This is a genomic window from Streptomyces sp. NPDC028308, from assembly GCF_055565855.1.
This window is the reverse complement of the sequence record NZ_JBVHTO010000005.1, coordinates 1-55232: the sequence shown is the minus strand read 5'-3', so window position 1 is coordinate 55232 and position 55232 is coordinate 1. Positions and strand designations below refer to the sequence as shown.

At 71.3% G+C, this 55232-nt stretch carries 55 protein-coding genes, 1 rRNA gene, 1 pseudogene and 1 riboswitch (1 of these 58 running past the window's edge); of the genes and pseudogenes, 23 read left to right on the top strand and 34 right to left on the bottom strand.

Translation table 11 applies throughout. The annotated features are described in order from the left end of the window. Positions 1 to 786, top strand: partial view of a TVP38/TMEM64 family protein gene (locus ACZ4VA_RS12775; RefSeq protein WP_356171263.1) — the 3' portion only. It extends 51 nt beyond the left edge of the window; 786 of the gene's 837 nt are visible here — the last part of the coding sequence; its start codon lies off the left edge, out of view; it ends in the stop codon at positions 784 to 786. A gap of 58 nt (positions 787 to 844) precedes the next feature. Here the strand turns inward: ACZ4VA_RS12775 and ACZ4VA_RS12770 are convergent, their stop codons facing one another. Next, positions 845 to 2014: a thiolase family protein gene (locus ACZ4VA_RS12770; RefSeq protein WP_355790178.1), complete on the bottom strand. Its 1170-nt coding sequence runs from the start codon at positions 2012 to 2014 to the stop codon at positions 845 to 847. Positions 2015 to 2164: 150 nt separating this feature from the next. Here ACZ4VA_RS12770 and ACZ4VA_RS12765 point away from each other — a divergent pair, with 150 nt between their 5' ends. From ACZ4VA_RS12765 to ACZ4VA_RS12755, 3 genes are all read left to right on the top strand, one after another. Continuing rightward, a complete protein-coding gene (locus tag ACZ4VA_RS12765) occupies positions 2165 to 2626 on the top strand; it encodes a winged helix-turn-helix transcriptional regulator (protein WP_468081176.1) in 462 nt (153 codons plus the stop codon). Positions 2627 to 3187: 561 nt separating this feature from the next. Beyond that, the gene (locus ACZ4VA_RS12760; RefSeq protein ID WP_356171266.1) at positions 3188 to 4063 is read left to right on the top strand and encodes an undecaprenyl-diphosphate phosphatase; all 876 of its coding nucleotides are present in this window, start codon (positions 3188 to 3190) and stop codon (positions 4061 to 4063) included. A gap of 207 nt (positions 4064 to 4270) precedes the next feature. Beyond that, positions 4271 to 4450, top strand: coding sequence for a hypothetical protein (locus ACZ4VA_RS12755; protein ID WP_356171269.1), 180 nt, complete (start codon positions 4271 to 4273; stop codon positions 4448 to 4450). Positions 4451 to 4550: 100 nt separating this feature from the next. On the opposite strand, the gene ACZ4VA_RS12750 is transcribed toward ACZ4VA_RS12755, so the two are convergent. Together ACZ4VA_RS12750 and ACZ4VA_RS12745 are read right to left on the bottom strand one after the other, a co-directional pair. Then, entirely contained in the window at positions 4551 to 4685 is a 135-nt protein-coding gene (locus ACZ4VA_RS12750) for a hypothetical protein (protein ID WP_355784711.1), read from the bottom strand. Between the two features lie 19 nt (positions 4686 to 4704). After that, positions 4705 to 4989, bottom strand: a complete 285-nt coding sequence (locus ACZ4VA_RS12745) for a hypothetical protein (RefSeq protein ID WP_355784708.1) — start codon at positions 4987 to 4989, stop codon at positions 4705 to 4707. A 434-nt stretch (positions 4990 to 5423) separates the two neighbouring features. On the opposite strand from ACZ4VA_RS12745, the gene ACZ4VA_RS12740 reads away from it, so the two are divergent. Next, a complete protein-coding gene (locus ACZ4VA_RS12740) occupies positions 5424 to 5714 on the top strand; it encodes a hypothetical protein (protein ID WP_355784705.1) in 291 nt (96 codons plus the stop codon). Between the two features lie 99 nt (positions 5715 to 5813). Here the strand turns inward: ACZ4VA_RS12740 and ACZ4VA_RS12735 are convergent, their stop codons facing one another. Further along, positions 5814 to 6407: a hypothetical protein gene (locus ACZ4VA_RS12735; protein ID WP_468081485.1), complete on the bottom strand. Its 594-nt coding sequence runs from the start codon at positions 6405 to 6407 to the stop codon at positions 5814 to 5816. A gap of 312 nt (positions 6408 to 6719) precedes the next feature. Between ACZ4VA_RS12735 and ACZ4VA_RS12730 the strand changes: the two genes are divergently transcribed. The 4 genes from ACZ4VA_RS12730 to lnt all read left to right on the top strand — a co-directional run bounded on the left by ACZ4VA_RS12730 (position 6720) and on the right by lnt (position 12367). Continuing rightward, positions 6720 to 8780, top strand: coding sequence for a restriction endonuclease (locus ACZ4VA_RS12730; protein ID WP_468081173.1), 2061 nt, complete (start codon positions 6720 to 6722; stop codon positions 8778 to 8780). 336 nt (positions 8781 to 9116) lie between these two features. Further along, complete coding sequence (locus ACZ4VA_RS12725; RefSeq protein WP_468081171.1) at positions 9117 to 9710, top strand: DUF4291 domain-containing protein; 594 nt, start codon at positions 9117 to 9119, stop codon at positions 9708 to 9710. 322 nt (positions 9711 to 10032) lie between these two features. Beyond that, the gene (locus tag ACZ4VA_RS12720) at positions 10033 to 10557 is read left to right on the top strand and encodes a nuclear transport factor 2 family protein (RefSeq protein ID WP_356171280.1); all 525 of its coding nucleotides are present in this window, start codon (positions 10033 to 10035) and stop codon (positions 10555 to 10557) included. Positions 10558 to 10789: 232 nt separating this feature from the next. Then, on the top strand, positions 10790 to 12367 hold the full coding sequence (gene lnt, locus ACZ4VA_RS12715) for an apolipoprotein N-acyltransferase (protein ID WP_388907022.1): 1578 nt from the start codon (positions 10790 to 10792) through the stop codon (positions 12365 to 12367). On the opposite strand, the gene ACZ4VA_RS12710 is transcribed toward lnt, so the two are convergent. Continuing rightward, on the bottom strand, positions 12291 to 13196 hold the full coding sequence (locus ACZ4VA_RS12710) for a Gfo/Idh/MocA family protein (RefSeq protein ID WP_356171286.1): 906 nt from the start codon (positions 13194 to 13196) through the stop codon (positions 12291 to 12293). The two genes, lnt and ACZ4VA_RS12710, sit on opposite strands and share 77 nt — an antisense overlap. Continuing rightward, on the bottom strand, positions 13193 to 14452 hold the full coding sequence (locus ACZ4VA_RS12705; protein ID WP_468081167.1) for an FAD-dependent monooxygenase: 1260 nt from the start codon (positions 14450 to 14452) through the stop codon (positions 13193 to 13195). The genes ACZ4VA_RS12710 and ACZ4VA_RS12705 overlap by 4 nt, the downstream gene beginning before the upstream one ends. A 124-nt stretch (positions 14453 to 14576) precedes the next feature. Between ACZ4VA_RS12705 and ACZ4VA_RS12700 the strand changes: the two genes are divergently transcribed. From ACZ4VA_RS12700 to ACZ4VA_RS12690, 3 genes are all read left to right on the top strand, one after another. Continuing rightward, on the top strand, positions 14577 to 15167 hold the full coding sequence (locus ACZ4VA_RS12700; protein ID WP_468081165.1) for a TetR/AcrR family transcriptional regulator: 591 nt from the start codon (positions 14577 to 14579) through the stop codon (positions 15165 to 15167). A gap of 144 nt (positions 15168 to 15311) precedes the next feature. Continuing rightward, a complete protein-coding gene (locus ACZ4VA_RS12695) occupies positions 15312 to 15824 on the top strand; it encodes a DinB family protein (protein WP_468081163.1) in 513 nt (170 codons plus the stop codon). 108 nt (positions 15825 to 15932) lie between these two features. Next, positions 15933 to 16391, top strand: a complete 459-nt coding sequence (locus ACZ4VA_RS12690) for a hypothetical protein (RefSeq protein ID WP_468081161.1) — start codon at positions 15933 to 15935, stop codon at positions 16389 to 16391. Between the two features lie 441 nt (positions 16392 to 16832). On the opposite strand, the pseudogene ACZ4VA_RS12685 reads toward ACZ4VA_RS12690, so the two are convergent. The 7 genes and pseudogenes from ACZ4VA_RS12685 to ACZ4VA_RS12655 all read right to left on the bottom strand — a co-directional run. Further along, positions 16833 to 17351 (bottom strand): annotated as a pseudogene (locus ACZ4VA_RS12685) (hypothetical protein); the annotation flags it as partial. A 136-nt stretch (positions 17352 to 17487) separates the two neighbouring features. Further along, entirely contained in the window at positions 17488 to 18171 is a 684-nt protein-coding gene (ung, locus tag ACZ4VA_RS12680; protein ID WP_355782878.1) for a uracil-DNA glycosylase, read from the bottom strand. A 93-nt stretch (positions 18172 to 18264) separates the two neighbouring features. Then, positions 18265 to 19848, bottom strand: coding sequence for an ABC transporter substrate-binding protein (locus ACZ4VA_RS12675; protein ID WP_355782875.1), 1584 nt, complete (start codon positions 19846 to 19848; stop codon positions 18265 to 18267). A 186-nt stretch (positions 19849 to 20034) separates the two neighbouring features. After that, the gene (locus tag ACZ4VA_RS12670; protein WP_355782872.1) at positions 20035 to 20796 is read right to left on the bottom strand and encodes an SDR family oxidoreductase; all 762 of its coding nucleotides are present in this window, start codon (positions 20794 to 20796) and stop codon (positions 20035 to 20037) included. A 17-nt stretch (positions 20797 to 20813) separates the two neighbouring features. Then, positions 20814 to 21575, bottom strand: coding sequence for a 3-oxoacyl-ACP reductase FabG (gene fabG / locus ACZ4VA_RS12665; RefSeq protein WP_355782869.1), 762 nt, complete (start codon positions 21573 to 21575; stop codon positions 20814 to 20816). Between the two features lie 206 nt (positions 21576 to 21781). After that, positions 21782 to 22165 (bottom strand): DUF3037 domain-containing protein, encoded by a 384-nt coding sequence (locus tag ACZ4VA_RS12660; protein WP_356243662.1) that lies wholly within the window; start codon positions 22163 to 22165, stop codon positions 21782 to 21784. Beyond that, complete coding sequence (locus tag ACZ4VA_RS12655; protein WP_356243659.1) at positions 22162 to 22917, bottom strand: HipA family kinase; 756 nt, start codon at positions 22915 to 22917, stop codon at positions 22162 to 22164. The genes ACZ4VA_RS12660 and ACZ4VA_RS12655 overlap by 4 nt, the downstream gene beginning before the upstream one ends. Positions 22918 to 23075: 158 nt before the next feature. On the opposite strand from ACZ4VA_RS12655, the gene ACZ4VA_RS12650 reads away from it, so the two are divergent. Further along, a complete protein-coding gene (locus ACZ4VA_RS12650) occupies positions 23076 to 23546 on the top strand; it encodes a Rieske (2Fe-2S) protein (protein WP_356171307.1) in 471 nt (156 codons plus the stop codon). 40 nt (positions 23547 to 23586) lie between these two features. Here the strand turns inward: ACZ4VA_RS12650 and ACZ4VA_RS12645 are convergent, their stop codons facing one another. Continuing rightward, complete coding sequence (locus ACZ4VA_RS12645) at positions 23587 to 24237, bottom strand: cysteine hydrolase family protein (RefSeq protein WP_356243656.1); 651 nt, start codon at positions 24235 to 24237, stop codon at positions 23587 to 23589. 134 nt (positions 24238 to 24371) lie between these two features. Here ACZ4VA_RS12645 and ACZ4VA_RS12640 point away from each other — a divergent pair, with 134 nt between their 5' ends. Beyond that, positions 24372 to 24839: a pyridoxamine 5'-phosphate oxidase family protein gene (locus tag ACZ4VA_RS12640; protein ID WP_356171313.1), complete on the top strand. Its 468-nt coding sequence runs from the start codon at positions 24372 to 24374 to the stop codon at positions 24837 to 24839. Positions 24840 to 24866: 27 nt separating this feature from the next. Here the strand turns inward: ACZ4VA_RS12640 and ACZ4VA_RS12635 are convergent, their stop codons facing one another. After that, positions 24867 to 25772 (bottom strand): LysR family transcriptional regulator, encoded by a 906-nt coding sequence (locus ACZ4VA_RS12635; RefSeq protein ID WP_356171316.1) that lies wholly within the window; start codon positions 25770 to 25772, stop codon positions 24867 to 24869. A gap of 38 nt (positions 25773 to 25810) precedes the next feature. On the opposite strand from ACZ4VA_RS12635, the gene ACZ4VA_RS12630 reads away from it, so the two are divergent. After that, positions 25811 to 26785 carry a DMT family transporter gene (locus ACZ4VA_RS12630; protein WP_468081155.1) on the top strand — a complete coding sequence of 325 codons (975 nt, stop codon included), beginning with the start codon at positions 25811 to 25813 and terminating at the stop codon, positions 26783 to 26785. Between the two features lie 117 nt (positions 26786 to 26902). Here the strand turns inward: ACZ4VA_RS12630 and ACZ4VA_RS12625 are convergent, their stop codons facing one another. Then, positions 26903 to 28234 carry an aminotransferase class I/II-fold pyridoxal phosphate-dependent enzyme gene (locus ACZ4VA_RS12625; RefSeq protein WP_356243650.1) on the bottom strand — a complete coding sequence of 444 codons (1332 nt, stop codon included), beginning with the start codon at positions 28232 to 28234 and terminating at the stop codon, positions 26903 to 26905. 36 nt (positions 28235 to 28270) lie between these two features. Between ACZ4VA_RS12625 and ACZ4VA_RS12620 the strand changes: the two genes are divergently transcribed. Further along, positions 28271 to 28960, top strand: coding sequence for a pyridoxamine 5'-phosphate oxidase family protein (locus ACZ4VA_RS12620; RefSeq protein WP_356171325.1), 690 nt, complete (start codon positions 28271 to 28273; stop codon positions 28958 to 28960). A 47-nt stretch (positions 28961 to 29007) separates the two neighbouring features. Here ACZ4VA_RS12620 and ACZ4VA_RS12615 read toward each other — a convergent pair whose 3' ends face one another. The 3 genes from ACZ4VA_RS12615 to ACZ4VA_RS12605 form a co-directional block, all read right to left on the bottom strand. Further along, complete coding sequence (locus tag ACZ4VA_RS12615) at positions 29008 to 29973, bottom strand: DMT family transporter (RefSeq protein WP_356171328.1); 966 nt, start codon at positions 29971 to 29973, stop codon at positions 29008 to 29010. A gap of 242 nt (positions 29974 to 30215) precedes the next feature. Continuing rightward, positions 30216 to 31226 carry an EamA family transporter gene (locus ACZ4VA_RS12610; RefSeq protein ID WP_468081153.1) on the bottom strand — a complete coding sequence of 337 codons (1011 nt, stop codon included), beginning with the start codon at positions 31224 to 31226 and terminating at the stop codon, positions 30216 to 30218. Between the two features lie 287 nt (positions 31227 to 31513). Next, a complete protein-coding gene (locus tag ACZ4VA_RS12605; protein ID WP_468081151.1) occupies positions 31514 to 32068 on the bottom strand; it encodes a peptidase in 555 nt (184 codons plus the stop codon). Positions 32069 to 32265: 197 nt separating this feature from the next. Here ACZ4VA_RS12605 and ACZ4VA_RS12600 point away from each other — a divergent pair, with 197 nt between their 5' ends. Both ACZ4VA_RS12600 and ACZ4VA_RS12595 read left to right on the top strand, forming a co-directional pair. Next, positions 32266 to 32454, top strand: coding sequence for a hypothetical protein (locus tag ACZ4VA_RS12600; RefSeq protein WP_468081149.1), 189 nt, complete (start codon positions 32266 to 32268; stop codon positions 32452 to 32454). Positions 32455 to 32606: 152 nt separating this feature from the next. After that, positions 32607 to 33035 (top strand): type II toxin-antitoxin system Rv0910 family toxin, encoded by a 429-nt coding sequence (locus tag ACZ4VA_RS12595; RefSeq protein WP_355793226.1) that lies wholly within the window; start codon positions 32607 to 32609, stop codon positions 33033 to 33035. A 155-nt stretch (positions 33036 to 33190) separates the two neighbouring features. Here ACZ4VA_RS12595 and ACZ4VA_RS12590 read toward each other — a convergent pair whose 3' ends face one another. Beyond that, positions 33191 to 33829: a PadR family transcriptional regulator gene (locus ACZ4VA_RS12590; protein ID WP_356171336.1), complete on the bottom strand. Its 639-nt coding sequence runs from the start codon at positions 33827 to 33829 to the stop codon at positions 33191 to 33193. 295 nt (positions 33830 to 34124) lie between these two features. Between ACZ4VA_RS12590 and ACZ4VA_RS12585 the strand changes: the two genes are divergently transcribed. Beyond that, a complete protein-coding gene (locus ACZ4VA_RS12585; protein WP_356171339.1) occupies positions 34125 to 34934 on the top strand; it encodes a PhzF family phenazine biosynthesis protein in 810 nt (269 codons plus the stop codon). A 114-nt stretch (positions 34935 to 35048) separates the two neighbouring features. Here ACZ4VA_RS12585 and ACZ4VA_RS12580 read toward each other — a convergent pair whose 3' ends face one another. Continuing rightward, on the bottom strand, positions 35049 to 35849 hold the full coding sequence (locus ACZ4VA_RS12580; RefSeq protein ID WP_355795191.1) for a CPBP family intramembrane glutamic endopeptidase: 801 nt from the start codon (positions 35847 to 35849) through the stop codon (positions 35049 to 35051). Between the two features lie 183 nt (positions 35850 to 36032). Between ACZ4VA_RS12580 and ACZ4VA_RS12575 the strand changes: the two genes are divergently transcribed. Further along, the gene (locus tag ACZ4VA_RS12575; RefSeq protein WP_468081145.1) at positions 36033 to 37787 is read left to right on the top strand and encodes a substrate-binding and VWA domain-containing protein; all 1755 of its coding nucleotides are present in this window, start codon (positions 36033 to 36035) and stop codon (positions 37785 to 37787) included. A 69-nt stretch (positions 37788 to 37856) separates the two neighbouring features. On the opposite strand, the gene ACZ4VA_RS12570 is transcribed toward ACZ4VA_RS12575, so the two are convergent. After that, positions 37857 to 39374, bottom strand: coding sequence for a glutamate-cysteine ligase family protein (locus tag ACZ4VA_RS12570; protein ID WP_356171344.1), 1518 nt, complete (start codon positions 39372 to 39374; stop codon positions 37857 to 37859). A 492-nt stretch (positions 39375 to 39866) separates the two neighbouring features. On the opposite strand from ACZ4VA_RS12570, the gene ACZ4VA_RS12565 reads away from it, so the two are divergent. Together ACZ4VA_RS12565 and ACZ4VA_RS12560 are read left to right on the top strand one after the other, a co-directional pair. Next, positions 39867 to 40451, top strand: coding sequence for a hypothetical protein (locus ACZ4VA_RS12565; protein WP_355788444.1), 585 nt, complete (start codon positions 39867 to 39869; stop codon positions 40449 to 40451). A gap of 385 nt (positions 40452 to 40836) precedes the next feature. Continuing rightward, complete coding sequence (locus tag ACZ4VA_RS12560) at positions 40837 to 41043, top strand: DUF5999 family protein (RefSeq protein ID WP_355788441.1); 207 nt, start codon at positions 40837 to 40839, stop codon at positions 41041 to 41043. 98 nt (positions 41044 to 41141) lie between these two features. Here ACZ4VA_RS12560 and gcvP read toward each other — a convergent pair whose 3' ends face one another. Continuing rightward, complete coding sequence (gcvP, locus tag ACZ4VA_RS12555; protein WP_468081142.1) at positions 41142 to 44027, bottom strand: aminomethyl-transferring glycine dehydrogenase; 2886 nt, start codon at positions 44025 to 44027, stop codon at positions 41142 to 41144. Between the two features lie 181 nt (positions 44028 to 44208). Next, positions 44209 to 44304: riboswitch (glycine riboswitch) on the bottom strand. A 116-nt stretch (positions 44305 to 44420) separates the two neighbouring features. Here gcvP and ACZ4VA_RS12550 point away from each other — a divergent pair. Further along, entirely contained in the window at positions 44421 to 44798 is a 378-nt protein-coding gene (locus ACZ4VA_RS12550; protein ID WP_355789449.1) for a PRC-barrel domain-containing protein, read from the top strand. On the opposite strand, the gene ACZ4VA_RS12545 is transcribed toward ACZ4VA_RS12550, so the two are convergent. The 11 genes from ACZ4VA_RS12545 to rrf all read right to left on the bottom strand — a co-directional run. Continuing rightward, a complete protein-coding gene (locus tag ACZ4VA_RS12545) occupies positions 44714 to 46237 on the bottom strand; it encodes a DNA polymerase IV (protein ID WP_356171354.1) in 1524 nt (507 codons plus the stop codon). The two genes, ACZ4VA_RS12550 and ACZ4VA_RS12545, sit on opposite strands and share 85 nt — an antisense overlap. 87 nt (positions 46238 to 46324) lie before the next feature. Next, the gene (locus tag ACZ4VA_RS12540; protein ID WP_355789455.1) at positions 46325 to 46957 is read right to left on the bottom strand and encodes a MerR family transcriptional regulator; all 633 of its coding nucleotides are present in this window, start codon (positions 46955 to 46957) and stop codon (positions 46325 to 46327) included. Between the two features lie 217 nt (positions 46958 to 47174). Continuing rightward, positions 47175 to 47648, bottom strand: a complete 474-nt coding sequence (locus ACZ4VA_RS12535) for a bifunctional nuclease family protein (protein ID WP_006123076.1) — start codon at positions 47646 to 47648, stop codon at positions 47175 to 47177. An 84-nt stretch (positions 47649 to 47732) separates the two neighbouring features. After that, entirely contained in the window at positions 47733 to 48488 is a 756-nt protein-coding gene (ftsR, locus tag ACZ4VA_RS12530; RefSeq protein WP_356171360.1) for a transcriptional regulator FtsR, read from the bottom strand. Positions 48489 to 48526: 38 nt separating this feature from the next. Beyond that, the gene (locus tag ACZ4VA_RS12525; protein ID WP_356171363.1) at positions 48527 to 49498 is read right to left on the bottom strand and encodes an FHA domain-containing protein; all 972 of its coding nucleotides are present in this window, start codon (positions 49496 to 49498) and stop codon (positions 48527 to 48529) included. 61 nt (positions 49499 to 49559) lie between these two features. Further along, a complete protein-coding gene (locus ACZ4VA_RS12520; protein ID WP_389389054.1) occupies positions 49560 to 50441 on the bottom strand; it encodes a DUF881 domain-containing protein in 882 nt (293 codons plus the stop codon). 5 nt (positions 50442 to 50446) lie between these two features. Then, entirely contained in the window at positions 50447 to 50779 is a 333-nt protein-coding gene (locus ACZ4VA_RS12515) for a small basic family protein (protein WP_003988855.1), read from the bottom strand. Then, positions 50776 to 51672: a DUF881 domain-containing protein gene (locus ACZ4VA_RS12510; protein ID WP_389389053.1), complete on the bottom strand. Its 897-nt coding sequence runs from the start codon at positions 51670 to 51672 to the stop codon at positions 50776 to 50778. The genes ACZ4VA_RS12515 and ACZ4VA_RS12510 overlap by 4 nt, the downstream gene beginning before the upstream one ends. A gap of 99 nt (positions 51673 to 51771) precedes the next feature. Further along, entirely contained in the window at positions 51772 to 54267 is a 2496-nt protein-coding gene (locus ACZ4VA_RS12505) for a mannose-1-phosphate guanyltransferase (protein ID WP_355785662.1), read from the bottom strand. Between the two features lie 111 nt (positions 54268 to 54378). Continuing rightward, positions 54379 to 54987: a CDP-alcohol phosphatidyltransferase family protein gene (locus ACZ4VA_RS12500; RefSeq protein WP_356171368.1), complete on the bottom strand. Its 609-nt coding sequence runs from the start codon at positions 54985 to 54987 to the stop codon at positions 54379 to 54381. Between the two features lie 150 nt (positions 54988 to 55137). Continuing rightward, positions 55138 to 55232: ribosomal RNA gene (rrf, locus tag ACZ4VA_RS12495) — 5S ribosomal RNA — on the bottom strand; the annotation flags it as partial.

The following is a 55232-nucleotide window of genomic DNA, read 5'->3' as shown; positions in this document are numbered from 1 at the left end:
GCCACCGCCACGGAGCCCGTCTCCGCCACGCAGTTCCCCGGCACCGGACCGCTCACCGGCGCCACCCGTCCCGGACCGTCCGACCCGGACCGCTCACTGACCTCGAGAAGACTCGCCGCCCGCTGCACCGGGGTACTGCTCTCGCCCTGGTCCCGGCTGTCCCTGCTGCTCGTCCTGCTCGCGGCGGCCGCGTCCGGTGTGCTCCTCTTCGAACCGCAGCGCCTGCTCGCGGACGGCTGGCCGCCCGAGCTCGGCGGCACGGCGGCGGCCCTGGTGTTCGCGGTGGCGTACGGCCTGTGCACGGTCGCGTTCGTGCCCCGGCCGCTGCTCAACCTCGCGGCGGGCGCCCTGTTCGGCTCCCAACTGGGAGTGGGCGCCGCGCTGGGCGGGACCGTGCTCGGCGCGGGCCTTGCCTTCGGTCTCGGCCGCTTCCTGGGTCAGGACGCCCTGCGCCCGCTGCTGCGGGGCCGCTGGCTCAAGGCGGCGGACGGGCAGCTCAGCCGGCACGGCTTCCGCTCGATGATGGTGGCCCGGCTCTTCCCAGGGGTGCCGTTCTGGGCCGCCAACTACTGCGCTGCCGTATCCCGTATGGGCTGGCTGCCGTTCCTGCTCGCGACGGCGCTCGGCTCGGTACCGAACACGGCGGCGTACGTCGTCGCCGGCGCCCGCGCCTCGGCACCGACCTCGCCCGCGTTCCTCGTCGCCATGGGCTTCATCGCGGTACCGGCACTGGTCGGCACGGTGGTGGCCTGGCGCAAGCGCCACCACCTGCGCGCCGTCCGCTGACCCGCCGAAGGCCCGGTCACCCGTTCACCTGGTGCTGCGGCTCGCCGCTCCGACGGGCCTACACGGCCTCCAGCACCATCGCGTTGGCGAGGCCGCCCGCCTCGCACATCGTCTGGAGCGCGTAGCGGGCCCCGCGTTCGCGCATCGCGTGCACGAGGGTCGTCGTCAGCCGGGTGCCGCTCGCGCCCAGCGGATGACCGAGGGCGATGGCGCCGCCGTGCACGTTGACCCGGCCGAGGTCCGCTCCGGTCTCCTGCTGCCAGGCGAGGACGACGCTGGCGAAGGCCTCGTTGACCTCGAAGAGATCGATGTCGTCGAGGCCGAGCCGCGCCCTGCGGAGCACCTTCTCGGTGGCCGGGACGACGCCGGTGAGCATCAGCAGCGGATCGGAGCCGGTCACCGCGAAGCTGTGGAGTCGCGCGAGCGGGCGCAGACCGAGCCGGGCGGCCGTCTCGCTCGACGTGATGAGCACGGCCGAGGCGCCGTCGTTGATCGGGCTCGCGTTGCCCGCGGTGATGTTCCACTCGATCTGCGGGAAGCGCTCACCGAAGGCGGGGTCGTAGTACGCGGGCTTGAGCCCGGCGAGGGTCTCCGGAGTGCTGGCGGGCCGTACGCACTCGTCCCGCCGTACGCCGTCCAGCGGGGCCACCTCGGCGTCGAACAGGCCGTTGTCCCAGGCCGCGGCCGCCTTGCGGTGGGAACTCACCGCGAAGGCGTCCAGCTGCTCGCGCGACAGCCCCCACTTCGCGGCGATCAGTTCGGCGCTGATGCCCTGCGGGACGAGACCCTCCGGATAGCGCTCGGCGACGCCGGGCCCGAAGGGGTCCTTGCCCGCCGGCACGTTCGACCACATAGGGACGCGGCTCATGGACTCCACACCGCAGGCGACGACCAGGTCGTAGGCACCGGACAGGACGCCCTGCGCCGCGAAGTGCACGGCCTGCTGGGAGGAGCCGCACTGCCGGTCGACGGTCGTCGCGGGAACCGTCTCGGGGAACCCCGCCGACAGCACGGCGTACCGGGTGGTGTTCATGGCCTGCTCGCCGACCTGGTCGACGGTGCCGCCGATGACGTCGTCGATCAGCGCCGGATCGACGCCGGACCGCTCGACCAGGGCGCGCAGGGTGTGGGCGAGGAGTTCCACGGGGTGGACATGGGCGAGGGCGCCGTTCGGCTTGCCCTTGCCCACGGGGGTGCGTACGGCTTCGACGATCACGGCGTCGCGCATGGTGGGCCTCTCCAGTGAGGAACCGGCGGTCGGACGGGCTGGGCCGCACCGCACACCCGGAACGGGTGAGTTGGTTTCCCAAACCCGCTAAGCGACCCAAGAGTAGCCCAGAGGGTTGGAAGAACCAACCCACCCTCTAGACTGGTCGGCATGAAGGACTCCCGCCCCTGCTCGATCGCCGCCACGCTCGCCCTCGTCGGCGAGAAGTACTCCCTGCTCGTGCTCCGCGAGGTATCCCTGGGCGCCACGCGTTTCGACCAGCTGGTCCGCAACATCGGGGCCCCGCGCGATGTGCTGACCGCGCGGCTCAAGCGGCTGGTGGAGGCGGGCGTGCTGGAGAAGGTGGAGTACAACGAGCGCCCCAAGCGCTACGAGTACCGGCCCACTCCGGCCGGCCGGGAGCTGGAGTCGGTGCTGTTCACGCTGATGGCATGGGGGGACCGGCATCTCCAGGAGGACGGTTTCCGCCCCATGGTGCTGCAGCACTCCTGCGGCCACGAGCTGGTCGCCCAGGTCGTCTGCCGGGACTGCGGCGAGGAGGTCCGGCACGACGACCTGACGGCCCACCCGCAGTCCCCGGGCTGGACGGTGACGGGGCCCGCGGCGGCGTAGGGGCGGCTGTGCGCACGGCGGTTACGTGGGTTACGCAGGGGTCCGACTGTGCGCACTGGGCGTGACGTCGGGGTTCGACTGTATGCACTGCGCGTGACTTGAGGTGCGGCCGCATGCACGAGGCGTGACGTTGGGCCCGTTGCGTTCACGGCGGGTGACGTAGGGGCTTGGTTGCGTGCACGGCGGGTGGTTCGGCGTGCACGTTCCGGGCGTCGCGGTCACCGGCGCGCACCGGCCATATGACCTGACGCACCGTCAACTAGCTTTTTACATGGTCAAGTTACGGGATCGATCCGGCGGCCATGGAAGGTGTCGGCCCCAGGACAGTCCGCGCGGGAACAGTCCCGAGCGGCCGTGCGGCGGGGCGATACCCGCGCCTGCGGGGAACCCCGGCCGGGGGCGCCGGTGTTTCGAACGTCCTGCGAAGACCCTGTGGTCGGGCTGTCGGTACGGGACGCTACGCTGCCCCTCAAGACCCGTGATCACCGCGCCCCGACGGCCGGTGCGCGCGGCAACGCCCCATCAACCCTTCCACGATCAGCACTTGGACCACGAAATTCCATGTCTTGGTTTGAATCCCTCGTCCTCGGACTCGTCCAGGGGCTGACCGAATTCCTTCCCGTCTCGTCCAGCGCGCACCTGCGCCTCACCGCCGCGTTCGCGGGCTGGCACGACCCGGGAGCGGCCTTCACGGCGATCACCCAGATCGGCACGGAGGCCGCGGTGCTGATCTACTTCCGTAAGGACATCGCGAGGATCGTCTCGGCGTGGTTCCGCTCGCTCACGAACAAGGCGATGCGGCACGACCAGGACGCCAAGATGGGCTGGCTGGTGATCGTCGGCTCGATCCCGATCGGCGTGCTCGGCGTGACGCTCAAGGACCAGATCGAGGGGCCCTTCCGCGACCTGCGGCTGACCGCGACGATGCTGATCGTCATGGGTGTCGTGCTCGGCGTCGCCGACCGGCTGGCGGCACGCGACGAGACGGGCGGCCGGCACCGCGCCGCCAAGCAGCGCAAGTCGCTCCAGGAGCTGAGCGTCAAGGACGGCCTGATCTACGGCGTCTGCCAGGCGATGGCCTTGATCCCGGGCGTCTCCCGGTCCGGCGCCACCATCAGCGGCGGCCTGCTCATGGGCTACACCCGTGAGGCCGCCGCCCGCTACTCCTTCCTGCTCGCCGTCCCCGCCGTGCTCGCCTCCGGCGCGTTCGAGCTGAAGGACGCCAGCGAGGGCGGGCACGTCTCGTGGGGACCGACGATCTTCGCCACGATCATCGCGTTCGTGGTCGGCTACGCCGTCATCGCCTGGTTCATGAAGTTCATCTCCAGCAAGAGCTTCATGCCGTTCGTCTGGTACCGGATCGCGCTGGGCATCGTCATCATCGCGCTCGTGGCCACGGGGGCGCTGAGCCCGCACGCGGCGGAGTCCGCGGGCTGACCGGGGCGCGCCCGAGGCCGCCGCGGTGGACCCCGGCGGCCCGGCCGTGGCCGCCCCTGCCGGGCCCGTCACGCCCGCGGGTCACCTGTCAGGGCGCCCCAGGTCGCGGCAGAACACGTTCCACCAGGATCCACCGTGACCAACCACATACGGTGTGCGTAGCCGTCCGGTAGCGCAGTGTCAGTCCTTGCGCCTAGGCTGTTCCGCATGTCCCCAGATTCCGTGCCCCCTGGTTCCGTGCGGTCTGCGGCCGCGTTAAATGAGCAGATTCGTGCGCTCTGGATGCGTACGGGCGGCTCCTTGTCGGCGCAGGAGCGGGCGGAGTACGAGCTGCTGGTCGTGGAGTGGGCCGCCGCCATCCGCGGTGAGGTCATCGAGGCCGCCTGACCACCGGCCCGGCCGCCGTACCGTCCCGCACCCGCGGCTCCCGGCCATCCCGACCCGCGTCCGGAGCCTCCGGGGAGGAGTCTCCCCGCCCAGGACACCCCTACGACCGCAGATGCGCGAGAACCACCTCGGCGACCAGGTAGGTCCGCTCGTCGGGCAACAGCACGGCGGCCAGGTCGAGTTCACCGGCCCGCACGCGCGCGTGGATCTCGTGGGCGAGCGGTGTCAATTGCATGTGGCTGGTCCGAACGCCGTCATGCGGAAGCCACCACCTCGCCGGCCATGACCTGTGGAGGGTTGGGGAGCAGGGACGCAAGGTTGTCCCGCACGAAGTCCGCAGCTCTCGAGATCGATTCGGCGGCACCGGCCTGGTCCTGGAAGACGCTGGTCGAGACCATCACTCCGTCCCCGGTGTCGATCCAGTAGTAGGCCACGAAGCCGGAGACCTGGCGCATGAGCGGCACGAACCCCTCGTTCACGAGACGTGCCGCCTCGGCCGAGTCGGTCACCCCTTCGTACCGCCGGACTGCTGCGTACATCACCAAGCTCCTCAGGTCGTCCTGGGTTCGTCGTCTGCTGAGACGTCGTACCCCTGCGACGGCTGCCCGGCTCACAAGGCGTCTGGCAATCACCTGAAGGGCCGCCGTGGGTGATCCGAACGGCGGCCGCCGGCCCGGACACACGGCCCTGCGCACGTCTGCCACGAGAAGGCGTCGACGCGGAGTGGAGCAGCCCAAGCCGGTGACCGCCCGCAGCCCGAGGAAAGGCTGTGAACGCGGCTTGATGACCCATGTCAAGCCGCGTTCACAGCCCTTTTGCCTTCCGAGAAGGACTTCCAGCCCTCAACGGGTCTGTGAGGGCGGCTTGGTGATCCATGCCAAGCCGCGCTGACGAATCTCACCGAGCTGCGGGCAGCCGTCAGAGGTATCGCGGAAGAGTGATCAACCATGCGCACATCTTCCATGGCGTTCGAATGACTCCTCCCGCTGCGTGGGCGGCCGCGATGGGCGCCGACTACCTGGCGCTCCCCCACGAACCGACGGGGCAGCAGGTCCGGCTGCTCACCGCAGGATTGCACCGCGTGCCTCTGCGTCCCTTCTGCCCCTGGTACCCCACCGAGTTCTACGTGGCCCCGGGGCTCGTCCTGCACGTCTCGGGCTCGGCGGACGACGACATTTTCAGCGTCTGGGCCGGCGCTACCCACCGCAGCGCTCTCGCCCCGCTGGCCGAAGCCGCTGTCGAGTGGAACCAGTTCGACGTGTGATCTCGCTTCGTCCCCTTGCTGCCCGCAAGACACGGGTGCCGACAGATGGCGGAGCGTATCGCCGGAGGGCTCCCACGACCAGCTGAGCGCACGACTCGGTCAGGCTCCGGTGATACCGAAGAGGGTGTCGTCCAACCTGCGTGTCCACAAGGCAAGGTCGCTGCTCGTCGCCACGGCAATGGTCTGTCCGGAGGGCGAGAAGCCCGCTGTGCGGAATGTGGAGTAGTTCGAGTGGAAGATGTGCCACCACTGCTCCGCGTGCGGACCGGCGTGGGGCAGCCCGCCGTCGCGGGACAGCAGGACGCGCTCGTTCGGCCAGGCCGGGGTGACGACCTCCAGGGTCCAGCCGTCCCCGGTGGTGGTGTGCAGCCCTCCACCGAAGAGCCCCGCGATGCGCACACGGCTCCCAGCGACCGGTCCCAGTCCTGGGCAGGACAGATCGACGACCGCGTCGGGGGTGCTGTCCTCGGGGTCGAGATCGCGCTCCCTGGCGATCTTGTCCCCGGTGACGGCGTCGAAGAGGCCATGACCGTCGGAGGAGACGACCATCACCAGATCACGGCCGCTGTCGGGATGCGTCGCGAAGCCGATCCCGAGCAGACCACCGACGGCAACGCCGTATGTGTGCTCGAAGACGGGCCGCCAGGGTTCAGGGGCGGGCACCACGGGGGCCGCGAGAAGCCGGTTCCGCATCGCTCGCTGGTACGCCGAGAGCTCGGGCTCACGCTCCGACTGCTCGGCCGGCCCCGCCTTCTTCGTCCACTTCACGTGTCCATGATCCACGCTTCGGCGGGCTCACCCAACGGAGTTGATGCAGCCCGGCACTTGAGCACGTGCTCTTGCGGTCTGTGAACGCGGCTCGATGACTCACGTCAGACCGTTCACATCCTTTGACGAGTACATATGCGAGATCGTGATTGCTCGATAGAGTCATCTCTTACAGTTGGTTGCGGGGACAACCAAATGCTCTTCGGCTGCCCCCGTCCTGGGGAGGGCCTGCAGCACATGAGTCGTCGTTCTACTGGTTCTGTCGGCGTCTGGGCTGAGATGCAACGGCAGCAGCAACGCCAGATGGAAACTGAAGCCAGACGCCGTAGGCAGCAGGAACAGCAAGCGCGGGCCTACCAACGCCGAGCTGCCCAGAGCCACCGCGAGTACCGACAGGCCGAGGCTCTACGGCGCACGGAGGAGTTGGACGCGCAGGTAGCGTCGTTGCAAGGTCTACTCGCCTCTGGTTGCCGGGCTCCCGCCTTCAGGGCTGCCTCTCTCATGCGACCTGAGAATGTCCAGCCCTTCGCCCCAGGACCGTTGGCACAACCGGTGCCCATGCCGGACTTCAGTCACTACCAGACACAGAGCGGTTGGACGGCGAGTCGAAGGGCCCAGGCGCAGGCCGAAGCACGAGCGCGCTTCGAGCGTGACTGGCAGGCTGCCCAGGCGGCGGAAACTCAGCGGCAGCAACAACTCGCGTCGTACCAGCGGGAGTACCAGCAATGGGCTGACACCCAGCTGGCAGATGTACGGCTGCACAACGCCGGCATCGGCGCGATGACCGAAGGCGTAAGGCGTCAGGATCCCGATTCCGTGATCGAGTACTTCACTGCCGCCCTCTACGCCTCGACGGCGTGGCCGGAGAACTTCCCACGGCAGGTGGCAGCTGCGTACGACCCGGCAGCACGGCAGTTGGTCCTGGATTGGGAGTTGCCCGCTTACAGCATCGTGCCGGAGGTCAAGGCCGTTCGGTACATGTCCGGGGTCGACCAGGACAAAGAGACTCCTCGCCCGATAGGCCAGCGCCGGGCCCTGTACGGGGAGGTGCTGGCTCAGTGCATGCTTCTCGTTCTGCACGAGCTGTTCGGCGCAGATGAGCTGGGTGCGCTCGAGTCAGTGGCCTTGAACGGGTTCGTCGACGGGCATGACCCTACGACGGGCCGACCGGGTCATATATTCCTCGCGACCGTCATGGCCTCGCGCTCGTCCTTCCGTGACTTGCACCTGGCGCAGGTCGACGCAGGTAGTTGCCTGGCTGACGCACTGCGCGGGCAGGTCTCGGTGCGACCGGACCAGCTCACGCCGGTGCGGCCGAGCAAGCGGCCGCAGGATGTCGGAAACCGTGTTGTCACCCACGGCAGCGACGAGGAACCAGACCTGTTCGCCATGGACCCGATAGCCTTCGAGAATCTCGTTGCCGATCTTTTCCGTGCCATGGGGATGCAGGCGGTGACCACCCAGCGGTCCAACGACGGCGGTGTGGACGTCGACGCGCTGGATCCGACGCCGATCCGTGGCGGCAAGATTGTCGTGCAGGTGAAGCGCTACCGCAGCACGGTTCCGCCCACGGCTGTGCGCGACTTGTACGGAACGGTCCAGGACGCCGGCGCCAACAAGGGTGTCCTCGTGACGACGTCGGGGTTCGGCCCCGGCTCACACACCTTCGCCAACGGCAAGCCGCTGGAACTCATCTCAGGTGCCGAACTCGTCGATCTGTTGCATCGCCATGGACTGCGTGGGCGACTGGGTGAGCGTGGTCAGCAGGTCTCCGCGCAGGCGACGCCCTCGGGGCCGAACAGTCGACTGCCCGACGATTACAACGTCTTGGGCATGTCATGGACCGGAAGTGTCGCCTTGGACGTGTGCGCTCTCGTCTGCCGTGGCAACGAGGTCCTCAGTGACGATCACTTCGTCTTCTACAACAACCCGCAGACGCCGGACGGCTCAGTGCGTGCTCTTCCCGCCACCGCACCTGACAAGGCCGCGATCTGTGTCTCGTTCGACGGGTTGCCCGAGGAGGCTGACCGGTTCGTACTCGTGGCCGCCATCGACCCGGAGATCGACTCGGACGCCGACCTCTCCGGCTTCACGGACGCCCGCATCCGCCTACGCGACCCAGGGCTCGCCGAGCTGGGGCAACTCGAAGTCTCCGACGGCAAGCCACGCGAAACCGCCCTGGTACTCGGCTCCTTCCGTCGAAGGTCGAACGGAGACTGGGATTTCGTCCTGGGCGGCAAGGGCTACACGGGCGGCCTGGAGGCACTCGTCCAGGATTTCGGCATCGAAGTGGAGTAGAGCCCATCGGGGTCCGGAGCCGCTGCGCTGGCTGGGGGTTGTGAACGCGGCTTGGTGATCCATGTCAAGCAGCGTTCGCAGACTGTCCGGACGCACTCAAGAACTGGGGCTACGACATCGCGGTCCTGGAGAGTCCCGCTGACGTTGCCGCACGCGTTCGGTATGTCCGTGACGTGTGGACCGGTGGCTGTGCGGAGGAACCTCCGTTCTGACTCCGGAGGCCACTTGGCCAGCACGGGCGACCGTCTGCCACTTGCGGCCGGCGGGCGCCGTCGCGTCACGCAACGGGTCGAAAATCGATGGTCATCCGAGCTGACCGGGCCCACGCTGTAGGCCATGGAAGAACCGCTTCGCAGGATCCGTGCGCTCCACACGGCGTCCACGGTCACCGTCTACCAGGCGTACCGCCCGGAGATCGGCGGACCCGCCGCCCGCAAGGGCCGTTTCCCCGTCACGTGGAAGCCTGACCGCATGACGTGGATCAAGCCCAGTTTCATGTGGATGATGTACCGCTGCGGCTGGGGCACGAAGGAGGGGCAGGAGACCGTCCTCGCCGTCGAGATCACGCGCGACGGCTTCGACTGGGCGCTGCGCAACGCATGCCTGTCGCATTATGTCCGCGGACTGCATCCCGATCGGGTCACCTGGCAGCGTGACCTCAAGCGCGCACCGGCTCGGGTCCAGTGGGATCCCGAACGCGATCTGCACCTGCGTCCCCTGGCGCACCGCTCGCTGCAACTGGGGCTCGCGGGTGAGGCGTCGGCGCGTTACGCCAACGAGTGGATCGTGTCCATCAGCGACGTGACCCCGCTCGCCCATGAGATCCACGCGCTCGTCAAGGACGGCGAACTGGACGCAGCTGCCCGACTGCTCCCCCAGGAGCAGGGATACCCCGCCGGTGACGAACTGCTGGCCCACCTGCGTCCCTGACCGGCGATCCGGGCACGACCGCCGGCATCACCCACGGGTTGCATGGAGGCAAAGGTCTGTGAACGCCGCTCGATGATCCACGTCATCCCGTCGCGCTTCCACGTCGACGGGAACCGTCCCGTCCGTACCGCCGGCTCCGCCGGTTCCGGGACGGTGGGCGGTGACGGTGGACGGGGTGTGCCGGGCGCGGACCTCCAACTTGGGCCGGGTGGGCGCGTGTTGATCGTTCAAGGGGACAGGGCAGCCGCGGATGCCCGTGAAGGCCGGCGAATATCGCCGCACGCCTCTTGGCTGATCCCCTTCCGTGGCCAACACTGAGCCGATGACGCAGCGTGTGGAGCTCGCGACCGTGATGGACCGGCTTGCCGTGGACGACCTGATCACCGACTACGCGGTGGCGGTGGACGACGGCGACTGGGAGGCGTACCGGGCGCTGTTCGCACCCGAGGGCCGCGCCGACTACCGCTCGGCCGGGGGCGTCGAGGGGGATGCCGCGCAGATCGCCGGCTGGCTCACCCGGAGCCTGGGGCTGTTCGCCATGCGGCAGCACCTGATCGTCAACCGGCGGGTCAGGTTCGGCCTGCTGGAGGGCGACACCGGCGACACGGCCCGGGTCCGGGCCGACTACGTCAACCCCATGCGGTTCGCGGGGCCCGGCGAGGGCACCGACACCTCCCCGGCGTCCACGGCACCGGACTTCGTCTGCGGCGGCCGCTACGCCTTCGCGTTGCTGCGTACGACCGAGGGCTGGCGTCTGCGCGAGGTGGTCGTCCAGGAGAAGTGGCGCACGGTCGCCACACGGCCCGCCGCCGAGGCGGCACCGCCCGCCCCGCTCCCCGGGAACTGACCGGCCGACCGCACGCCCCGGCGTCGGGTCGCACCTTCCGTCCACCGCGCCGCCGTCCCCCACCACCACGACCCCGGGTCCGCCATGAAGGGGCGGCGAGGCCGGGCTCCCGGGCCCCGAGGCCCGCCCGGTGAGGCGATGCGGTCATCCCCACCGAGGTCCGGTCCCCCGGCTGTCTGAGATCCATTGCGGCGGGCAGACTGGGAGGGCACCTACCGGGAGGAGACGCCGTATGACCAGGGGCGCTGATCGGCTCGACTCCCGCTGGTGGCGGGGCGCCGCCGCGGTCGCGGCGGGCGCGCTGCCCATGTTCGCGTTCCCGGCGCCCTCGCTGTGGTGGTTCGCCTATGTCGCCCTGGTGCCCTGGATCCTGCTGATCCGTTCGGCACCGACCGGCCGGCGCGCGGCGTACGACGGCTGGCTGGGCGGGCTCGGCTTCATGCTGGCCGTGCACCACTGGCTGCTGCCGAGCCTGCATGTGTTCACGATCGTGATAGCGGCGCTGCTGGGCGCGCTGTGGGCGCCGTGGGGCTGGCTGGTGCGGCGGTTCCTGTCGGGAGTGCCCGCACGGGGCCGGGTGGCCGGCGCGCTCGTGGTGCTGCCGTCGGGCTGGCTGATGGTCGAACTGGTCCGTTCCTGGCAGGGGTTGGGCGGGCCGTGGGGCCTGCTCGGTTCGAGTCAGTGGCAGGTGGAACCGGCGCTGCGGCTGGCCTCGGTGGGCGGGGTCTGGCTGCTGAGCTTCCTGGTGGTGGCGGTCAACATCGCGGTCGCCGTGCTGGTGTCGGTGCGCGAGTCGCGGGTTCCGGCGCTGGCCGGGCTGGTGGCCACGGCCGCCGCGACCTCCGCGGCCTGGGTGTGGTCGCCGCGCCCCGACACGGACGGCGGGGTCCGGATCGCCGTCGTCCAGCCGGGCGTCGTCGTCGACGGCCCCGGCAGCGTCGAGAAGCGGTTCGCCCGCGAGGAGGCCCTGACCCGGCAACTCGCCGACAGGCAACCGGACTTGATCGTCTGGGGCGAGAGCAGCGTCGGCTTCGACCTGGCCGACCGGCCCGACGTGGCCGACCGGATCGCCGCGTTGTCCCGCCTCACCGGCGCCGACATCCTGGTGAACGTGGACGCCCGGCGCTCCGACCGCCCCGGCATATACAAGAGCTCGGTCCTCGTCGGGCCCCAGGGCCCCACGGGCGACCGCTACGACAAGATGCGCCTGGTGCCCTTCGGCGAGTACATACCGGCGCGTTCCCTGCTCGGCTGGGCCACCTCCGTCGGGAAGGCGGCCGGCGAGGACCGCCGCAACGGCAGCGAACAGGTGGTGATGAACGTCGGGCACGGGCTGCGCGTCGGCCCCATGGTCTGCTTCGAGTCGGCGTTCCCCGACATGAGCCGCCGCCTCGCGCAGGACGGCGCGGAGGTGCTGCTCGCGCAGTCGTCGACGTCCTCGTTCCAGCACAGCTGGGCACCCGCCCAGCACGCCTCGCTGGCCGCGCTGCGGGCCGCCGAGACCGGCCGGCCCATGCTGCACGCGACGCTGACCGGGGTCTCCGCCGTCTACGGGCCGAGCGGCGAGGCAGTCGGTTCCCGGCTCGGCACCGGCACCGACGGCGCGGCGGTGTACGAGGTACCGCTGGCCACGGGTGTCACGCCGTACCTCCGCTTCGGCGACTGGCCCGTGCACCTGGCGCTGCTGGTGCTGGCCGCGCTCGGCGCCACCGAGTGCGCACGGTCGCTGCGCCTCAGGCGGACGGCTCCTGCACCGCGCGTACCACCCGCTCGCACAGTTCATGGGTCGCCAGCGCGTCCCGGGCACTGAGCACCTTCCCCGCGCGCACGGCGTCGAGGAAGGCGAGCACCACCTGCTCGATGCCGCGCTGGCGGGCCACCGGCACCCAGTCCCCGCGCCGCCGCACCGTCGGCTGGCCCTTGTGGTCGATCACGTCGGCGAGGTTGACCACCTGCCGCTTGGTGTCCTGGCCCGAGACCTCCAGGATCTCCTCGGTGGAGCCGCTGAGCCGGTTCATGACGCCGAGCGCCGTGAAACCGTCTCCGGCGAGCTGCAGCACGACGTGGTGCAGCAGCCCGTCCTCGCTGCGGGACCGCACGGTGATGTCGTCGACCGGGCCCGGGACCAGGAACCGCAGCGTGTCCACCACGTGGATGAAGTCGTCGAGGACCATGGTGCGCGGCTCCTCGGGCAGTCCGACGCGGTTCTTCTGCATCAGGATCAGCTCGCGCGGATGCTCGACGCACTGCGCGTACCCGGGTGCGTGACGCCGGTTGAAGCCCACGGCGAGGCTCACACCCCGCTCCTCGGCGAGCTCCACCAGGCGCTCGGAGTCGGCGAGTTCGTAGGCGAGGGGCTTGTCGACGTACGTCGGCACGCCCGCTTCCAGGAGCCGGGTGACGATCTCGGGGTGGGCGACGGTGGCCGCGTGCACGAAGGCCGCGTCCAGGTCCTGGGCCAGCAGCCCGGAGAGGTCGGTGTGGCGCTGCGCCGGCGGCAGGTGGAGGCTGTCGCCGATCTCGGCGAGCGTCGCGGGCGTCCGGGTCTGCAGGTGCAGTTCGATCCCCGGCAGGGTGGACAGCACCGGCAGGTACGCCTTGCGCGCGATGTCACCGAGTCCGATGCAGCCGACCTTCACGGGAGTCTCCTCGACGGGTGTGCGGGGTTTCGGGGAGTCCGCTCGGGGCTCCTCACGTCGTCGGAAGCATACGGCGGCCCCGGCGGCCGCCAGTCGGCGATGCCGTCGAATCCGCGCAGGAAGAACGCCGGTGCGGCCTTCGACAGGGTGCTGACGGCGGTGTCGCGGAGGGCGGCGCCGACCCGGTTGCGCGTCATGTTCAGCCGGGCCACGCGGACGGCCTGGCGGGCGATGGCGGTCGTACGGGATCTGCGGTCCGCGGTGTACGCGGCGAGGCCGGGCAGCTCGCGTCCGGAGCCGGTGCCGTGCGGTCCGGCGTGGTGGGCGAGTACGACGGCGTCCTCGATGGCCTGGTTGCCGCCCTGGCCGAGGGTCGGCGGCATCGCGTGCGCGGCGTCGCCGAGCAGGGCGACCCGGCCCCGGTGGAAGGCGGGCAGGGGTTCCGCGATGTGGTGGACGTCGTGCCGCAGGACATCGGCGGGGGCCGCCGCGTCCAGGACGGCGGGGATCGGGTCGTGCCAGTCGCCGTACCGGCGCAGCAGTTCGGCCTTCTCGTCGTCGGGGGCACGCTGCCCCGCCGGGGCGAGGGCGGCTGCGTACGCGTAGACCCGGCCGTCCTTCAGCGGATGCGTGCCCCAGAGGTGCCCGGGGCCCCAGGTCTCGTGGGAGGCGAAGCGCAGGCCCGGCACCGGGATGACGAGGCGCCAGCTGGTGAAGCCCGCGTAGACGGGGCCGGGGTGCTCGGGGAGCAGCGTGCCGCGTACGGCGGAGTTGATGCCGTCGGCTCCGACGACCAGCCCGGCCTCCAGCTCCCCGTCCGGGGTGCCGATCCGGGCCGGTGCCCCGGTGCTCTCGCCGGGGTCGAGGAGGGTCGCCCCGGACGCGGTCCGGATGCTGCCCTCGGGGAGACGGGCCGCCAGGCTCGTGATCAGGCTCGCCCGGTGCAGCACCACGAGGGGGCCGCCGAACCGCTCGGCCAGGGCGGCGGCGTCGACCCGTGACAGCCAGCGGCCCCCGGGCGTGCGCAGCCCTCCGTCGCCCTGCCAGGCGGCGAGGTCGCGGATCTCGTCGCCGAGTCCGATCACGTCGAGAGCGCGCAGGGCGTTGGGCGCGAGCGTGATGCCGGCGCCGACGGGGGCCAGCGAGGCGGCCCGTTCGAGCACGGTGACCCGCCAGCCGCGCCGGTGCAGGGCCACCGCCGCCGTGAGACCTCCGATTCCGCCTCCGACCACGACGGCGTGCGTCGACCGTGCCATGTCTCCTCCTCGGCTCCCCCGCGGGCAGCACCCCACGGACAGCGACTTCCCCGGCCACTACGCCTGTAGTGACCGGACGGCTCGACGCTACTACAGATGTAGTGAGCCGGGTAGGTTGGTCCCCATGTCCGTACGCAGCACCGGCCCCGGCCGCGCCGACCTCGTCGCCGACACCGCGCTCCGGCTCCTCGCCGAGCGCGGCATGCGGGGCCTCACCCACCGGGCCGTCGACGAGGCGGCGGGGCTTCCCCCGGGCTCGACGTCGAACCACGCCCGCACCCGGCTGGCCCTGCTGGAGAGCGCCGTCCGCAGGCTCGCCGAGCGCGAGGCGCAGATCCTCACCCCCGAGGAGTTGCCGGACCCCCGCGGCGGCCCGGACGCCCTCGCGGACGGGCTGGCCCGCACGCTGCACCGGTACCTGACCCGGCACCACCACCTGCTGATCGCCCGCTACGAACTGGCGCTGGAGGCCACCCGGCGCCCCGAGCTCCGGACCTTCTTCGACGCGGCCGGGCAGCGCTTCCGCGACCCGCTGCAGGTGCTGGTCACCGACGCCGGTTCAGCGGACCCGGCCCGGCACGTGCTGTCCCTCGTGGCCTGGTGCGACGGGCTGATGTTCTCGTGCGTGGCGGGCGCCTTCCACGCGTCGGTGCCGACCGAGGACGAACTGCGCGCCGGCCTGCGGGAGTTGCTGCGCGGCATGCTGGACGCCTGAAGCGGTCGGGCCGTGGGCCGACGGCTTGGGTGCCGTCGCCGCACGCCCGTCGCCGGCTGTGGTTCGGGCAAGCCCGAGGGACCGCGAGGCGCGCGCGGAAAAAACGGCGTGCCGTCTCCGGCCGGCGTCCGCGAAGATGGCCGCATGACTATCGAGCGCACCGTACCCGCGACCGACGGCGACGAGCGGTCCATGCTCGACGGCTGGCTGGAGTACCACCGCGAGACCCTCGCGACGAAGTGCGAGGGTCTGAGCGACGCGCAGCTCAGGACCGCGTCGGCGGCCCCCTCCGACCTCTCCCTGCTCGGTCTCGTCCGGCACATGGCGGAGGTCGAGCGCATCTGGTTCCGCAAGGTCCTGGTGGCCGACGACCCGGGGCCGATCTACTTCAGCGACGAGGACCCCGACGGCGAGTTCCATCTCACCGAGGCCGACACCTGGGACGAGGCACACGCGACCTGGCGGGAGGAGATCGCGATCGCCGGACGCAACGCGGCCCCCCTCGGCCTCGACGACCTCGCGAAGGGCCGGAGCAGGCTGACGGACGCTCCGATCACCCTGCGCTGGATCTACCTCCACATGATCGAGGAGTACGCGCGTCACAACGGGCACGCGGACCTGATCCGGGAACGCCTCGACGGCACCACCGGCGACTGACGGGCCACCCGTGCCCGGGTGACGGCACCCCGCCGGTCCGTCACCCGTGTGGGGCATCCTCCGCCTGTCCGCTCCCCAAAGGGGTCCGGACCCAGCAGAGTTGCCCGGGTGCATCGAACGACGACCACCGCAACGCTCCTGGTCACCGTGGCCGTCTCGGCCCTCACCGGCTGTATGACGGTCCCGCGGTCGCCCGCGTCCGGCCCGCCGCCCTCCCTGCCGGTGGCACCCCGCCCCGACGGCAGCGCCGAACCGCGTGTCGTACAGGCCCCGGCCCGGGAGGCGCTGGAACGCGTCGGCCCGTCCCGGCGCCCCTCGCCGACGCCCCCCGCACCGCATCGGACGACCGCCCCGCCGGCCCCCGTGGGACCGTCGCCCGCGCCCCCGCGCCCCAGGCACGAGACCCCGCCCCCGAAGCGGCAGAGGCCCGAGGCCCGGGCCGCCGTCCCGCCCGCTCCCCGCGGCGGCGGAAAGAACGCCGATGTGTGCGCGCTGGGCAGGAAGTACGGCGGCTGGGCACCGGACAGTCCGCAGGCGGTCATCTGCAAGGGTGCCTACGGCCGTTGACGACGGCGGCACCACCGCGCCATCACCGCCAGCAGCTCACTGGGCGCGCCGGCCCCTGCTCACTGGGTCCCCGCGCGAGTGAGGCCGTACGCGCTCGGCACCGACAAGCCGCGGAACTCCCGGACGCCCACCGCCCCCGCTCTACGGCCGTTGACGACCGCGGCACCACCGCGCCATCACCCCCGACAGGCCCCCGAGCGCACCAGACCCCAGCTCACGGCGTCCGCGCGTCGATGAGGCCATACGCGCGCGGCACCGGCAAGCCGCCGAACTCCCTGGCGCCCACCGCCCACCGCGCTACGGCCGTTCCCGTCTGGGTGGTCCCAGGGTCTCCCCCGCGCCGCCGCCTGAAGCGCCGGTCCCCGGAGCGGTTCCGGTGCCCGCGGGCCGGCCGGAGCCGTGTGCGGGACCGGGCTCACGTGGGGACGCGGGCCCCCGGGAGGGGCCGGGGTCCGGCGGGGAGTCCCGGTGGCCCTCCGTCTCCCCCTCCTCGCCCAGCCTCAGTTCCAGCCGGGCGATCGCCGCCCGCACGCCGTCGCCGTAGGGGTCGTCCCCGAGCGCGTCGGCCGCGCCCCGGGCCCGGCGCAGATGCCCGCGCGCGGGCCCGGAGCGGCCGAGCTTCACGTAGTCGGCGGCCAGATTCAGGTGCAGCGAGGGGTAGAAGGCCCGCACCGCGAGCGACTCGTGGTGCTCGGCGATGCGCCCGTCGGTGAGCTCCTCGGCCGCCGACAACGCCCGCAGGTCCCAAGCCAGTTCGTCCGCGGGGTCGTCCTGGGTGTCCGCCATGTAGTGCGCCAGCGTGCAGCGGTGGAGCGGATCGCCGTCCTCGCCGATCTCGGCCCACAGGTCCAGGAAGCGCCCCCGGGCCTCCTCGCGGTCGCCGCCGTGATGCAGCATGACGGCCTGGCCGATCCTGGTCATCATGGCGTCCGGCGCCGCCTGCTCCTGCTGCTCCGCCACCGCGTCCTCCAAGCTCGTCGCCCGTCGTCCACGACGCTAACCGCAGGCACCGGCAATCACGGTCAGGCGGCTCCGTACGAGGCCGGTCCGGGACCGCGACGTCCGGGAAGCGCGCCTGCGCCCGGCGCGCCCGCCGTCAGCCGAGGTCCGGGATGCGCCAGTCGATCGGCTCGTGGCCCTGGGCGGCGACCGCGGCGTTGATCTGAGTGAACGGACGCGAGCCGAAGAACTTCTTCGCGGACAGCGGTGACGGGTGGGCGCCCTTCACCACGATGTGCCGGTCCTCGTCGATCAGGGGGAGCTTCTTCTGCGCGTAGTTGCCCCAGAGCACGAAGACGGCCGGGTCGGGACGGTCGGCCACGGCGCGGATCACGGCGTCCGTGAACTTCTCCCAGCCCTTGCCCTTGTGCGAGTTGGCCTCTCCGGCCCGCACGGTGAGCACCGCGTTGAGGAGCAGCACGCCCTGCTCGGCCCACGGCATGAGATAGCCGTTGTCCGGGATCGGCGTGCCGAGCTCCTCCTTCATCTCCTTGTAGATGTTGCGCAGCGAGGGCGGGGTGCGCACGCCGGGACGGACGGAGAAGCACAGGCCGTGGCCCTGACCCTCGCCGTGGTAGGGGTCCTGGCCCAGGACCAGCACCTTCACCCGGTCGTACGGCGTCGCGTCGAGCGCGGCGAAGACCTCCTCGCGCGGAGGGTAGACGGGACCCTTGGCGCGCTCCTCCTCAACGAACTCGGTGAGCTCCTTGAAGTAGGGCTGCTGCAGCTGCTCGCCCAGGACGTCGCGCCAGGACTCGGGCAGCATGGCGATGTCGGTCACGTCAACTTCCTCCGATGTGCGGTCACTTCCAGGCCTCAGAACCTACAGGCGACCACTGACAACCGGCCCGCGCCCCCGTCACGTCACGTCACGTCACCAGCTGGTCTTCCGGTGCAGCTCCCACATCGTCATGATCGTCGACGGGTCGAGCGCCCGCTCGCCGCCTGCGATCTCCTCGCTCGCGGCCACGTACTGCTTGCCCTGCCACAGGGGCAGCAGCCGCGCGTCGTCGACCAGGATCTGCTGCGCCTGCTCGAACTGCTTGACCACGGCCCCGCGGTCGCTCTCCCGGCGGGACTCGGGCAGCAGCACCCCGGTGATCTCGGGCGACTCGTAGGGCGTACCGAGCGCGTTCTGTTCGCCGACGAAGGGGGCGATGAAGTTCTCGGCGTCCGGGAAGTCGGGGAACCAGCCGCGCCCGAACACGGGGTACTCGCCCTTGCGGTAGCCCGCCTCGTACGTCTTCCAGGGGCGGCCCTTGACGGTGACGTCGAAGAGGCCGGAGGCGTTGAGCTGGTTCTTCAGCTCCCGGAACTCCGGTGCCGTCTCGGATCCGTAGCGGTCGGTGGTGTACCAGAGGGTGAGCGGCACGCGCTGGGTGATGCCGGCGTCCGCGAGGATCTTGCGGGCCTTGGAGGTGCTGGGGTCCCCGAAGTCGTCGAAGAAGGCCGTGGTGTGCCCGACCAGGCCCCTGGGGACCATCGAGTACAGCGGGTCGACGGTGCCCTTGTAGACCTTGTGCGCGATGGCGGGCCGGTCGACGATCTGCGCGATCGCCTTGCGGACCGCGGGCTTCTTGGCCCAGGGGTCCTTGGGGTTGAAGACCAGGTAGCTGATCTCGGTGCCCGAGCCCTCCACCAGCTGGAGGCCCTCGTCCTTGGCCCGCTGCCCCTGGAGGGCGACGACGTCCTCGGAGGCGAGGCCGCGGAAGGTGACGTCGATCTTCTTCGCCCGGAGGGCCGCGACCATCTGGGCGGAGTCCTGGAAGTAGCGGATGGTGACCGCGTCGTTCTTGCGCTCGGCGAAGCCGTCGTAGTGGTCGTTCTTGACCAGCTCGGCCTCCTTGCCCTCCTCGTACGACCGCAGGCTGTAGGGCCCGGACCCGAAGACCTTGCCGTCCTTGCGCAGCGAGTCGGCCGGGTAGTCGTCGGGGTCGACGATCGACATGGCGGGGGTGGCGAGGACGAAGGGGAAAGTGGCGTCCGGCTTGTTGAGGTGGAAGACGATCTCGCGGTCGCTCAGTGCCTGGATGCGCTCCAGGCTGCCGAGCAGACCGGCCGGGCCACCGCGCACGTTGATCTTGCGGATCCGGTCGATCGAGTACTTGACCGCGCGGGCGTCGAGCTTGTCGCCGTCGGAGAACTTCATGTCCTTGCGCAGCACGCACCGGTACACGCGGTTGGCGTCGTCGGTGAATTTGCAGCTCTCGGCGGCGTCGGGCTCGGGCGCGGTCGCCCCGGAGGGGTAGCTCAGCAGCGTCTGGTAGATGTTGCGGAACAGCTCCCACGAGCCGTCCCAGGAGGCGGCGGGGTCGAGCGTGCTGGGGGCGCTGGTGGTACCGACGACGATCGGCCCCTGGTCGGCGGAGGAGTCCGAGGACAGGATGCCGCACCCGGTCACCAGGGATATGGACGTGACCGCCGCCAGCTCACGCAGACATCGGTTCCGGTTGAACACGCGCACGCTCCTCGATCTGCCGTACCAAGGGTCGGCAGACGATACCGCAGTGCCCCGCCGATGGAACCGGGTTCCGGCAGGGCACTTGATCAGCACGGATGTGACTACGTTGTCATCCGGCTGTACGGGGTGCGGAGGTCGACGCGGGCGCTGTTTCTGTCCACTGCGCCCGCGTCGAGAGAGCCGTCAGGCGACTCCGGCGTTGAGGAAGATCCCGCCGTCCACCACGAGGGTCTGACCGGTCACCCAGTCCGACTGCGACGAGGTGAGGAAGGCGGCGGCACCGCCGATGTCGGAGGGGACGCCGAGCCGTCCGAGGGGGTAGGCGGCGGCTGCCTCCGCCTCGCGGCCCTCGTACAGCGCCTGCGCGAACTTGGTCTTGACGACGGCCGGGGCGATGGCGTTGACCCGGACCTTCGGCGCGAACTCGTGCGCGAGCTGCACGGTCAGGTTGATCATGGCGGCCTTGCTGATGCCGTACGCGCCGATGAACGGCGAGGGGGCGAGGCCGGCGACGGAGGCGATGTTGACGATCGCGCCGCCGTTCTCGCTCTGCCATGCCTTCCAGGTCTGCTGGGCGAAGCCGAGGGCCGAGACGACGTTGGTCTCGAAGACCTTGCGCGCCACGTTCAGGTCCAGCTCGGCGATCGGCCCGAACACGGGGTTCGTACCGGCGTTGTTGACCAGGTAGTCGACGCGGCCGAAGGCCTCCATCGTGCGCTCGACGGCGACGGCCTGGTGCGCCTCGTCGTGGGCCTTGCCGGCCACGCCGATGACGCGGTCGGAGCCGAGCGCCTCGACGGCCTCCTTGAGGGAGTCCTCGTTGCGGCCGGTGATGCACACGCGGTCGCCGCGGGCGATCAGGGCCTCGGCGACGCCGTAGCCGATGCCGCGGCTGCCGCCGGTGATGAGCGCGACCTTGCCGGAGAGTTCGGGAAGTGTGGTCATGTCCGTGTCTCCGGGCTTCAGTTGAGGGGTCCGCCGGCGACGTACATGACCTGGCCGGAGACGAAGCCGGCCTCCTCGCCCGTGAAGAAGGCGATCGCGTTGGCGATGTCGTCCGGGCGGCCGACGCGCTGCACCGGGATCTGGGTGGCGGCGGCGGCCTGGAAGTCCTCGAAGTCCATGCCCACGCGCGCGGCGGTCTGCGCGGTCATCTCGGTGACGATGAAGCCGGGCGCGACGGCGTTGGCGGTGACGCCGAACTTGCCGAGCTCCTTGGCGAGGGTCTTGGTGAAGCCCTGCAGACCGGCCTTGGCGGCCGAGTAGTTGACCTGACCGCGGTTGCCGAGCGCCGAGGACGACGAGAGGTTCACGATGCGGCCGAACTTGGCGTCCACCATGTGCTTCTGGCAGGCCTTGGACATCAGGAAGGCGCCGCGCAGGTGCACGTTCATGACGGTGTCCCAGTCGGAGACGTCCATCTTGAACAGCAGGTTGTCGCGGAGCACGCCCGCGTTGTTCACCAGGATCGTCGGCGCCCCGAGCTCCGCGGCGATGCGCGCGACGGCGGCCTCGACCTGGGCCTCGTCGGAGACGTCGCAGCCGACGGCGATGGCCTTGCCACCGGCGGCGGTGATCTTCTCCACGGTGTCCTTGCACGCGGCTTCGTCGAGGTCGATCACGGCGACGGCACGGCCCTCGGCCGCCAGTCGTACGGCGGTCGCGGCGCCGATGCCGCGCGCGGCGCCGGTGACCACGGCGACACGCTGCTCAGTGGTGGACATTGCTGGTTCTCCTCGCCCTTGGAAAAGCCTGTCGTCATGCCTGTCTCGGCAACCTCGGCGCCCTTGCGGAGGCCTCGGGAGTCCTGAGGAGCCTGCGGCTCACACGGTACGCCCGTCCGGTGAGCGACCGCTTAGTACCCTCAGCAGACGTGACGCTAGAAGCCCTGGCACGCGGTGTCAACGGCACACCGCCCGCATGTGATCCATTACCTCACCAGCAGGGTGAGCAACCGGTCCGCCTCGGCCGCGGGATCGGCGGTCAGTCCGGTGTGCACGGGGCCCGGCTGCACGACGGTGGAGCGGGGTGCGATCAGCCAGCGAAAGCGCCGCCCGGCATCGTCATGAGCGGCCTGACCTGCGGACTTTCCTCCGGTGCAGACCCCCTCGACGGCACGCAGCGCCGCCCGCACCCCGGTCACGTCCGCCTCGGGATCGAGGGCGCGCAGCTTGGCCTCGTCCAGATGGGTGCGGACGGTGACGAAGGACCGGGCGCGGCAGTACACCAGCACGCCGGCGTTGAAGCACTCGCCGCGCTCGACGCGCGGCACCACACGCAGCAGCGCGTACTCGAAGACGTCCCGCTCGCTCACTTGTCCCCCTTGACGCGTTCGTGGATGTCGGCGGCGCGGGCCAGCAGCGGCTCCGCGTAGGCGCGGCGCAAGGCGTCCGGCGAGTCGAAGCCGGGCTCGCCCGCCAGCCAGGCGTCGGGGATCTCGGCGGTCACCTCGGCGAGCAGGTCCTCGGTGACGAGGGGGGCGAGGTCCGCCGCGGCGGAGGCGATGTCGGGGCGGAAGGGGGCGAGGGCGTGGTCGGAGGCGTCGTAGGGCTTCGCCGCGGAGGCCCGGGCGCCGGGCCAGTTGTGGTGCCAGATCATGGTGGCACCGTGGTCGATGAGCCACAGCTCGCCCCGGCGGACCAGCAGGTTGGGGTTGCGCCAGGAGCGGTCGACGTTGTTGACCAGGGCGTCGAACCAGACGATCCGGCCGGCCTCCTCGGAGCTCACCTCGAAGGCCAGGGCGTCGAAGCCGAGGGCGCGCGACAGGAAGTCCATGCCGAGGTTGGGACCGCCGCTGGACTTCAGGAGTCCCTGCACCTCGGGATCGGGTTCGCCGAGGCCGAGGACCGGGTCGAGGTCGACGGTGACGAGGCCGGGCACCCGCAGGCCGAGGCGACGGGCGAGTTCACCGCAGACGACCTCCGCGACGAGCGTCTTGCGCCCCTGTCCGGCGCCGGTGAACTTCATGACGTAGGTCCGGAGATCGTCGGCCTCGACCAGTCCCGGCAGCGAGCCGCCCTCACGCAGGGGCGTGATGTAGCGGGTCGCGATCACTTCCTTGAGCATCGCCCCAGGCTACTGGGGTGGTCCCGGACGCCGGGCGCGCCTGTGGGCGGGCGGCAGGGGTCCGCGCCCGGTTCCGGCACCGCCCGGCTGAACGGGGTCCGCCGGCGGCCCGTACCCCTGGGTGGATCGAATCCGTGTCCGTTGAAGGGAACGTCGGCATGACCAGCGAATCGCTTGAGCCCGCCACTGTCACGGGACCGGCCCGCCGTACCGTCATGGCGGCGGTCGGCGCGGCCGGGGTCGCCGTCGCGCTGACCGCGTGCGGGTCGAAGGACAACTCGTCCGGCTCCAATGAGGTGAAGCCCGGCGGCCAGGACGGCGGATCGGGCGGCGCCGCCGCCGGGCCGGTGCTGGCCAGGACCGCCGACATCCCGGAGGGCGGCGGCAAGGTCTTCGCGGACCAGGGGGTGGTGGTGACCCAGCCGGTCGCCGGCACCTTCAAGGCCTTCTCGTCCAAGTGCACCCACGCCGGGTGCGCGGTGAAGCGCGTCTCGGACGGCGTGATCAACTGCCCTTGTCACGGCAGCCAGTTCTCCGCGGCCGACGGCAGCGTCAAGAAGGGTCCCGCGACCAAGCCGCTGCCCGCCGCCGAGATCTCCGTGGACGGCGACTCGATCAAGCTCGTCTGACCGGGCGCGCGGCCGGTCGGGGGGCCGGCCGCGCACCCGGTCAGGCCCGCTGCCCGCGGCGCGGCCGCTTGAGGCAGGCGAGCACGTCGTCCGTGGTCGTGACGGTGGCGACCAGGGCGAGCGTGTGGCGGATCATGGCGGAGGTGTAGTCGGCGGGCACCCCCGCGATCGCGTCCGCGGGCACGACGGCGGTGTAGCCGCGGTTGACGGCGTCGAACACGGCGTTGGGCACGGCCACGTTGGCGGAGACGCCGGTGACGACCAGGGTGCGGCAGCCGAGGTTGCGCAGCAGCGGGTCGACGTCGGTGCCCGACAGGGGCGACAGACCGTGCAGCCGCCGTACGACGATGTCCTCCTCGGTCACCTCCACGGGCGGCGCGACGCGCACGGCGGTGGTGCCGCTGAGCTGTTGCACGGGCAGCCGCTCGGCCGCCCGGAACAGCCGGGCGTTGCGGTTGGCCCCCCTGCCGTCTGGCCTGCGTTCGGCGAGCGCGTGGATCACCTGCACCCCGCTCTCGTGCGCGGCGGCCACCAGTCGCGCGACGTTCACGAGCGCCCCCGACGAGCGTGCCTCCTTGGCCAGTTCGGGGAGCGCGCTGTCCGGGCCCACGACGCCCTGCTGGCATTCGACGGTGAGCAGCACGGTGGAGGCGGGGTCGAGGAGTTCGCTGAGCTGTTCGTACGTCGGCATGGCTCCCCCTGGTCACGGACGGCCGGAGCGGGCGAGACTAACGACCATTGCGTGCGGACGGAAGACGCCCCATGCTTTCCTGACGCAGCGTCAGACACCGGGTCCGGCGCGGACGTCCGAGACGAGGGGACCGCATGGCCGTCACTCAGCGCCGGGGCCGGAAGATCATGATGACGCCGGAGGAACTGGACGAGTTCCTGGCCGGCCGGCGCACCTGCCGTGTCGCCACGGTGTCGGCCGACGGCGCCCCGCACGTGAGCCCCCTCTGGTTCGTCTGGGACGGCACCTCGCTGTGGCTGTACTCGCTCACCCGCAGCAGGCGCTGGGCCGATCTGCGCCGGGACCCGCGGCTCGCGGTCGTCGTGGACGCCGGTGAGGAGTACGGCGAACTGCGGGGCGCCGAGCTGTCCGGCACCGTCGAGTTCGTCGGCGAGGCGCCGCGCACGGGCCAGCCGTGTCCCGAACTGGACGCCGTGGAGCGGCTGTTCGCGCGGAAGAACTTCGGCATCGACGAGCTGCCGCACGACGGCCGGCACGCCTGGATGCGGCTGACCCCCGACGCGGTCGCGTCCTGGGACTTCCGGAAGCTGGCGCAGCCGTAGGGCTCTCGCGCCCGCTCGGCCGGGGCTTCAGGAGGCGACGGCCCGGCCCGCCGTCCGCAGTGCCTCGACGGCCGCCCGGATCGACGGGCGGCGGTCGGCGTCCGCCCGCCACACGACGTACACGTGCCGCCGCACCCGCTGCTTCACCGGGACCAGGACGACGCCTCGCGGCACCGGGTGCCGGCCGAGCAGCGGCGCGATGCAGACACCCAGGCCCGCGGCGACCAGGCCGAGCTGGGTGTGCGTCTCCCCCGCGCGGTGGCCGATGCGCGGCTCGACCCCCTTGGAGCGCAGCGTGAACATCAGCCACTCGTGGCAGAACTCGCCCTGGCCCCAGGTGATCCACTCGTCCTCGGCGAAGTCGCAGAGGTCCACCTCCGCGCGGTCGGCGAAGCGGTGCCCGGCCGGGATGGCCACGTCGGCCGGGTCGTCGAGGACGGACGCCTTGACCAGGCCGTCGGGCAGCGGCATCGGCTTGTTGTACCAGTCGAGCACCACCGCCAGATCGAGGTCGCCGCGCACGACTCCCGCGACGCCGGCCTCCGGCTCCAGCTCGCTCGAACGCACCCTGAGCCCGGGGTGTTCGGCGCGCAGGGCGGCCAGCGCGGCCGGGAACAGCCCGCGCGCGGCGGTCGGGAAGGCGGACAGGCGCAGTTCGCCGGCCACCTGCCCGCGCTGGGCCTCCAGGTCGGCCTGGGCGAGCTCGACCTGGGACAGGATGCGCGCGGCGTGGTCGGCGAGCAGCCGGCCGGCGTCCGTGAGGCGCACCCCCCGCCCGTTCTTGGCGAGCAGTTGCTGTCCCACCTCGCGCTCCAGCTTGGACATCTGCTGGGAGACCGCCGAGGTCGTGACGTGCAGTCCCTCGGCGGCGGCGCTGACCGAACCGTGCCGGGCGAGGGCGTCCAGGGTGCGCAGGCGCTCCAGGTTCAACATGTAAGTGATGCTACGAGATATCGCTCGCGAATTCTCGCTTGTGCTACGAGATCGTCTGCTTCATCGTTGCCTCCATGAGCAGCGTCACCAGCCCCCGGCCCCTCGCCCCCGCCACCGCGCCCGCGGGCCGTCCGGCCCTCGACTGGCGGCTCCGCTTCGGAGCCCTCTCCCTGGTCTGGGGCTTCAGCTTCCTTCTGATCAAGGTCGGCACCGACGGGTACGCGCCGTTCCAGGTCACCCTCGGGCGGCTGGTGTTCGGCACCGCGGTGCTGGCCGCGGCGATAACGGTGAAGCGGGAGCGGCTGCCGCGCGGCGCCCGCACGTGGGGCCATCTCACGGTCGCCGCCTTCCTGTTGAACGCGCTGCCGTTCTCGCTCTTCGCCTACTCGGAGCTGACGATCCCCTCCACGCTGGCGGGCATCTGCAACGCGACCTCCCCGCTGTGGGGCATGGCCCTGTCCCTGGTCGCCCTCTCCGAGGACCGGCCGACCCGGGTGCGGGTCGCCGGACTCGGCATCGGCTTCCTGGGCGTCTTGACGGTGCTCGGCGCCTGGCAGGGCTTCAGCGGCCTGGACGCCGCGGGCACGGCGATGGCACTGGCCGCCTCGCTCAGCTATCCCGTCGGCTGGATCTACGTCCGCCGCACCCTGGCGGGTACGGGCAACTCGCATCTGTCGATGACCGGCGCGCAGTTGTTCCTGGCCACCGTGCAACTGGCCTTCGTGACACCGCTGTTCACCACTCTGCCGACGAGGTTTCCGCTGGTGCCGCTGCTCGCGATCGCGGCGCTGGGCGCGCTCGGCACGGGGATCGCCGTGCTCATCCAGTACGGCCTGGTCGCCGAAGTGGGGCCCACGACCGCCCAGATGGTCACGTACTTCATCCCGGTCATCGCCACCGCCGCGGGCGTCGCCGTCCTCGGCGAGTCGCTGGCCTGGTCGACGCCGGTCGGCGCGGTGATCGTCCTCGCGGGGGCGGCCCTGACCCAGGCGAGGCCGCGACGGACGACGTGACCGCGGCCCCCGCGGCCCCGAAGTGTCCCACCGGAACCGGCACGGCCGACGGACACCGCGGACACCGCGCACCGGCGCGGACGGCGTGACAGCGACAGGGACACGGCCGCCCGCGCCTCACACGTACCGCCGCACCGCCTCCGGCCCGATCGCCGAGGCGACCGCGTCCGCCACCGGCACGATGTCGTCCGGGGTGAACGTCGAGACGGTGATCCTGATGCCCGGCGGCGCGTTCATCCGGAACCGCGCCCCGGGCGCGACGGCCCAGCCCGCGTGCAGCAGCCGCGCGACCACGCCCGTCTCGTCCGGGACGGGGATCCACACGTTCATCCCGCTGCGCCCGTGCGCCTCCACCCCGCGCTCCGCCAGGGCCGCGATGAGCGCGTCGCGCCGCCGTCCGTAGGCCCCCGCCACGGCCGGGACGTCCACCGCGCCACTGGTCCACAGGTGCACCACGGCCCGCTGGAGCAGCAGGCTCACCCAGCCGGGCCCGAGCCGCTGCCGCCCGTGCACCCGGTCGACGGTGACCCGGTCACCCGTCAGGACGGCGATCCGCAGGTCGGGCCCGTAGGCCTTGGCGACGGAGCGGACGAACGCCCAGTGGTGCGTCACCCCGGCCAGCGGATGCAACGGCAGGTCGACGATCCGGTGACCGTGGTCGTCCTCGACCAGCAGCGTCCGCGGATGCGCCCGCAGCACCGACCGCAGGGCACGCGCCCGGGCCGCGGTCACCGAGGCGCCGGTGGGGTTCTGCGCCCGGTCGGTGACGACCAGGGCACGCGCGCCGCCCTCCAGCGCACGGAGTACGTCCTCGGGGACCGGGCCCTCGTCGTCCACCCGCACCGGGACCGTGCGCAGCCCGAGCGCGGGCACGAGGTCGAGCAGGCTGCCCCAGCCGGGATCCTCGACGGCGACGGCGTCCCCCGGTTTCAGGTGCGCGGCCAGGACCCGCTCGATCGCGTCGAGCGATCCCGAGGCCACGACCACCGGGCCGTCCGGCACGCCGTCCGCGTCGAGATCGGCACGGGCCAGCCGCGCCAGTTCGGGCTCCACGGCGTCCTCGCCGTACATCACCGGCTCCCGGTCCGCGCGGGCGGCGGCCACCGCGAACGCCTCCGCGAGGCCGGGAAGCAGCGCCGGGTCGGGATTGCCGGCGGCCACGTTCCGTACGCCCGGCGGCACGCGGACCCCGATGTGCTCGCGGCCGGTGGTGGCGGGCTTGGAGCGCACACGGCTGCCGCGCCGCCCGGCCGTCTCGATGACACCACGCTCCCGCAGCGTGCGGTAGGCGGCCGCGACGGTGTTGGGATTGACACCCAGCTCACCGGCCAACTCCCGCATCGGTGGCAGCAGTTGGCCCGGCTCCAGCCCGCCGGAACCCACCGCGCGCTCCACACTGGCGGCGATCTCGGCTGCGCGACGCCCCTCGATCCGATACTCTCCTAGCACAAAGATGATTATGCACTAGTGCAATGGAGGCCGCAAATGACGGAGACGAGCACCCAGCCGGGGACGGCGCAGCCGGCTGCCTACACCCCGACCGACCGCACCGTCCCGACCCGTTCCCGGGAGCGCGCGGCCTACGACCACGAGATGGTGCACTCGATACTCGACGAGGGGTACGTCTGCCATCTCGGTTTCGTCCGCGACGGCGCCCCCGTCGTCCTGCCCACGCTCTACGGACGCGTCGGCGAGCGGCTCTACCTGCACGGCTCGACCGGCTCGCGCCCGCTGCGGATGGCGGACGGGACGGACCCCGGCCTTCCCGTCTGCGTGACGGTCACCCACGTCGACGGCCTGGTCCTCGCGCGGTCCGCCTTCCACCACTCGATGAACTACCGCTCCGTCGTGGTGCACGGCGTCGCCCGTACGGTGACGGACCCGGACGAGAAGCGGGAGGCCCTGGACGCGCTGGTGGACCACATCGTCCCGGGCCGCTCCCGCGACTCCCGCCCGGCCAACGCCAAGGAACTGGCCGCGACCGCCGTGATCCGCCTCGACCTGGACGAGGTCTCCGCGAAGCTGCGCACCGGCGGCCCCAATGACGAGCCCGAGGACATGGACCTCCCCCACTGGACCGGTGTGGTCCCGCTGGCCAAGGGGTACGACACCCCCGTCCCGGCCGCCGACCTCGCCCCGGGCATCGGGCTGCCGGACTATCTGACGACCCTGTGATGCGCGGAGGCGGCTGAGGCGTGCGGGGGGTGTGCCGGCCTCCCGTCTCAGACCGGTGCCGTCTCCGCCTCCGGGACCGTGCGGGTCTCCGGGCCCGCGGCCCGGGTCTCTGCCACCGCGAGCGCGGCGACCGACGCCAGCATCACCAGCGTGCCGACGAGCGTCGCCGTCGTGAGGTGCTCACCGAGCACGGCGACCGCGAGGACAGCCGCGCTCACCGGTTCGAGCAGCATGATCACCGAGACGGTGGCCGACCGGATCACGGCCGCGCCCGCGAAGTACAGGGCGTAGGCGAGCGCCGTGGGCACGGCGGCGATGTACACCAGCAGGAGCAGGACATGGGCGGGGTGGCCGGTCTGCGGGAGCAGTCCCCCGGCCAGCCCGAAGGGCAGCAGGCACACGGTCGTCACACCGAACGCCCACACGGTCGTCCCCGACGCGTCGACCCCGCCGAACCGCCCCCACCAGCGTGTCAGCAGCGTCATCAGGGAGTACCCGGCCGCCGACAGGACCGCGAGCACGACCCCCCAGGGCCGTACGGCCGTCCCCCCGCTGCCGAGCACGAGCACCGCGAGTCCGGCGAGCGCCCCGGCGACGGCGGCGACGCCCCCGCGGCCGATCCGCTCGCCCATGGTCAGCCGGGCGCCCAGCGCGATGAGTACGGGGCCGGCGCCGAGGGTGACGACGGTGGCCACGGCGAGCCCGGTGGACTCGACGGCGGCGAAGTAGGCGGTCTGGAAGACGGCGAGTCCGAGTCCGGTGGCGCCCGCCCGCAGCGCCTTGCGGCCGAGCGGTTCCCGGACGGCGGGCGTCGTCCGCGGCCGCAGGGGACGGGCGGCGAGCAGCAGGACGAGTCCGCCCGCGCACCGCCAGAAGGACAGGGCGACGGGCCCCATGTCACTGGCCCGGTAGACCAGTGAGGCGGCCGCGCCCGCGGTGCCCCATGCGGCACCGGCGACGATCAGATAGAGCAGGCCCCGCCCGACGGGCAGGCCGGTTGCAGTGTTCGACACGTGTTTTCTCCGCGAGGTCGCAGAAGCTCATGAAGGACCTGCGACGTCACCGGCGCGGCACCCGGACGTGCGGGTGCGGCGGCCGTGCTCGGGCACGGCGTGGTGGACGTACGCGGGGGTCCTCGGACTTCTTCCGCGGGCAGCACCGCTCCGCCCGGCGGTGCGCCGGGCGTGGATCCGGGGGCCCGCCTCAGGCGGCCGGAGGCGGAAGGACGAGTGCGTGCGAGTGCATGATCAGCACACTATGTGGCCGTTCCCCGCGCGGACAACTCCCTTTCGCCGCTGCCCGTGCCCCCGGCGACCGGCCCCTGCGGAGCCTTCGCGGGCGCGGAGGACTGCGCGATGAACGCGCCCACCAGCACGACGGCCCCGCCGACGATCTGCGGCGCCGACAGGTGCTCGCCGAGCAGGACCCAGGCGAGCACGGTCGCGATGACCGCCTCCAGGCACGCCACGACCCCGGCCACCTGCGGCGACAGCTTGCGTACGGACACCACGCCGGTGACGTAGGCGACGACGGTGGCGATCAGCACGATCCAGCCGAGCAGCAGCGCGGCGGCGACGGACGTGCCGTTCATGTCGGCGCTGCCACTGAGCACCGTCCAGTCCATGGTCCAGGGGCGGGCGACGGCGGTCAGGACGAGGGCGCCGACGAGCAGCCCGTACGCGATGACGCCGAGCGGGTCCGGAGCCTCGGCGCCGGCGTCGCTGCCCTGGTCGGACAGGACGAAGTAGCCGACCTGGCAGCAGGCGGCGCCCAGCGCGAGCAGCAGTCCGAGCAGGTCGAAGCTGAGCCCCGACCACACCTCGACCACGCACGCGAGACCGCCGACGGCGAGGACGACGCCGAGCGCGGCGGCCCGCGTCACGGGGCGGCGCTGCACGAAGCGCACCCAGCCCAGCACCAGGGCGGGCGCGAGGTACTCGACGAGCAGGGCGACACCCACGGGGATGCGGGAGATCGAGGCGAAGTAGCAGGCCTGGACGCCGGCCACCGCGAGGAGGCCGTACCCCGCGAGCAGGGCGGGGCGCCGCAGGACCAGGGCGCGATGGCGCACCGCCAGGGGCAGCATCACGAGGGCGGCGCCCGCGACGCGCAGCCACACGACGTGGAGCGGGTCGAGCCCCGCTTCGATCAGCGGCTTGGCCGCGACACCGGACCCGCCGAAGGCGACCGCCGACACGAGGGCCAGGCCCAGCCCGACTCCCCTGCCGGGGTGACTCTCACTGCTCCGAGACGTACGCACCGGCACATGATGACAGGCGCGGTCATGAGCGTCACCCCCGATGACACCTGTCTCATACGCTGGACCCGGCCACGGCATGGAATCTCTGGGACGAGACGGCACCGCTTCGGGGCCCGACACCGGTCCCGTGGACGGGAGTTGGGCGCCCGCCGGAAGCGCGGCACCGCCCGGGAAGCGCGTCCTGGCATCGGCCGCGGCAGGTGGAGGCGATCGTGAGCGCACCGCGTCCGCGCGCCGACCGGCCCGGCGGACTCGCGGCAGCCGTGGCTCGTGACGCGGACGCGACCGCCGGTTCAGCGACCGCCGTCGCCGACGCACTCCTCGTGCACGGCTCCGGCGTCGACGCGCAGCAGCAACGCCTGCGGATCGACGCCCGCGCGCCCCAGCACCTCGACGGCGCGCGACTCCGGGTCGGCGACGATCGCCGCCAGCAGATCCAGGCCGCGGGCCGTGACGTCCCCGCGCCGGCCCGCGCGCGCACAGGCTCCGTCCATCGCCCCGGCCGCCACCGGTGACCAGCCCGTCACCCCGGAGCCGGTCACGGGAACGGCGCCCGAGTCCTCGACCGAGCTCTGCCAGCGCAGCCCGTAGCCGATGCTGCGCTGGACCAGGTAGCCGAGCAGCCGCGCGAGCTGCGGTCCGCTCTCGAAGGCGGCGCGCACCTCGGGGTCGTTCTCCAGGAGCGTGTGCAGCAGATGGGCCGTGTCGATCTGCCGGTCCCCGTCCCTGAGCGCCCTTCTGCGCGCGCCGGCGACCACCGACGCCAGTTCGGCACTGAGGCCGGCGTCGGGGTCGGAAGGGCCCGGCCCTTGTTGGGCGGCCGGTTGCTGGAGAGGACCGTATGGCACCCCCTCACCCCATCAGCCACCCCCGGTTCCGGGCATCCTCGGCGGGAAGCATCTTGCCGTCCGACACAGGGTGGGCATCCCCGTTCCGGTCTCCTCCCTACGGATGACATCGCGCCGTTCTCCCCCGAGGGGCGCGCGCCGCCTTGCCTTGCGCCCCGATCGCAACCGGGCCGCCCCGGAGCACGTCCGATACGGACATGGAGAGCCGGGGCTGGCTGGTCGCCCTGCCCGCCGTCGACGGCAGGCAGTACGTGTACCGGGTGGACGCGCCCGAGGACGCCCTGCTCGCCGACCTGTTCTGGGAGGCGTGGCACTGCCACGATGAGAGCGCCCTGCCGCGCGCGTTGGACGTGTTCGACGCCGCGGAGATACGGCGGCTCGGCTGAGGGCACCATCGCGCGGCCGCTCGCTCCCTCAATCTCCCGCGTGCACAGCTGTTCTGACGGTTCATCAGTATTGAATGTTCCGGGCCCCGGGGTTACGTTCCGCGACACCGCAGCTGCGCCGGGCGCAGCGCCCGAGACGAAGGGGTGGCCCCATGGCCGAAGTCAGCGCGGAGGCACGGATCGAGGCGCCCGCCGAGAAGATCTGGGCGCGGCTCACGGACTTCTCCTCGTACGGGGAGTGGAACTCCACGCACACCAGCTTCCCGAAGGGCGGTCCCGAAGTCCTGGCCGTCGGCGGCGGGTTCACGGAGAACATGAGGCTGATGAGTTTTCCCGCCGAGGTCGACTGGACCATCGAGGAACTGGAACCGGCCCGCGTCCTCGCCATCCGCGGCAAGGGCCCGATGGCCGTCGTCGTGGCCACCCGCTACACCCTCGTCCCGGACGGCGAGGCGACCACGGTCCGCATCCACGGCGAGTTCACCGGCGCCGCCGTCTCGCTGATGGCGGGCAAGCTCAAGGACTCGGCGACGGCCGCGCTGCACGAGTCGCTGCGCAAGCTGGCCGGGCTGGTGACCTGAGCGCCCCCGCCGTCCGGCCGTCACGACGAAGGGCGCCCCGCGGAGAAGCCTCCGCGGGGCGCCCTTCATCCCGCCGCCGACAGGGGCGGGCGGTCACCGGACCGAAGCTCCGGGCGACCGCCGTACCCCTGAAGGCGGCGTACCACCACGGGCCGTCAGTCCTCGTCGGCGAGGATCAGATACAGCTTCTTGCGGGCGTCGTTGATGACCGTCAGCGCCTTGTCGCGCTGGTCCTTGCTGCCGGTCTTCCAGACCTGGCCGAACGCCTCCATCAGGCCGAAACCGGCCTGCCGGATCTCGCTCAGCGCCTCCCAGTCGACCCCGCGCCCCGCCTCTTCCCAGGGCGCGTCGGGGCCCTCGGCGGCCGCGGAACGGCCGGCCTCGGTGAGTGAGAACAGCTTCTTGCCGCCCTCGGTCTCGCTGGTGATCAGGCCCTCGTCCTCCAGCAGCTGGAGGGTGGGATAGACCGAACCCGGGCTGGGCTTCCACGCCCCGCCGCTGCGCTCGGCGATCTCCTGGATCATCTCGTAGCCGTGCATGGGCCGGTCCTTGAGCAGGGCCAGGATCGACGCGCGTACGTCGCCCCGTCGCGCCCTGCCCCGCGGACCGCCGCGGCCGCCCCGCCCACCCCAGGGGCCCGGGCCGAAGCCGGGTCCGCCGAAGCCGGGACCACCGGGACCGAAGGGCCCGAAAGCCCCCCGCCGCCCCTCGAAGCCGCCCCGACCGTGATGGCCGGGCCCGCCGTGGTGTCCATGTCCGTGTTCGTAGCCGAATTCCTGTCCATGGGAACGCATCGCAATCACTCCATTCCATCGTTGATCGGTCGCGATGCGTCAACGATATATCGGAACAGTTCGGAAGACAACCCTCTGCCACGCCGGGCGGTCACAAGGTGCCGAGCCCGGCCGCCTGCCCGCAGGTCAGTTACGTCGGACGGGGAGCCGTCCCGAAAAAGGAGGGGCCCGGGGCAGAGCAGGCAACGCCCGGCACCCCGCAACACGCAGGTCCCGACCCATCGGCCCGAAACGGGGCCGCCACTCCCGAATTGGCCTTGGCCCACGGCTCCGGGCGCCGACTAGCGTCACGCCCATGCGGATTCGAATCGTCGACGCCTTCACCGACCGCCCCTTCGCCGGCAACCCGGCCGGGGTCCTGCTCCTCGACGCCTTCCCGGACGACGCCTGGCTCCAGGACGTCGCCCGCGAGGTCAACCACGCCGAGACGGCGTTCACCCACCGGCTGCCCGATGGCGGCGAGGCGGACTGGGCCCTGCGCTGGTTCACGCCCGTCACCGAGGTCGCGCTGTGCGGTCACGCCACGCTGGCCGCCGCGCACGTCCTGCACAGCACGGGCGCCCACACGGGTCCGGTCCGGTTCGCGACCCGCAGCGGTGTGCTCATCGCGACGCCCCAGGACGACGGTTCGTTCACCCTCGACTTCCCGACCGCCCCGCTCACGGCGGCCGAGATCCCGGACGGCGTCGCCGAAGCCCTGGGCGCCCAGCCCCTCAGCGCCTTCGACACCGGGCCGAACATCGGCGACCTGCTGATCGAGCTGGCCGACGAGAAGACCGTCCTCGGCCTCGCCCCCGACCTACGGGCCCTCGCGCGGTTCTCCGAGCGCGGCATCATCGCCACCGCCCGCGCCGAAGACCCCGCGGCGGACCACGACTTCGTCTCCCGCTGCTTCTTCCCGAACGTCGGCATCGACGAGGACCCGGTCACCGGCAGCGCCCACACGGCCCTCGCCCCGTTCTGGTCGGAGCGCCTCGGCAGGGCCGACCTGACCGGCCTCCAGGCCTCAGCGCGCTCAGGACGCGTCCGCACGCGACTGCGCGGCGACCGCACCCTGCTCAGCGGCCACGCCGTCACGGTCATCGACGGCGAACTGCTCACCTGACGTCGGCAACACCCAGGCAGAGAAGAGTGGCGTACCGCACTTGGTACGCCCCACTCGTACGGCCCCGGGCCCGCGCCGCCGCACACCCACGGCTCCTCGGACCCCGGACCCCGCTCAAGCCGTCGGCAGCCAGCCCACCTTGCCGGCCAGCAGCGCGTAACCCACGAACGCCCCGATGTCGAGCAGGGAATGGGCCACCACCAGCGGCCCGACGCGGCCCCAGCGCCGGTAGAGCCAGACGAAGACCAGGCCCATCGCGAGGTTGCCGAGGAACCCGCCGATGCCCTGGTAGAGGTGGTACGACCCGCGCAGCACCGCGCTCGCGACGAGCGCCGTGCCCGGCGTCCACCCCAACTGCCCGAGACGGCGCAGCAGATAGCCGACGACGATGACCTCTTCGAGGATCGCGTTCTGCAGGGCGGAGAGGATCAGCACCGGGTACTTCCACCACACGTCGGGCAGCGCCTCGGGCACCACCGTGAGGTTGAAGCCGAGGCCGCGCGCCGCCAGGTAGAACGCGATGCCGGTACTGCCGATCACCGCCGCGACCGCGGCCCCGCGCCCGAGGTCCGGCCAGGGCCGCGTACGGTCGAAGCCGAGCGTGCGCAGCCCCTGCCCCTCCCGCAGCAGCAGGTGCGCCACCAGCGCGACCGGGACCAGCGCCGACGCGATGCCGAACAGCTGCCAGGCCAGGTCGAGCCACGGACGTCCCGGCGCGGCCGAGGCGTTCAGGGTGGCCGCCTGGTCCTTGAGACCGCCCGGCTTGGTGACCGATCCGACGAAGCTGATCAGTGCGGACACCCCGCTCGCACCGAGCGACAGCCCGAGGACCAGCAGGGTCTCGTCCCGGAAAATCCTTCGTGAAAGCCGCTCCTCGGGAAAGGATCCGGCTGCCGGCCCCGCCTCCACCTGCACTCCCGCCTCCAGTTGGGTAATCCCGTCTCGTCCCCATCTTCGCCCCGCTAGGGTCTCGAAAGAAGTTGCGAAGATCGTGCGCGACAGGCCGTCGGGGGGACGGGCACCGTCGAGGCGTACCTCCCTGTGTCCTGCCGAACAGCTGATCACGGCTCGGGGCCCAGCAGGGAGGATCGCACCGCCATGGGACGTCACAGCTTGCCCGACGGGTACGGAGCGGGTTCCGCCGACCCCCGGCTTCGCGCCCGGCGCCGCAATGTGGCGCTCGCGGCCGTCCTGGTGCTCACCGTGGCGGCGGGCACCGCCGCGGCGGTCGGCGGTGGTCTGTTCTCCTTCGGTTCCTCCTGCCAGGACGACGCCGTCCGTCTCCGGGTCGCCGCCTCCCCGGACATCGCCCCGGCCCTGAAGGCCGCGGCCGAGCGCGCCCGCGCCTCACACGTCACCTCCGACGGGCACTGCCTCGACATCGCCGTGACGGCCCGGGAGGCCCACGAGGTCGCGGACACGCTCAGGTCGGGCCGCGGAGCCGGTGTCGAGGTGTGGGTGCCGGACTCGGACCTGTGGGTGCAGCGCGTCACCGGGGCCGACCGGGCGACCGGGGTGACCCGGGCGGGCGCGGTGGCCTCCTCACCGGTCGGCGTGGCCATGGTCCCGTCCGCCGCCAGGTCGCTGGGGTGGCCCGACAGGACGTACACGTGGACCGAGCTGGCGGGCGCGGGCCTGCGCGGCAACGGTCCCGGGCTCGGAGCGGCCGACCCCGCGCGCAGTGCGACCGGCCTGCTCGCCCTCACCCGGCTCAGCGCGACGGCCTCGGGCGGCAAGGGCGGCGACACCGGGGTGGCGGCGCTGGTCAAGGGCCTGTCGCGGCGCACGGCGGACGGCGACGGCCAGGTCCTCGCCACCCTGTCCGGTGGCACCGGGCGGGGCGAGGCGAACCCCAATCAGGCGCTGGTCCTCTCGGAGCAGGCCGCGTTCGCCCACAACTCCGCGGTGGAGGACGGCGCCGGACTCGACCTGTTCTACCCGGAGGACGGTTCCCCGCGCCTGGACTATCCGTTCACCCTGGTCGACGAGGCGCGGCTGACCACGGACGAGAGCCGCGCCGCCCTGCGGTTCATGACGTTCATGGGCCAGCCCGAAGGGCGCAGGATCCTGCTGCGGCACGGCTTCCGCCCGGAGGCGGACACCGCCCCGGCCGCCCTGGTCACGGCCGCGGGCGGCCGCTTCCCGCAGCCGTACGCCGAGTCCGCGCCCGAACCCGCGTCGGCCAGGGCTCTCCAGAAGGCCCTCGGCATGTGGACGGTCACCGTGCAGAGCGCCCGCGTCACCGCGGTCGTGGACACCTCCGCGTCGATGACGGAGAGGGTGCCCGGCACCACCCGGTCCCGCATGGACGTCACGAAGGCATCCCTGTCGCAGGCCCTCGCCACGTTCACCGCCGAGGACGAGGTCGGTCTGTGGACGTTCGCCGCGAAGCTCGACGGGAACCGCGACTACCGCGTCGTGGTGCCGACGAAACGACTCGGCGACCGGGTCGGCCACGGCACGCAGCGCGGCGCACTGGCGAAGGCGTTCAGCGGTCTGAGGCCGGTGCCCGGCGGCGCGACCGGCCTGTACGACACGACACTGGCCGCCTACCGGGCCGCCACCGGGTCGTACGTGCGGGGGAAGTTCAACGCGCTGGTGGTCCTGACCGACGGGGTGAACCAGGATCCCGGCAGCATCTCGCGCTCCCGCCTGGTCGAGGAGCTGGAGAAGCTCGCCGACCCCGACCGTCCGGTCCCGCTGATCGCGATCGCCGTCGGCCCGGAGGCGGACGAGGAGGAGGCGGAGCGCATCGCGGCGGCGACCGGCGGCTCGGCCCACAAGGTCAGCGAACCCTCCCGCATCCACGCGGTGATCCTGGAGGCCATCGTCGCCGCGGGCAGCCGGAGCTGATCCGGCCCGTCCGGGTGCGCCGCGCCGCCGGAGACGAGCTCGCGGAGGCGTCGGCGCACCCGGCGCCGCTCAGCCCAGCGGTACCGGCTCCGGCAGCCCCACCGGCCACGTGTGCACCGGCTCCCCGGCGTGCATCAGCTCGGAGTACCGCTTGGTGGTGGCGGCCAGCGCGGCATCGCGCCCGAGCCCCTTCTCCAGCGCCTGGTGGAAGGTGGCCGCCTGCCAACTCGCGCCGTTGACCCGGAGCCGGCACCGCTCCTCGATCACGCCCAGGTAGAAGTCCCGGTCGACGGGCTCCACACCCCACGCGTCAAGGCCTGCCGCCGCCAGCGGCAGCAGCTCGTCGCGCACCAGGTCCACGGCGTCGACTTCCGCGGTCCCGCCCGAGCGGCCCCTGCCCGGCCACTGGAGGCGCGCGTCGATACCGTCGCGGCACGCGGCCTCGAAGTTCGCGGCCGCCGCCTCGAACGGCATCCGCGTCCACACCGGCTTCGTCTCGTCGGCCAGTGCCCGGACGAGCCCGTAGTAGAAGGCGGTGTTGGCCATGACGTCGGTGACGGTGGGCCCGGCGGGCAGCACCCGGTTCTCGACCCGCAGATGCGGCACCCCGTCGGCGATGTCGTACACCGGCCGGTTCCAGCGGTAGACCGTGCCGTTGTGCAGCACGAGCTCGGACAGCTTGGGGACGCCACCGCCGTCGAGCACCTTCAGCGGGTCCTCGTCGTCACAGATGGGCAGCAGCGCCGGGAAGTAGCGCAGGTTCTCCTCGAAGAGGTCGTAGGCGGACGTGATCCACCGCTCCCCGAACCAGGTCCTCGGCCGTACGCCCTGGGCCTGGAGCTCCGGCGGCCGGGTGTCCGTGGACTGCAGGAACAGCGGCGGCCGCGATTCGCGCCACAGCTCGTGCCCGAACAGGAAGGGCGAGTTGGCCCCGACGGCGATCTGCGCGGCGGCGATCGCCTGGGCGGCGTTCCACACGTCGGCGAACCGCGCCGGGGTGACCTGGAGGTGCAGCTGCACGGAGGTGCAGGCGGCCTCCGGGGCGATGGACCGCGACGTGCAGACCAGGCGCTCCACCCCGTCGATGTCGAGCGCGAAGTCCTCACCGCGGGCCGCCACGATCTGGTCGTTCAGCAGGGTGTAGCGGTCGACGTCCGACAGGTTCGAGGAGACCAGGTCGTCACGGCCGAGAGTCGGCAGAATGCCGATCATCACGATTCCGGCGTCGACCTCCTTCGCTTTGCGGTGCGCATAGGCGAGGGACGTGCTCAGCTCCTCCGAGAGCTGGTCGAATACCCGCCCGCCCAATCGGTGTGGAGCGATGTTCACTTCAAGATTGAACATGGCGAGTTCTGTTTGGAAATCCCGGCTCGCTATCCGATCGAGTACTTGCGCATTCATCATGCGCGGCGTGCCGTCCGGCCCCGCCAGATTCAGCTCGATCTCCAGGCCCATCAGATTCCGCGGACGCTCGAAGCGCTGTTCCTCCAGCAGCCTCTCGAGCCCCGCCAGACACTCCTGGAGCTTGCTGCGGTAGCGCTGCCGATCAGACAGGTCGAACGACCCCGCCACGACCTTCTCTCCCATCGAAGTTTCCCTCCTTGGATGGGTAGGCCGATGCTCCGGCCGCTCTGGTTCACGGTCACGGTGGATGATGCCCCGGCAACGCGATCCATAACGTCCCGGGCGGGCGCCGGGCCCGCTACCCTGGACGACGAGTACCCCCCGGCACATTCACCAGGCATGGTGCCGCGCGCAGTTTCACTCCTTTGCGCGCTCGTGAAAAACGCCGACGAGAATCGGCCGACCGCTTCGGCACGGTAAATCGAGGTCAGCTCCGCGCACCCCGCGCGAAAAGGGGAGGAACGCCACCTTTCGACGACCGAATAGGTCCTTGTTCTTCATCAGCGGAACAGCTAGACGAAACATTGTGTGAACACGTGTCGTATAAACTCCGCAAACGAGGCAGAGAGTTGGCGCTCGCCGTCATTGCATCCGCCCCTCTGACCCCGAGAGCTGACAGTGTCGTCCGCCCCCGCCCTCGCGCCACCGTGCCTGTCGAATGAGAGGCGACCCACCATGCCGCTGCATGTCCCCCCGGCTCCCGCGCCCGCCCTGCGCTCTGTCCTCACGGCACTCGGTTCCCCCACCGCTGTCCGCGAGGCGCGAACCCCGTCCCTGCGCAACGCCCAGGGACCCGTGACACCCGAACTCCCCCTGCCCGTGTACGTCCTCGACCGGATCACGCCCGCCGGCGCCTCCGCCACCCGGCTCGCCGGATGGCGCTTCCTGATCCGCAGCGGCGAGCGCGCGGTGGCCGCCGCCGAGACGATGCTGACCCCCGACGGCTGGGCCTTCTCCCACTTCTTCGAGGGCCCGTACGTCACCGCCACCGAGCGTGCCCTGCGCCAGGCGGAGAACATGCAGATCCCCTACCAGCCGCGGCTGCTGTCCGTGCCCGAGCTGTACATGCTCACGCTCTGGCTGCACGGCGACTGCACCGCCGACGGCGCCGACGGCCACCCCGCCGCCACCGATCTCCTGGTGCCGCTCGCGCCCGCGCCGCCCGGTATCGCGGCCCATCGCCCGCACCGCGTCGCCGAGCTGCTGCCCGTGCTCACCCACCGGGTGACGCCCGCTCCCCTGCTCGGCTCGCCCGCCTAGGAGGACAGGGACACACCCCGGCGGCCGGCTCTCCGTTCCAGGCCCGTGCCCCGCAGTCGTCGACCGGCTGCGGGGCACGTCGCTCTCCCGTGCCACCTGGCGCTCGTACGAGTGGCGAGCCCCTCCGCCCCGTCCGGACTAGCCCCATCGGGCCACCCCGAACCACCCGAAGAGACAGTGCAGTTGGGATGAACCGCCCGCACGGGTGATGCGTCATCAACCTGTGAGAAGTGCTGCTGCCAAATCCCTGCGGATTGACGCCCGTAGGGCAACACTGGTTCCAGACCGACTTATCAAACGGGGGGCGGCCATGAACGACGTTCCGAGCCGCAAGACAGTTCCGACAGCCAGCTCACACGTCACGACCCAGCGAAAGACTCCATCCATGTGCCAGCACCAGCCACCGTGCCCGACAGCCGACTCCGCCGACCGGGAGGCCGCCCTTCATGTGGCGCACCACCCGGAGCAGGGATGGAGCCTGCTGTGCAACGGCGTCGTCCTCTTCGAGGACACCGGTGAGCTCCTGCCCGACGGCCAGATCATCGCTCCGCACCGCCCCATGGGCACGGGACAGGTGATGACGGCCGCCTGAGCCGCACCATCGGACGGCTGCGACAGCCGCCCATGCACAAGAGGGGCCGGCCCGGAGACGCACTCTCCGAACCGGCCCCGACGTATGTCCCGCGGTGACTACTCCTCGTAAGCGTCCAGCGGCGGGCAGGAGCAGACGAGGTTGCGGTCGCCGTACGCCTGGTCGATGCGGCGCACCGGCGGCCAGTACTTGTCCGCGGCCGAGACACCGGCCGGGAAGACGGCCTCGGCACGGCTGTACGCGTGCTCCCAGTCGCCGCCCAGCGCCGCGGCCGTGTGCGGAGCCCCGCGCAGCGGGTTGTCCTCCGCCGGCCACTCGCCCGAGCCGACCTTCTCGATCTCGGCACGGATCGCGATCATCGCCTCGCAGAACCGGTCCAGCTCCACCAGGTCCTCGGACTCGGTCGGCTCGATCATCAGCGTCCCCGCGACGGGGAACGACATGGTCGGCGCGTGGAAGCCGTAGTCGATGAGCCGCTTGGCGATGTCGTCCACGCTGACGCCGGTCGCCTTGGTCAGCGGGCGCAGGTCGATGATGCACTCGTGCGCGACGAGGCCACCCGGACCGGTGTAGAGCACCGGGTAGTGCGGCTCCAAGCGCTTGGCGATGTAGTTCGCGGACAGCACCGCGACCTGCGTGGCCCGCTTGAGGCCCTCGCCGCCCATGAGCCGGACGTACGCCCAGGAGATCGGCAGGATTCCGGCGGAGCCCCAGGGCGCGGCCGAGATCGGGCCCACGCCCGTCTCCGGGCCGGCCGCGGGCTGCAGCGGGTGGTTCGGCAGGTACGGGGCGAGGTGGGCGCGCACGCCGACCGGGCCGACGCCCGGGCCGCCGCCGCCGTGCGGGATGCAGAACGTCTTGTGCAGGTTCAGGTGCGAGACGTCGCCGCCGAAGTGACCGGGCTTGGCGAGACCGACCAGCGCGTTCAGGTTGGCGCCGTCGACGTACACCTGGCCTCCGGCCTCGTGCACCTGGGCGCAGATGTCGGCCACGTGCTCCTCGAACACACCGTGCGTGGAGGGGTACGTGATCATCAGCACCGACAGCTCGTCGCGGTACCGCTCGATCTTGGCCCGCAGGTCCTCGACGTCGATCTCGCCGTCCCCGGCGGTCTTCACGACGACGACCTTCATGCCGGCCATCACGGCGCTGGCCGCGTTGGTGCCGTGGGCGGAGGACGGGATGAGGCAGACGGTGCGCTGCTCGTCGCCGTTGGCCCGGTGGTATCCGCGTACCGCGAGCAGACCCGCCAGCTCGCCCTGCGAACCGGCGTTGGGCTGCAACGACACGTTGTCGTAGCCCGTGACCTCGGCGAGGCGGTCCTCCAGCTCGTGGATGAGCGTCAGGTAGCCCTGCGCCTGCTCGGCGGGCGCGAAGGGGTGCATCTGCCCGAACTCGGGCCAGGTGACCGGCTCCATCTCGGTGGTCGCGTTGAGCTTCATCGTGCAGGAGCCCAGCGGGATCATGCCGCGGTCGAGCGCGTAGTCCCGGTCCGAGAGCCGGCGCAGGTAGCGCAACATCGCGGTCTCGGAGCGGTACTGGTGGAAGACCGGGTGCGCCAGGTAGTCGTCGGTGCGCAGCAGCGACTCGGGCAGCGTGTCGGCGGCCGAGGCGTCCAGCTCCTCGATGTCGCCCTCGACGCCGAAGGCGGTCCACACGGCGCCGAGCTGCTTGCGCCCGGTGGTCTCGTCGCAGGCGAGCGACACGTGGTCGGCGTCGACGAGGTGCAGGTTGACCCCGCCCTCGCGGGCGGCGGCCACGACGGCGGCGGCCCGGCCGGGGACCCGCGCGGTCAGCGTGTCGAAGTACGAGCCGTGGACGACCTCGACGCCGCCGGCCTCCAGGCCCGCGGCGAGGATGGTGGCGTAGCGGTGCGTGCGCCGGGCGATCGTCCGCAGGCCCTCGGGTCCGTGGTAGACGGCGTACATGCCGGCCATGACGGCGAGCAGCACCTGCGCGGTGCAGATGTTGCTGGTGGCCTTCTCCCGGCGGATGTGCTGCTCACGGGTCTGCAGGGCCAGGCGGTACGCCTTGTGCCCGTCCGCGTCCACGGAGACGCCCACGAGCCGGCCGGGCAGGCTGCGCGCGAACGACTCGCGGACGGCCATGTAACCGGCGTGCGGCCCGCCGAAGCCCATCGGCACACCGAAGCGCTGGGTGGTGCCGACGGCGATGTCGGCGCCGAGGTCGCCGGGCGCGGTGAGCAGCGTCAGGGCGAGCAGGTCGGCGGCGACCGTGACGACGGCGCCGAGCTCGTGCGCCTGCTCGATGACAGGCTTGATGTCGCGTACGGCGCCGGAGGCGCCCGGGTACTGGATCAGCACGCCGTTGATCTCGCGGCCGGCTACGTCGGCCGGGAGGCCCTCGCTCAGGTCGGCGACCACGACCTCGACGCCGGTCGGCTCGGCGCGGGTCTGGATGACCGCGATCGTCTGCGGCAGGGCGTCCGCGTCGACCAGGAAGAGGCCCTTCTTGTTCTTGCCCATCCGCCGGGACAGCGCCATCGCCTCGGCGGCGGCGGTGCCCTCGTCCAGCAGCGAGGCGCCGGACGTCGGCAGGCCGGTCAGCTCCGCGACCACGGTCTGGAAGTTGAGCAGCGCCTCGAGGCGGCCCTGCGAGATCTCCGGCTGGTACGGCGTGTACGCGGTGTACCAGGCCGGGTTCTCCATCACGTTGCGCAGGATCACCGGCGGCGTGAAGGTGCCGTAGTACCCGAGGCCGATCATGGAGTCGAGCACCTGGTTGCGGTCCGCGAGGGAGCGCAGCTCGGCCAGGACCTCGGCCTCGGTGCGCGCGCCGGGGAGGTCCAGCGCGTCGGCGTTCTTGATGACGTCCGGGACCGCGGCGGCCGTGAGCTCGTCGAGCGAGCCGTATCCGACCTGCGCGAGCATCTTGGCTTGGGCCTCGTGGTCGGGCCCGATGTGGCGCTGCTCGAACGGGATGCCCTGTTCGAGCTCGGAGAGCGGAATGCGATGGGCGGTCATTGCGGAGGCCTCCTGGTCTGACACGACCTTCGGGGGGTACCACGACGCGGGTACCCCGACGGCCTCCCCCTCTGTCATCTCAACCTGAGAGCTTCACCGGGCCGTCCAGCAGCGGACGGACCGGCTTTCACCGTCGGTGAGGGCGGGAGCCGACGACGCCCGCCCTGCTTTCCAGAGTGACCTCGTCCGTGCGGTACGTGTGCCTGAGAGATTCCGGGGAGGATTTGCTCCTTCGGCGCCTCCGGATCTCGCCGGAGGACTCTCCCGCACGGGGTCAGCAGCCGTATGCCAGCCTACCAGCGAGGACAACGCACGGGCTTTCGAGTGGCCGCCTTCCTGAATGTGCTCTTTCGTAGTGCTTACGGATGAGTTTTGCGACCAAGAGGAGGGACCGTGCAGACCGACATCGATCCGCGCAACCTGATCGGCCGCAAGGCGTTCGACCGCAAGGGCACCAAGATCGGCACGGTCGACGAGGTGTATCTCGACGACGCCACCGGAGCGCCCGAGTGGGCTGCCATACGGACGGGCCTGTTCAGCCGGGACGCGTTCGTCCCGCTGGAGCCCAGTGAGGTCGTGGAGGGGACCCTCCGGGTGCCCTTCGACCGCGCCCTCATCAAGGACGCGCCCGATTTCGGTGTCGGCCGCCACCTCTCCCCGGAGCAGGAACTCCAGCTCTACCACCACTACGGGCTCGATCTCGCGTCGCCCGCCCCGCCGGACCGCGACTTCGGCCGGCTCGCCGGCTCGGAAGAGGCCGGACCGGCCTGAACGCCCCGCTCCTCGGCGCTCTCCCTCGCATCCGTCACCGCCGCTGTCCCGCTCGCCGTCCCCGCGCCCTCCGCGGCACCGCCGGCCCCCGGCACCGGCGCGACCAGGGGCAGCGGGTCCGCCGGCTCCAGCGCGGGATCGTCGGTCCGGAACGTGCGCACGCGCCCGGGCCCCGAGTACGGCGTCTCGAACCGCACGGTCACCCGGCCGAGGCCGCTCCCCTGGACCCAGCCGTGCCCGTACTCGGCGTGCCGCACGTCGTGCCCCGACGGCCAGCGCCGCTCGGCCGGCGCCTCCGCCTCCGTGACGGCCTCCGGCACGCCCTCCTCCTCGGCCTGCTCCTGCGCCAGCAGCTCGCCCGCGGCGGCCTGGGCCTGCGCGAACAGGTCCTCCTGGGTGTAGTCGGCCAGCCCGGTGACGCCGACGCCCAGCAGCCGGACCCCGCCGGTCGTGTCCACCGAGTCCAGCAGCCGGGCGGCGGCCTCGCGCACCACCGAAGGGTCGTCCGTGGGCCCGCGCAGCGTCTCGGACCGGGTCAGGGTGGAGAAGTCGTACCGCCGCACCTTGAGCACCACCGTCCGGCCCGAGCGCCCGGCCTTCCGCAGCCGCACCACGCACCGGTCGGCGAGCCGCTGCACCTCCGTGGACACCCGCACCCGGTCGTGGATGTCGACTTCGTAGGTGTCCTCGACCGACACCGACTTGGTCTCGCGCTCGGCGACCACGGGCCGGTCGTCGTGCGCCAGGGCCATCGCGTACAGGGCGTGTCCGTGTGCTTTGCCCACGAGCCGCACCAGCTCGTCCTCGCCCGCCTCGGCGATCTCCTCGACCGTGGTGATCCCGGCGCGCCGCAGATGGTCGCCGGTCGCGGGCCCCACGCCGGGCAGCGTCCGCACCGACATCGGCCCGAGCAGGGCGCGCTCGGTCCCCGGCTCGATCAGCACCAGCCCGTCGGGCTTGGCCTGCTCGGAGGCGATCTTGGCGATCATCTTGGAGGCGGCGAGCCCCACCGACCCGGTCAGTCCCGTGACGGCCCGGATGTCGGCGCGCAGCTTCGCGCCCACCAGCCGCGCCGAGGTCTCGTCCCAGGCGGTCCCTGCGGCCTCCAGGTCGACGAACGCCTCGTCCAGGCTCAGCGGCTCCACGAGCGGCGACAGCTCCCGCAGCAGCCCCATGACCTGCTCACTGACGTCGCGGTAGAGCTGGAAGCGCGGTACGAGGTAGGCGGCGTTCGGCGCCAGTCGGCGGGCCTGCGCCATGGGCATCGCCGAGTGCACCCCGAACACCCGCGCCTCGTAGGAGGCGGTGGCGACCACACCGCGCACCCCGAGCCCGCCCACCACCACGGCCTTGCCGCGCAGGCTCGGCTTGGCGGCCTGCTCCGCCGAGGCGAAGAAGGCGTCCATGTCGAGATGCAGGATCGTGGGCGCGGTTCTCACATGTCCGATGCTGCCCTACGCCACTGACAATGCCCTGCCGGCCGCGGACCCCCGCGACGCCGCACGTGAGACGTGGGCGCCACGAGGTCAGACGGCGCGGTTGCGGCGCCGGGCCAGCTCGTCGGTGGGGTTCTGCCCGATCAGGGTCTCGCCGGTGTCGACCCGCTCCCCGTGCAGCTGTGAGAGCGCTCCCTCGACGTCCCGCCAGACGACCCCCACGGCGATCCCGAAGACCCCCTGGCCGCCCTGGAGCAGGGCGTGGACCTCGTCGGGCGAGGAGCACTCGTAGACCGTCGCCCCGTCGCTCATCAGCGTCATCCGCTCGAGATCGGCGAATCCCCGCTCACGCAGGTGCTGGACCGCGGTGCGGATGTTCTGCAGCGACACCCCCGTGTCGAGGAACCGCTTGACGATCTTCAGGACCACGACGTCGCGGAAGCTGTAGAGGCGCTGCGTCCCCGATCCGTGGGCCGGTCTCACGCTGGGCTCCACCAGGCCGGTGCGCGCCCAGTAGTCCAGCTGGCGGTAGGTGATACCCGCCGCCGCGCACGCCGTGGGACCGCGGTATCCGATCTCGTCGGACACCGACTCTTCGTCCGGCACCGCTGTCGGCCGCTGTGGAGCGGAGCCGGCCGCGTTGCCGTGAAGCGGGTACGGGCCGCTCTCCCCCAGACTGCGTCCGGGGGCACCCCCAGCCGTACCGTCGCCGCTGCTTCTCACGCCGACCTCCGTCCTTGAACTGCCTTCTCGACGGTAGGCAGTCGCCAGGGGTGCGTCAACGATCGCCACACTCGGCACGCCGAGTGATAATCACCCTAGGAGTGGTTTCCCGTGCCCCACCGCGGGGAAAGGCTAGCCGAATGCTCTCCGCGCGGGCCGTAAGACGCCTCACTGGCCTCCGGCATGTGCCGCTCGGAACCGCGGGCGGGCGGGGACGTCACTGACTGTTGGTCCCGAAGTCCTCGGGCGAGATCTGGTCGAGGAACTCGCGGAACTTCTCCACCTCGTCCTCCTGCTCGTCCGGGATCGCGATCCCCGCGTCGTCGAGCACCCCGTCGCTGCCGTAGATCGGCGTTCCGGTGCGCAGCGCGAGCGCTATGGCGTCGGACGGCCGCGCGCTCACCTCGACCCCGCTGGCGAAGACCAGCTCGGCGTAGAAGACGCCCTCACGCAGATCCGTGATGCGTACTTCGGTGAGCTCCTGGCCGACGGCCTCCAGCACGTCCTTGAACAGGTCGTGGGTCAGCGGTCGTGCGGGGGCCATGCCCTGCTGGGCGAAGGCGATCGCCGTCGCCTCCCCCGGGCCGATCCAGATGGGGAGGTAGCGGTCGCCTCCCACTTCGCGCAGGAGCACGATCGGTTGGTTGGAGGGCATTTCGACCCGGACACCTACGACATCGAGCTCGTTCACACAGCAACCCTAGGCCGTGCTCGGGACGTTTGGGTAGTCGGGCACAGAACGGGTGGACGATCCGCCACCGGCGAACACCCTCGCTCAGGGCAGCCGGACACCCAGCGCCGTCTGCACCAGAGCCGCGTGCAGCTTGACCGTGAGCCCCGCCAGCTCCTTCGCACGGGCCTCGGCATGGGCCCTGGTCTGCGGGTTGCGGTGGCGCCGCAGCGGGGCCACCACCTGGTCCACGAGACCGGCCTCACGGTCCGCGGCGGCCTTCATCGCGCGCAGGTGGCGCGGCTCGATCCCGAACCGGCCCAGCTCGACCACGAGCGCGGCCACGGTGACCGCCTCGGCGTCGTAGCCCCCGTCCGGCAGTGGAGTGACGAGCCCGTACGACTCCCACTCGGCGAGCTCCCGCTCGTCGATCTCGGCGGCGGCGAGCAGCTCGTCGCGGCCGATACGGGCCGCGGTGGGCGCCTCCGGCTCCCCGAAGAGGTCGCCCAGGCGCTCGCCGTCCCCGACGTCGCGCTGGCGGCCCAGCGTGGGCAGCCGCACGTCGTCGCCCCGCTCCAGGGCGTCCAGGTGCTCCCGGATGACCTTGAGCGGCAGGTAGTGGTCGCGCTGCATCCGCAGGACGTGGCCGAGGCGCTCGACGTCCTGCGCGCTGAACTTGCGGTACCCCGAAGGGGTCCGCCGTGGCTCGATGAGGCCTTCGGCCTCCAGGAACCTGATCTTGGAGATGGTCACTTCGGGGAACTCGTCGCGCAGCGCGCTGAGCACCGTGCCGATGCTCATCAGCCCACTGTCCGCGGCGGCGGTGCCGCTGCCGGCACCGCCGCTCGGTGTTTGAAGCATGGACCTTCCCTGGGTCCCCCCGGACGGAGTTCGGGTGGTCAGACTCCCCGCTGGCTCGCGTAGAAGACCAGCCGGTACTTGCCGATCTGCACCTCGTCGCCGTTCGACAGGGCGACCTGGTCGATCCGCTCCCGGTTGACGTACGTGCCGTTCAGGCTGCCGACGTCGGCGACCGTGAACGAGCCGTCCGCGGCGCGGCGGAACTCCACGTGGCGACGCGACACCGTCACGTCGTCCAGGAAGATGTCGCTCTGCGGATGACGTCCCGCCGTGGTCAGCTCACCGTCCAGCAGGAAGCGGCTGCCCGAGTTGGGACCACGGCGCACCACCAGGAGCGCCGATCCGAGAGGCAGCGCGTCGACGGCCGCCTGCGCCTCCGGGGAGAGCGCCGGCGACGGCGTCTGGCCCGTCACCTCGGAGTCGTAGGCCTCCAGGCCGGAGATGGAGATCGTGGACGTCGTCTCCGACGGACGCTCCGGAACCGCCCCGCCCCGCAGCGGCGCACCGCAGTTGGAGCAGAAACGGCTGTTCTCCGCGTTGCGGTTGCCGCACCTCGTGCATACCAGGGCCGACATGGACGGATCCTCCTGCCGCGGCTGCCCTCCAGGGGCTTGGGACGCGTACGGACCGGAGGTGTACCCTCCGCCCGCACCCGAGGTCGACGGATCCCCGAAACCTATGCGCCCGGACGCGGCAGGGTCAACAGACGGCGCGCCCTGACCACCGGGAACGTCACCGCCCGGACCAGCGACCTGGTCCCGGAACAACGGGCGGTCGCCCTGTCCCTCCGCGTCCCCGGGGCGCGGTGCACGGTGGCGGGCAGTCGCGTTCTCGTTGCCCTCTCGTGCGCTCTTGCCGAACAACTTCGCAAACAACTTCACGGGCGATTCCCCTTGACCGAAACAGACCCGCCCGTGGGGCAGGACGAACCCTGATTGAACACACCGGTCGACCCGGACATCCTCACAACGTCCGTATCCACCTGACAGTTTCCACCACGCACCACCCATTCGGTGCGCCGACCCCCCGCAACCTCATGCCCTGGCCCGGCAGCCGCCATGCGCCCGCGCCTCACGGGGAGGACGACCGAGCGTAGTCAGGCCGCTCCGCCGGTCGCAAGGCATCCACGACGATCTTCGTCGAACGGTCCACCGTGACGGTGGCCTGCTCCTTCTCCAGCGTCTGCACCACACCTCCGGGGATGTTGAGCGCCGGCTCCAGATCCTGCGGCTTGCCGATGACCTTGAAACGATAGGGCTGGGTGATCTTGTTCCCGTCGACGCTCACTCCGGCGCCGGAATCCGTCAGATAGGTGTCGGCGACCACCCGGACGCCGTTGACCTGGATCGCCTCGGCCCCGGCCGCGCGCAGTTCCTGGATCGCGTCGAGCAGCATGTCCGCCTGGACCGTCCCCTTCGTGTCGTCGATGGTCACCGTGATCCCGGGTCCCTGCGCCGCCACCGTGCCCGCCAGAATGCCGAGTTGCTTCTCCTTCTCGACGGTCTGCTTGCGGGCCTCCTCGGCCTGGTTCGAGCTGTTCCGCAGCTCGGTGCGCTGGTCCTCGAGACCCTGCTTCTCGTCCTCAAGACGCTGAGTACGGTCGTCGAGTTCATCGAGGATGCGTACGAGATCCTCCTGGCGGGCACCCCGCAGGGCGCTCCCGCTGTCGCTGTTCGAGGCCACCTGGACGGCCAGGCCGAACCCGAGGCCGAACAGCAGCAGCGCGACGATCAGTTGGGCGCGGGTCACCCGCGGCGGCCACAGGCCCTTCGCCAGCCGCTGACGGCCGGTCAGCGAGGGCTCGCCCTCGCCCTTCTCCTGCTCACCCGGTGCCGGCTCCGGCTCGGAGGCCGGCGGCGCGGCCGGGACCTCCTCGGGCAGTTCCCTGCGCAGGCGGTGCTCCGAACTCGCGGGAGTCTCGGAGCCCTTGGGTGTCTTGTCCTCGTCGCTCATCGGTCTCACGCCCGGAAGACGTGCCGGCGGATGGCCGCGGCGTTGGAGAAGATCCGGATGCCGAGCACGACCACCACACCCGTGGAGAGCTGGGCGCCGACGCCCAGCTTGTCGCCCAGGAACACGATGAGCGCGGCGACGACGACGTTCGACAGGAACGACACCACGAAGACCTTGTCGTCGAAGATGCCGTCCAGCATCGCGCGCAGGCCTCCGAAGACGGCGTCGAGCGCCGCCACGACGGCGATCGGAAGGTACGGCTCGACGACGGCCGGGACCTCGGGCCGGACCAACAATCCAGCCACGACTCCCACGACGAGGCCCAGTACGGCGATCACGATGTGCCCTTCTCTGTGCTCGGCTCTGCTGTTCGTACGATCACACTCGGTGCGGCGGGCAGCCGGACGTCATCCTCCACGGAGATGCTGGTCCGGATGTCGAAGTTCTCCCGCAGCGCGTGCAGGTACTGACCGTCGGCGCTGTTCTGGAACCGGGTGCTCAGCCGCTTGCCGTCCCCCACCGCGAGCACCGTGTACGGAGGCACGAGCGGCTTGTTGTCGACCAGTATCGCGTCACCCGCGGCCCGGATCGCCGACAGCGCCGTCAGCCGCTGTCCGTTGATGGACACGGCCTCGGCGCCGGACTGCCAGAGTCCGTTGACGACGCGCTGCATGTCACGGTCGCGCACGCGTCCCGTGTCGGAGAAGTCGGAGGTCTCGCGCGGATCGCCGTTGCCCCCCGAAGAGGCGTCCTTGGCGTCGTCGACGACCAGCCTCACACCGGGACCGTGCACCGCGGTGGCACCCGACAGGATGCCCACCAGATCGGCCTGGTCCCCGCCCCCGTCCTGCTTCAGCGCCTCGCGCTGCCGGGCGCTCACGTCGTCCCGAAGGGTGTCGACGGCGCTCTCCAGCTTGTCCGCGGCCTTGGTCTCGCTCTCGATGCGGTCGATGAGCTCCTGGCGCTCCTTGGCGACCACGGGGGCCGCGACGCGCGCCTGCGCCGCTCCCACGGTCACCACCAGCCCCGCCAGCACCAGACCGGCGGCGAGCCCCAGCTTCGCCCGGAGGGTCTTCGGCAGTCCGCCGGCTTCCTCGGACTTCTTGCGCGCGGCCGCCTCGGCGTACCCGTCGTCAAGACTGTGGTCCATGACGTTGGTGAGCAGCGACATGGAGGCGTCCGGGCGCGTAGGTCGCGTGGGGGTGCTCCGAACGGGGGGCTGCTGCGGCATGCCGCACATCGTGCCACGTCGCCGGTGCTACCTCCGAATGGCCCCACCGGCGTGCCGGACAGGCACCCTTGAGGAGCACTTGTCCGGCACGCCGCTTGCTCAGCGGCCGGCGCTGTCCACGATCGCCGACCACTCGTCGAGCAGGGCCTGGGCGGACGCGTCGTCCGGGCCCTCGGCCCACAGGTGCGTCACGGCCTCCGCGGGGTCCGGGAGGACCATCACCCAGCGGCCGTCGGCCTCCACGACCCGCACACCGTCGGTCGTGTCGACAAAGCGATCGCCGGCCGCCTCCACGACCCGCCGCATGACGAGCCCCTTGACCGCCCACGGAGTCGCCAGGTCACGCTTGAGCACGTGCGCCCGCGGGATCCGCGCGTCGATCTGGCTCAGGGTGAGCTGCGTCCGCGCCACCAGCCCGATGAGCCGTACGAAGGCCGCCGTGCCGTCGAAGACACTGCTGAACTCCGGGATGATGAAGCCGCCGCGGCCGTCGCCACCGAAGATGGTCGACTCGTCGCGCCCCACGCGGGTCAGGTCGTCGGGCGACGTCGTCGTCCACTCGACCTGGGTCCCGTGGTACGCCGCCACCTGCTCGCCGATCCGGGTGGTGGTCACCGGCAGCGCCACCCGCCCGCTGCGCCGCTCCGCGGCCACCAGGTCGAGCATCACGAGCAGGGCCCGGTCGTCCTCGACAATCCGCCCCTTCTCGTCGACGAGCGACAGCCGCTCACCAACCGGGTCGAAGCGCACACCGAAAGCGGCCCGCGCGGACGCCACGATCTCTCCGAGCCGCACCAGACCCGAGCGGCGCGCGTCCGCCGTCTCCGTGGGCCGCGACTCGTCGAGACCGGGGTTGATGGTGAGCGCGTCGACGCCGAGCTTGCCGAGCAGGCTGGGCAGTACGAGACCGGCGCTGCCGTTGGAGGCGTCGACGACGACCTTGAGTCCGGACTCGGCGATCCCGGTCGTGTCGACATTGCGCAGCAGCGAGCCCGTGTACGAGTCGTAGACGCTCGCCGGGAAGTGCAGGTCACCGATCTCGCCCGGGAACGCACGCCGGTACTCCTGACGTGCGAACACGCGGTCCAGCTTGCGCTGGCTCGCCTGCGAGAGGTCGGCGCCGTCACCGTCGAAGAACATGATGTCGACCGAGTCCGGTACACCGGTGGTCGTCCTGATCATGATGCCGCCGGCACTGCCTCGAGCCGTCTGCTGCCGGGCCACCGGCAGCGGCACGTTCTCCAGGTCGCGTACGTCGATGGCGCTGGCCTGCAGCGCCGAGATGACCGCGCGCTTCAGGGCACGCGCACCACGCGAGTGGTCACGTGCCGTCGTGACGGTGGAGCCCTTCTTCAGCGTGGTCGCGTACGCCCCCGCGAGGCGCACGGCCAGCTCCGGGGTGATCTCCACGTTGAGGATGCCGGAGACGCCACGGGCGCCGAACAGATGCGCCTGTCCGCGCGACTCCCAGATCACCGACGTGTTGACGAAGGCGCCGGCCTCGATGGTCTTGAAGGGGTAGACGCGTACGTTCCCCTGGATGATCGATTCTTCACCCACCAGGCACTCGTCACCGATGACGGCGCCGTCCTCGATCCGTGCGGCGCGCATGATGTCGGTGTTCTTCCCGACCACGCAGCCGCGCAGATTGCTGTGCTGCCCGATGTACACGTTGTCGTGCACGACGGCTCTGTGCAGGAAGGCGCCGCTCTTGACGACGACGTTGGAGCCCACGACGGTGTGCTCACGGATCTCGGCGTCCGCCTCCACCTTGGCGTAGTCGCCGATGTAGAGCGGTCCCCTGAGCACGGCGTCGGGGTGCACCTCGGCACCCTCGGCGATCCAGACGCCCGGGGAGATCTCGAAGCCGTCGATCTCGACGTCGACCTTGCGCTCCAGGACGTCGGCCTGGGCCTTGACGTAGCTCTCGTGCGTGCCGACGTCCTCCCAGTAGCCCTCGGCGACGTAGCCGTAGATGGGCTTGCCTTCCTTCATCAGCTGAGGAAAGACGTCACCGGACCAGTCGACGGAGACGTCGGCCTCGACGTAGTCGAAGACCTCGGGCTCCATCACATAGATACCGGTGTTCACCGTGTCCGAGAAGACTTGGCCCCAGGTCGGCTTCTCCAGGAAGCGCTCGACCTTGCCCTCCTCGTCCACGATGGTGATGCCGAACTCCAGCGGGTTCGGCACACGGGTCAGGCAGACGGTGACCAGCCCACCCTTTTCCTTGTGGAAATTGATCAGGTCGGTGAGGTCGAAGTCGGTCAGCGCATCGCCGGAGATGACGAGGAAGGTGTCGTCCTTGAGCGCTTCCTCGGCGTTCTTGACGCTCCCGGCGGTACCGAGTGGCTTCTCCTCATTGGCATAGGTGAGCTCCATACCGAGCTCTTCGCCGTCCCCGAAGTAGTTCTTGACCAGCGAGGCCAGGAACTGGACGGTAACGACGGTCTCATTGAGCCCATGCCTTTTGAGCAGCCGCAGCACGTGCTCCATGATCGGGCGGTTCGCCACGGGCAGGAGCGGCTTGGGCATGCTCGAGGTCATAGGGCGAAGGCGTGTGCCTTCGCCTCCGGCCATCACGACGGCCTTCATGTCGGAAGCGTCCTCCTTGAAGAGACTGACTAGCCGACTTCACCCGTCCAAATTGTCCCGCACATTTCGTCGGCGGGCCAACGAGCCACTACAGCGCCCCGATGGGCGAGCTCAATCGGCCATGGTGTCCGCCGTGACAAGACGGCGGACCTGAACCACGTAGAGGACTCCTGCCCACCAGTACAGGGTTGTACCCCACCCTGCGAACGCCCATCCGAAAATAGCTCCGAGTGACGCGATCCAGCCGCTCGCGTCGCTGAGCAGCAGCAACGGGAAGGCGTACATCAGGTTGAAGGTGGCTGCCTTTCCCAGGAAGTTCACCTGGGGCGGCGGATAGCCGTGCCGCCGGAGGATGCCCACCATCACCAGCAGGACGAGTTCGCGCGCCAGCAGTACGCCGGTCAGCCAGAGCGGAAGAATCTCCCGCCAGGTGAGGCCGACCAGGGTGGACAGGATGTAGAGGCGGTCGGCCGCGGGGTCGAGCAGCCGGCCGAGGCTGCTGATCTGGTTCCAGCGCCTGGCGAGCTTTCCGTCCAGGTAGTCGCTGATGCCGCTGAGCATGAGCACCAGGAGGGCCCAGGCGTCGCTCTTGGGGCCTCCGAACTCCGGCCAGAGGATCAACCACAGGAACACGGGCACACCGACGAGACGCGCCATGCTGAGGATGTTCGGGATGGTGAGGACCCGGTCTGTCTGGACGCGGGTCTCCTGGACCTCCACCCGGGGGCCTCCTGTGGGAAACGAGCCGACGATGCCCCCTGACCTTACCCGCAGCCTTCACACAGCGAGGCGGAGGGGTGCCGGCGCCGCCGGGAAACAAAAAAGCTCCGGCTCTCGGGCGAATGCCCAAGAGCCGGAGCTATAAAAGGAGTTCGGCGGCGTCCTACTCTCCCACAGGGTCCCCCCTGCAGTACCATCGGCGCTGTAAGGCTTAGCTTCCGGGTTCGGAATGTAACCGGGCGTTT

What these genes read in the sequence shown, in the direction of transcription:
- ACZ4VA_RS12525 (WP_356171363.1), bottom strand. Translation starts at nt 49,498, where the DNA reads ATGGGTGGTGCGTGGTGGAAACTGTCAGGTGGATACGGACGTTGTGAG.
- ACZ4VA_RS12640 (WP_356171313.1), top strand. Translation starts at nt 24,372, where the DNA reads ATGGCCGTCACTCAGCGCCGGGGCCGGAAGATCATGATGACGCCGGAG.
- ACZ4VA_RS12520 (WP_389389054.1), bottom strand. Translation starts at nt 50,441, where the DNA reads ATGAGCGACGAGGACAAGACACCCAAGGGCTCCGAGACTCCCGCGAGT.
- ACZ4VA_RS12745 (WP_355784708.1), bottom strand. Translation starts at nt 4,989, where the DNA reads ATGTACGCAGCAGTCCGGCGGTACGAAGGGGTGACCGACTCGGCCGAG.
- ACZ4VA_RS12600 (WP_468081149.1), top strand. Translation starts at nt 32,266, where the DNA reads ATGGAGAGCCGGGGCTGGCTGGTCGCCCTGCCCGCCGTCGACGGCAGG.
- ACZ4VA_RS12585 (WP_356171339.1), top strand. Translation starts at nt 34,125, where the DNA reads ATGCGGATTCGAATCGTCGACGCCTTCACCGACCGCCCCTTCGCCGGC.
- ACZ4VA_RS12705 (WP_468081167.1), bottom strand. Translation starts at nt 14,452, where the DNA reads ATGGCACGGTCGACGCACGCCGTCGTGGTCGGAGGCGGAATCGGAGGT.
- ACZ4VA_RS12620 (WP_356171325.1), top strand. Translation starts at nt 28,271, where the DNA reads ATGACGGAGACGAGCACCCAGCCGGGGACGGCGCAGCCGGCTGCCTAC.
- ACZ4VA_RS12765 (WP_468081176.1), top strand. Translation starts at nt 2,165, where the DNA reads ATGAAGGACTCCCGCCCCTGCTCGATCGCCGCCACGCTCGCCCTCGTC.
- ACZ4VA_RS12590 (WP_356171336.1), bottom strand. Translation starts at nt 33,829, where the DNA reads ATGCGTTCCCATGGACAGGAATTCGGCTACGAACACGGACATGGACAC.
- ACZ4VA_RS12565 (WP_355788444.1), top strand. Translation starts at nt 39,867, where the DNA reads ATGCCGCTGCATGTCCCCCCGGCTCCCGCGCCCGCCCTGCGCTCTGTC.
- ACZ4VA_RS12645 (WP_356243656.1), bottom strand. Translation starts at nt 24,237, where the DNA reads ATGCCGACGTACGAACAGCTCAGCGAACTCCTCGACCCCGCCTCCACC.
- ACZ4VA_RS12655 (WP_356243659.1), bottom strand. Translation starts at nt 22,917, where the DNA reads ATGCTCAAGGAAGTGATCGCGACCCGCTACATCACGCCCCTGCGTGAG.
- ACZ4VA_RS12760 (WP_356171266.1), top strand. Translation starts at nt 3,188, where the DNA reads ATGTCTTGGTTTGAATCCCTCGTCCTCGGACTCGTCCAGGGGCTGACC.
- ACZ4VA_RS12755 (WP_356171269.1), top strand. Translation starts at nt 4,271, where the DNA reads ATGTCCCCAGATTCCGTGCCCCCTGGTTCCGTGCGGTCTGCGGCCGCG.
- ACZ4VA_RS12650 (WP_356171307.1), top strand. Translation starts at nt 23,076, where the DNA reads ATGACCAGCGAATCGCTTGAGCCCGCCACTGTCACGGGACCGGCCCGC.
- ACZ4VA_RS12505 (WP_355785662.1), bottom strand. Translation starts at nt 54,267, where the DNA reads ATGAAGGCCGTCGTGATGGCCGGAGGCGAAGGCACACGCCTTCGCCCT.
- ACZ4VA_RS12770 (WP_355790178.1), bottom strand. Translation starts at nt 2,014, where the DNA reads ATGCGCGACGCCGTGATCGTCGAAGCCGTACGCACCCCCGTGGGCAAG.
- ACZ4VA_RS12510 (WP_389389053.1), bottom strand. Translation starts at nt 51,672, where the DNA reads ATGCCGCAGCAGCCCCCCGTTCGGAGCACCCCCACGCGACCTACGCGC.
- ACZ4VA_RS12570 (WP_356171344.1), bottom strand. Translation starts at nt 39,374, where the DNA reads ATGGGAGAGAAGGTCGTGGCGGGGTCGTTCGACCTGTCTGATCGGCAG.
- ACZ4VA_RS12725 (WP_468081171.1), top strand. Translation starts at nt 9,117, where the DNA reads ATGGAAGAACCGCTTCGCAGGATCCGTGCGCTCCACACGGCGTCCACG.
- ACZ4VA_RS12595 (WP_355793226.1), top strand. Translation starts at nt 32,607, where the DNA reads ATGGCCGAAGTCAGCGCGGAGGCACGGATCGAGGCGCCCGCCGAGAAG.
- ftsR (WP_356171360.1), bottom strand. Translation starts at nt 48,488, where the DNA reads ATGCTTCAAACACCGAGCGGCGGTGCCGGCAGCGGCACCGCCGCCGCG.
- ACZ4VA_RS12635 (WP_356171316.1), bottom strand. Translation starts at nt 25,772, where the DNA reads ATGTTGAACCTGGAGCGCCTGCGCACCCTGGACGCCCTCGCCCGGCAC.
- ACZ4VA_RS12700 (WP_468081165.1), top strand. Translation starts at nt 14,577, where the DNA reads ATGTCCGTACGCAGCACCGGCCCCGGCCGCGCCGACCTCGTCGCCGAC.
- ACZ4VA_RS12560 (WP_355788441.1), top strand. Translation starts at nt 40,837, where the DNA reads ATGTGCCAGCACCAGCCACCGTGCCCGACAGCCGACTCCGCCGACCGG.
- lnt (WP_388907022.1), top strand. Translation starts at nt 10,790, where the DNA reads ATGACCAGGGGCGCTGATCGGCTCGACTCCCGCTGGTGGCGGGGCGCC.
- ACZ4VA_RS12735 (WP_468081485.1), bottom strand. Translation starts at nt 6,407, where the DNA reads ATGCGGAACCGGCTTCTCGCGGCCCCCGTGGTGCCCGCCCCTGAACCC.
- fabG (WP_355782869.1), bottom strand. Translation starts at nt 21,575, where the DNA reads ATGTCCACCACTGAGCAGCGTGTCGCCGTGGTCACCGGCGCCGCGCGC.
- gcvP (WP_468081142.1), bottom strand. Translation starts at nt 44,027, where the DNA reads ATGACCGCCCATCGCATTCCGCTCTCCGAGCTCGAACAGGGCATCCCG.
- ACZ4VA_RS12575 (WP_468081145.1), top strand. Translation starts at nt 36,033, where the DNA reads ATGGGACGTCACAGCTTGCCCGACGGGTACGGAGCGGGTTCCGCCGAC.
- ACZ4VA_RS12740 (WP_355784705.1), top strand. Translation starts at nt 5,424, where the DNA reads ATGACTCCTCCCGCTGCGTGGGCGGCCGCGATGGGCGCCGACTACCTG.
- ACZ4VA_RS12695 (WP_468081163.1), top strand. Translation starts at nt 15,312, where the DNA reads ATGACTATCGAGCGCACCGTACCCGCGACCGACGGCGACGAGCGGTCC.
- ACZ4VA_RS12750 (WP_355784711.1), bottom strand. Translation starts at nt 4,685, where the DNA reads ATGCAATTGACACCGCTCGCCCACGAGATCCACGCGCGCGTGCGGGCC.
- ACZ4VA_RS12670 (WP_355782872.1), bottom strand. Translation starts at nt 20,796, where the DNA reads ATGACCACACTTCCCGAACTCTCCGGCAAGGTCGCGCTCATCACCGGC.
- ACZ4VA_RS12720 (WP_356171280.1), top strand. Translation starts at nt 10,033, where the DNA reads ATGACGCAGCGTGTGGAGCTCGCGACCGTGATGGACCGGCTTGCCGTG.
- ACZ4VA_RS12730 (WP_468081173.1), top strand. Translation starts at nt 6,720, where the DNA reads ATGAGTCGTCGTTCTACTGGTTCTGTCGGCGTCTGGGCTGAGATGCAA.